Origin of the sequence: Glaciihabitans sp. UYNi722 (assembly GCF_040549465.1) — a bacterium.
Taxonomy (GTDB): domain Bacteria; phylum Actinomycetota; class Actinomycetes; order Actinomycetales; family Microbacteriaceae; genus Lacisediminihabitans.
This window is the reverse complement of the sequence record NZ_JBEPTL010000002.1, coordinates 173,015-227,585: the sequence shown is the minus strand read 5'-3', so window position 1 is coordinate 227,585 and position 54,571 is coordinate 173,015. Positions and strand designations below refer to the sequence as shown.

General features: G+C 62.7%; 67 protein-coding genes and 1 pseudogene (2 of these 68 cut by a window edge). 6 read left to right on the top strand and 62 right to left on the bottom strand.

Annotated features, from left to right (window positions below):
• From ABIB56_RS02500 to glmS, 9 genes are all read right to left on the bottom strand, one after another.
• Positions 1 to 135, bottom strand: partial view of a DUF4190 domain-containing protein gene (locus ABIB56_RS02500; protein WP_354567273.1) — the beginning only. 222 nt of this gene lie to the left of the window's left edge; the window shows 135 of its 357 coding nt (coding positions 1–135); it begins with the start codon at positions 133 to 135; its stop codon lies off the left edge, out of view.
• A gap of 136 nt (positions 136 to 271) precedes the next feature.
• Positions 272 to 658 carry a hypothetical protein gene (locus ABIB56_RS02495; protein WP_354567272.1) on the bottom strand — a complete coding sequence of 129 codons (387 nt, stop codon included), beginning with the start codon at positions 656 to 658 and terminating at the stop codon, positions 272 to 274.
• A 40-nt stretch (positions 659 to 698) separates the two neighbouring features.
• Entirely contained in the window at positions 699 to 1,775 is a 1,077-nt protein-coding gene (gene tsaD, locus ABIB56_RS02490) for a tRNA (adenosine(37)-N6)-threonylcarbamoyltransferase complex transferase subunit TsaD (RefSeq protein WP_354567270.1), read from the bottom strand.
• Positions 1,772 to 2,263: a ribosomal protein S18-alanine N-acetyltransferase gene (gene rimI, locus ABIB56_RS02485; protein WP_354567269.1), complete on the bottom strand. Its 492-nt coding sequence runs from the start codon at positions 2,261 to 2,263 to the stop codon at positions 1,772 to 1,774. Before rimI ends, tsaD begins: the two co-directional genes overlap by 4 nt.
• Positions 2,263 to 2,898 (bottom strand): tRNA (adenosine(37)-N6)-threonylcarbamoyltransferase complex dimerization subunit type 1 TsaB, encoded by a 636-nt coding sequence (gene tsaB / locus ABIB56_RS02480; protein ID WP_354567268.1) that lies wholly within the window; start codon positions 2,896 to 2,898, stop codon positions 2,263 to 2,265. Before tsaB ends, rimI begins: the two co-directional genes overlap by 1 nt.
• Positions 2,899 to 2,914: 16 nt before the next feature.
• Complete coding sequence (gene tsaE, locus ABIB56_RS02475) at positions 2,915 to 3,382, bottom strand: tRNA (adenosine(37)-N6)-threonylcarbamoyltransferase complex ATPase subunit type 1 TsaE (protein WP_354567267.1); 468 nt, start codon at positions 3,380 to 3,382, stop codon at positions 2,915 to 2,917.
• Positions 3,379 to 4,485, bottom strand: coding sequence for an alanine racemase (gene alr / locus ABIB56_RS02470; protein ID WP_354567266.1), 1,107 nt, complete (start codon positions 4,483 to 4,485; stop codon positions 3,379 to 3,381). Before alr ends, tsaE begins: the two co-directional genes overlap by 4 nt.
• On the bottom strand, positions 4,482 to 4,853 hold the full coding sequence (locus ABIB56_RS02465; protein ID WP_354567265.1) for a holo-ACP synthase: 372 nt from the start codon (positions 4,851 to 4,853) through the stop codon (positions 4,482 to 4,484). Before ABIB56_RS02465 ends, alr begins: the two co-directional genes overlap by 4 nt.
• Before the next feature lie 4 nt (positions 4,854 to 4,857).
• Positions 4,858 to 6,714 carry a glutamine--fructose-6-phosphate transaminase (isomerizing) gene (glmS, locus tag ABIB56_RS02460; protein WP_354567264.1) on the bottom strand — a complete coding sequence of 619 codons (1,857 nt, stop codon included), beginning with the start codon at positions 6,712 to 6,714 and terminating at the stop codon, positions 4,858 to 4,860.
• Between the two features lie 77 nt (positions 6,715 to 6,791).
• On the opposite strand from glmS, the gene coaA reads away from it, so the two are divergent.
• The gene (coaA, locus tag ABIB56_RS02455) at positions 6,792 to 7,727 is read left to right on the top strand and encodes a type I pantothenate kinase (protein ID WP_354567263.1); all 936 of its coding nucleotides are present in this window, start codon (positions 6,792 to 6,794) and stop codon (positions 7,725 to 7,727) included.
• Here coaA and glmM read toward each other — a convergent pair.
• From glmM to ABIB56_RS02430, 5 genes are all read right to left on the bottom strand, one after another.
• Entirely contained in the window at positions 7,724 to 9,085 is a 1,362-nt protein-coding gene (gene glmM / locus ABIB56_RS02450) for a phosphoglucosamine mutase (RefSeq protein ID WP_354567262.1), read from the bottom strand. The two genes, coaA and glmM, sit on opposite strands and share 4 nt — an antisense overlap.
• 27 nt (positions 9,086 to 9,112) lie before the next feature.
• Positions 9,113 to 9,613, bottom strand: coding sequence for a 30S ribosomal protein S9 (gene rpsI, locus ABIB56_RS02445; RefSeq protein ID WP_354567260.1), 501 nt, complete (start codon positions 9,611 to 9,613; stop codon positions 9,113 to 9,115).
• A gap of 44 nt (positions 9,614 to 9,657) precedes the next feature.
• Positions 9,658 to 10,104 carry a 50S ribosomal protein L13 gene (gene rplM, locus ABIB56_RS02440; protein ID WP_354567259.1) on the bottom strand — a complete coding sequence of 149 codons (447 nt, stop codon included), beginning with the start codon at positions 10,102 to 10,104 and terminating at the stop codon, positions 9,658 to 9,660.
• A gap of 389 nt (positions 10,105 to 10,493) precedes the next feature.
• Positions 10,494 to 11,444 (bottom strand): tRNA pseudouridine(38-40) synthase TruA, encoded by a 951-nt coding sequence (truA, locus tag ABIB56_RS02435; RefSeq protein WP_354567258.1) that lies wholly within the window; start codon positions 11,442 to 11,444, stop codon positions 10,494 to 10,496.
• Positions 11,445 to 11,685: 241 nt separating this feature from the next.
• On the bottom strand, positions 11,686 to 12,201 hold the full coding sequence (locus ABIB56_RS02430) for a hypothetical protein (RefSeq protein WP_354567257.1): 516 nt from the start codon (positions 12,199 to 12,201) through the stop codon (positions 11,686 to 11,688).
• On the opposite strand from ABIB56_RS02430, the gene ABIB56_RS02425 reads away from it, so the two are divergent.
• Both ABIB56_RS02425 and ABIB56_RS02420 read left to right on the top strand, forming a co-directional pair.
• On the top strand, positions 12,188 to 14,092 hold the full coding sequence (locus tag ABIB56_RS02425) for an acyltransferase family protein (RefSeq protein WP_354567256.1): 1,905 nt from the start codon (positions 12,188 to 12,190) through the stop codon (positions 14,090 to 14,092). The two genes, ABIB56_RS02430 and ABIB56_RS02425, sit on opposite strands and share 14 nt — an antisense overlap.
• Positions 14,093 to 14,107: 15 nt before the next feature.
• Complete coding sequence (locus ABIB56_RS02420) at positions 14,108 to 15,160, top strand: ATP-dependent DNA ligase (RefSeq protein ID WP_354567255.1); 1,053 nt, start codon at positions 14,108 to 14,110, stop codon at positions 15,158 to 15,160.
• Between the two features lie 17 nt (positions 15,161 to 15,177).
• On the opposite strand, the gene ABIB56_RS02415 is transcribed toward ABIB56_RS02420, so the two are convergent.
• Together ABIB56_RS02415 and ABIB56_RS02410 are read right to left on the bottom strand one after the other, a co-directional pair.
• Positions 15,178 to 15,570, bottom strand: a complete 393-nt coding sequence (locus tag ABIB56_RS02415; protein WP_354567254.1) for a type II toxin-antitoxin system VapC family toxin — start codon at positions 15,568 to 15,570, stop codon at positions 15,178 to 15,180.
• The gene (locus tag ABIB56_RS02410; RefSeq protein ID WP_354567253.1) at positions 15,567 to 15,821 is read right to left on the bottom strand and encodes a type II toxin-antitoxin system Phd/YefM family antitoxin; all 255 of its coding nucleotides are present in this window, start codon (positions 15,819 to 15,821) and stop codon (positions 15,567 to 15,569) included. Before ABIB56_RS02410 ends, ABIB56_RS02415 begins: the two co-directional genes overlap by 4 nt.
• A 116-nt stretch (positions 15,822 to 15,937) precedes the next feature.
• Between ABIB56_RS02410 and ABIB56_RS02405 the strand changes: the two genes are divergently transcribed.
• The gene (locus ABIB56_RS02405; RefSeq protein WP_354567251.1) at positions 15,938 to 16,183 is read left to right on the top strand and encodes a helix-turn-helix domain-containing protein; all 246 of its coding nucleotides are present in this window, start codon (positions 15,938 to 15,940) and stop codon (positions 16,181 to 16,183) included.
• Positions 16,184 to 16,228: 45 nt separating this feature from the next.
• Here ABIB56_RS02405 and ABIB56_RS02400 read toward each other — a convergent pair whose 3' ends face one another.
• Positions 16,229 to 16,816 (bottom strand): TetR family transcriptional regulator, encoded by a 588-nt coding sequence (locus ABIB56_RS02400; protein ID WP_354567250.1) that lies wholly within the window; start codon positions 16,814 to 16,816, stop codon positions 16,229 to 16,231.
• A 99-nt stretch (positions 16,817 to 16,915) separates the two neighbouring features.
• Here ABIB56_RS02400 and ABIB56_RS02395 point away from each other — a divergent pair, with 99 nt between their 5' ends.
• The gene (locus tag ABIB56_RS02395; protein WP_354567249.1) at positions 16,916 to 17,995 is read left to right on the top strand and encodes a saccharopine dehydrogenase family protein; all 1,080 of its coding nucleotides are present in this window, start codon (positions 16,916 to 16,918) and stop codon (positions 17,993 to 17,995) included.
• Between the two features lie 159 nt (positions 17,996 to 18,154).
• Positions 18,155 to 19,153 carry a zinc-binding alcohol dehydrogenase family protein gene (locus ABIB56_RS02390; protein WP_354567248.1) on the top strand — a complete coding sequence of 333 codons (999 nt, stop codon included), beginning with the start codon at positions 18,155 to 18,157 and terminating at the stop codon, positions 19,151 to 19,153.
• A 788-nt stretch (positions 19,154 to 19,941) separates the two neighbouring features.
• Here ABIB56_RS02390 and ligD read toward each other — a convergent pair.
• The 45 genes and pseudogenes from ligD to ABIB56_RS02165 form a co-directional block, all read right to left on the bottom strand.
• Entirely contained in the window at positions 19,942 to 20,970 is a 1,029-nt protein-coding gene (gene ligD, locus ABIB56_RS02385; protein WP_354567247.1) for a non-homologous end-joining DNA ligase, read from the bottom strand.
• Positions 20,971 to 21,044: 74 nt separating this feature from the next.
• Complete coding sequence (rplQ, locus tag ABIB56_RS02380) at positions 21,045 to 21,632, bottom strand: 50S ribosomal protein L17 (protein WP_354567246.1); 588 nt, start codon at positions 21,630 to 21,632, stop codon at positions 21,045 to 21,047.
• A 49-nt stretch (positions 21,633 to 21,681) separates the two neighbouring features.
• Entirely contained in the window at positions 21,682 to 22,677 is a 996-nt protein-coding gene (locus tag ABIB56_RS02375) for a DNA-directed RNA polymerase subunit alpha (RefSeq protein ID WP_354567245.1), read from the bottom strand.
• A 176-nt stretch (positions 22,678 to 22,853) separates the two neighbouring features.
• A complete protein-coding gene (gene rpsK, locus ABIB56_RS02370) occupies positions 22,854 to 23,252 on the bottom strand; it encodes a 30S ribosomal protein S11 (RefSeq protein WP_354567244.1) in 399 nt (132 codons plus the stop codon).
• A gap of 40 nt (positions 23,253 to 23,292) precedes the next feature.
• Positions 23,293 to 23,667 (bottom strand): 30S ribosomal protein S13, encoded by a 375-nt coding sequence (rpsM, locus tag ABIB56_RS02365; protein WP_354567243.1) that lies wholly within the window; start codon positions 23,665 to 23,667, stop codon positions 23,293 to 23,295.
• Positions 23,668 to 23,886: 219 nt separating this feature from the next.
• Positions 23,887 to 24,003, bottom strand: coding sequence for a 50S ribosomal protein L36 (rpmJ, locus tag ABIB56_RS02360; RefSeq protein WP_185201699.1), 117 nt, complete (start codon positions 24,001 to 24,003; stop codon positions 23,887 to 23,889).
• A 96-nt stretch (positions 24,004 to 24,099) separates the two neighbouring features.
• Positions 24,100 to 24,321, bottom strand: a complete 222-nt coding sequence (gene infA / locus ABIB56_RS02355) for a translation initiation factor IF-1 (RefSeq protein WP_055811571.1) — start codon at positions 24,319 to 24,321, stop codon at positions 24,100 to 24,102.
• Positions 24,322 to 24,522: 201 nt separating this feature from the next.
• Positions 24,523 to 25,353, bottom strand: coding sequence for a type I methionyl aminopeptidase (gene map / locus ABIB56_RS02350; RefSeq protein ID WP_354567242.1), 831 nt, complete (start codon positions 25,351 to 25,353; stop codon positions 24,523 to 24,525).
• On the bottom strand, positions 25,354 to 25,941 hold the full coding sequence (locus ABIB56_RS02345) for an adenylate kinase (RefSeq protein ID WP_354567241.1): 588 nt from the start codon (positions 25,939 to 25,941) through the stop codon (positions 25,354 to 25,356).
• Complete coding sequence (gene secY, locus ABIB56_RS02340) at positions 25,938 to 27,263, bottom strand: preprotein translocase subunit SecY (RefSeq protein ID WP_354567239.1); 1,326 nt, start codon at positions 27,261 to 27,263, stop codon at positions 25,938 to 25,940. The genes ABIB56_RS02345 and secY overlap by 4 nt, the downstream gene beginning before the upstream one ends.
• Positions 27,264 to 27,369: 106 nt before the next feature.
• The gene (gene rplO, locus ABIB56_RS02335) at positions 27,370 to 28,149 is read right to left on the bottom strand and encodes a 50S ribosomal protein L15 (protein WP_354567238.1); all 780 of its coding nucleotides are present in this window, start codon (positions 28,147 to 28,149) and stop codon (positions 27,370 to 27,372) included.
• Complete coding sequence (rpmD, locus tag ABIB56_RS02330) at positions 28,149 to 28,334, bottom strand: 50S ribosomal protein L30 (protein ID WP_354567237.1); 186 nt, start codon at positions 28,332 to 28,334, stop codon at positions 28,149 to 28,151. The genes rplO and rpmD overlap by 1 nt, the downstream gene beginning before the upstream one ends.
• Positions 28,334 to 29,011, bottom strand: coding sequence for a 30S ribosomal protein S5 (rpsE, locus tag ABIB56_RS02325; RefSeq protein WP_354567236.1), 678 nt, complete (start codon positions 29,009 to 29,011; stop codon positions 28,334 to 28,336). The genes rpmD and rpsE overlap by 1 nt, the downstream gene beginning before the upstream one ends.
• Positions 29,012 to 29,052: 41 nt before the next feature.
• Positions 29,053 to 29,424, bottom strand: coding sequence for a 50S ribosomal protein L18 (gene rplR, locus ABIB56_RS02320; RefSeq protein ID WP_354567235.1), 372 nt, complete (start codon positions 29,422 to 29,424; stop codon positions 29,053 to 29,055).
• Positions 29,425 to 29,426: 2 nt separating this feature from the next.
• Positions 29,427 to 29,963: a 50S ribosomal protein L6 gene (rplF, locus tag ABIB56_RS02315; RefSeq protein ID WP_354567234.1), complete on the bottom strand. Its 537-nt coding sequence runs from the start codon at positions 29,961 to 29,963 to the stop codon at positions 29,427 to 29,429.
• Positions 29,964 to 29,969: 6 nt separating this feature from the next.
• The gene (rpsH, locus tag ABIB56_RS02310; RefSeq protein ID WP_354567233.1) at positions 29,970 to 30,368 is read right to left on the bottom strand and encodes a 30S ribosomal protein S8; all 399 of its coding nucleotides are present in this window, start codon (positions 30,366 to 30,368) and stop codon (positions 29,970 to 29,972) included.
• A gap of 78 nt (positions 30,369 to 30,446) precedes the next feature.
• On the bottom strand, positions 30,447 to 31,058 hold the full coding sequence (gene rplE, locus ABIB56_RS02305; protein ID WP_354567232.1) for a 50S ribosomal protein L5: 612 nt from the start codon (positions 31,056 to 31,058) through the stop codon (positions 30,447 to 30,449).
• A gap of 137 nt (positions 31,059 to 31,195) precedes the next feature.
• Positions 31,196 to 31,531: pseudogene (rplX, locus tag ABIB56_RS02300) on the bottom strand (50S ribosomal protein L24); the annotation flags it as partial.
• A 2-nt stretch (positions 31,532 to 31,533) separates the two neighbouring features.
• The gene (gene rplN, locus ABIB56_RS02295) at positions 31,534 to 31,902 is read right to left on the bottom strand and encodes a 50S ribosomal protein L14 (protein ID WP_354567231.1); all 369 of its coding nucleotides are present in this window, start codon (positions 31,900 to 31,902) and stop codon (positions 31,534 to 31,536) included.
• Between the two features lie 33 nt (positions 31,903 to 31,935).
• The gene (rpsQ, locus tag ABIB56_RS02290; protein ID WP_354567229.1) at positions 31,936 to 32,229 is read right to left on the bottom strand and encodes a 30S ribosomal protein S17; all 294 of its coding nucleotides are present in this window, start codon (positions 32,227 to 32,229) and stop codon (positions 31,936 to 31,938) included.
• A 2-nt stretch (positions 32,230 to 32,231) separates the two neighbouring features.
• Positions 32,232 to 32,576, bottom strand: a complete 345-nt coding sequence (gene rpmC / locus ABIB56_RS02285; RefSeq protein ID WP_354567228.1) for a 50S ribosomal protein L29 — start codon at positions 32,574 to 32,576, stop codon at positions 32,232 to 32,234.
• A complete protein-coding gene (gene rplP, locus ABIB56_RS02280; protein ID WP_354567227.1) occupies positions 32,576 to 32,995 on the bottom strand; it encodes a 50S ribosomal protein L16 in 420 nt (139 codons plus the stop codon). The genes rpmC and rplP overlap by 1 nt, the downstream gene beginning before the upstream one ends.
• Before the next feature lie 2 nt (positions 32,996 to 32,997).
• Positions 32,998 to 33,804 carry a 30S ribosomal protein S3 gene (gene rpsC / locus ABIB56_RS02275; protein ID WP_354567225.1) on the bottom strand — a complete coding sequence of 269 codons (807 nt, stop codon included), beginning with the start codon at positions 33,802 to 33,804 and terminating at the stop codon, positions 32,998 to 33,000.
• Complete coding sequence (gene rplV / locus ABIB56_RS02270) at positions 33,804 to 34,214, bottom strand: 50S ribosomal protein L22 (protein ID WP_354567224.1); 411 nt, start codon at positions 34,212 to 34,214, stop codon at positions 33,804 to 33,806. The genes rpsC and rplV overlap by 1 nt, the downstream gene beginning before the upstream one ends.
• A gap of 25 nt (positions 34,215 to 34,239) precedes the next feature.
• On the bottom strand, positions 34,240 to 34,521 hold the full coding sequence (gene rpsS, locus ABIB56_RS02265) for a 30S ribosomal protein S19 (RefSeq protein WP_147783473.1): 282 nt from the start codon (positions 34,519 to 34,521) through the stop codon (positions 34,240 to 34,242).
• A 12-nt stretch (positions 34,522 to 34,533) separates the two neighbouring features.
• Entirely contained in the window at positions 34,534 to 35,373 is an 840-nt protein-coding gene (gene rplB, locus ABIB56_RS02260; protein WP_354567223.1) for a 50S ribosomal protein L2, read from the bottom strand.
• Between the two features lie 19 nt (positions 35,374 to 35,392).
• A complete protein-coding gene (rplW, locus tag ABIB56_RS02255; protein ID WP_354567221.1) occupies positions 35,393 to 35,692 on the bottom strand; it encodes a 50S ribosomal protein L23 in 300 nt (99 codons plus the stop codon).
• Positions 35,689 to 36,459, bottom strand: coding sequence for a 50S ribosomal protein L4 (gene rplD / locus ABIB56_RS02250; protein ID WP_354567220.1), 771 nt, complete (start codon positions 36,457 to 36,459; stop codon positions 35,689 to 35,691). Before rplD ends, rplW begins: the two co-directional genes overlap by 4 nt.
• Positions 36,460 to 36,465: 6 nt before the next feature.
• A complete protein-coding gene (gene rplC / locus ABIB56_RS02245; RefSeq protein WP_354567219.1) occupies positions 36,466 to 37,116 on the bottom strand; it encodes a 50S ribosomal protein L3 in 651 nt (216 codons plus the stop codon).
• A gap of 10 nt (positions 37,117 to 37,126) precedes the next feature.
• On the bottom strand, positions 37,127 to 37,435 hold the full coding sequence (gene rpsJ, locus ABIB56_RS02240) for a 30S ribosomal protein S10 (RefSeq protein WP_147783478.1): 309 nt from the start codon (positions 37,433 to 37,435) through the stop codon (positions 37,127 to 37,129).
• A 547-nt stretch (positions 37,436 to 37,982) separates the two neighbouring features.
• Positions 37,983 to 38,192, bottom strand: coding sequence for an antitoxin (locus tag ABIB56_RS02235; protein ID WP_354567218.1), 210 nt, complete (start codon positions 38,190 to 38,192; stop codon positions 37,983 to 37,985).
• Positions 38,193 to 38,271: 79 nt separating this feature from the next.
• Entirely contained in the window at positions 38,272 to 39,240 is a 969-nt protein-coding gene (locus ABIB56_RS02230; protein WP_354567217.1) for a DNA topoisomerase IB, read from the bottom strand.
• 159 nt (positions 39,241 to 39,399) lie between these two features.
• Entirely contained in the window at positions 39,400 to 40,347 is a 948-nt protein-coding gene (locus tag ABIB56_RS02225; protein WP_354567216.1) for a hypothetical protein, read from the bottom strand.
• A gap of 285 nt (positions 40,348 to 40,632) precedes the next feature.
• Positions 40,633 to 41,826 carry an elongation factor Tu gene (gene tuf / locus ABIB56_RS02220; protein ID WP_354567215.1) on the bottom strand — a complete coding sequence of 398 codons (1,194 nt, stop codon included), beginning with the start codon at positions 41,824 to 41,826 and terminating at the stop codon, positions 40,633 to 40,635.
• Between the two features lie 117 nt (positions 41,827 to 41,943).
• Positions 41,944 to 44,061, bottom strand: a complete 2,118-nt coding sequence (gene fusA / locus ABIB56_RS02215; RefSeq protein WP_354567213.1) for an elongation factor G — start codon at positions 44,059 to 44,061, stop codon at positions 41,944 to 41,946.
• A gap of 99 nt (positions 44,062 to 44,160) precedes the next feature.
• Positions 44,161 to 44,631 carry a 30S ribosomal protein S7 gene (gene rpsG / locus ABIB56_RS02210; RefSeq protein WP_354567212.1) on the bottom strand — a complete coding sequence of 157 codons (471 nt, stop codon included), beginning with the start codon at positions 44,629 to 44,631 and terminating at the stop codon, positions 44,161 to 44,163.
• On the bottom strand, positions 44,631 to 45,005 hold the full coding sequence (gene rpsL, locus ABIB56_RS02205; RefSeq protein WP_354567211.1) for a 30S ribosomal protein S12: 375 nt from the start codon (positions 45,003 to 45,005) through the stop codon (positions 44,631 to 44,633). The genes rpsG and rpsL overlap by 1 nt, the downstream gene beginning before the upstream one ends.
• Positions 45,006 to 45,379: 374 nt before the next feature.
• A complete protein-coding gene (locus tag ABIB56_RS02200) occupies positions 45,380 to 46,291 on the bottom strand; it encodes a hypothetical protein (protein ID WP_354567210.1) in 912 nt (303 codons plus the stop codon).
• Positions 46,288 to 46,854, bottom strand: a complete 567-nt coding sequence (locus ABIB56_RS02195) for a hypothetical protein (RefSeq protein ID WP_354567209.1) — start codon at positions 46,852 to 46,854, stop codon at positions 46,288 to 46,290. Before ABIB56_RS02195 ends, ABIB56_RS02200 begins: the two co-directional genes overlap by 4 nt.
• On the bottom strand, positions 46,851 to 47,468 hold the full coding sequence (locus tag ABIB56_RS02190) for a hypothetical protein (protein ID WP_354567207.1): 618 nt from the start codon (positions 47,466 to 47,468) through the stop codon (positions 46,851 to 46,853). Before ABIB56_RS02190 ends, ABIB56_RS02195 begins: the two co-directional genes overlap by 4 nt.
• Complete coding sequence (locus ABIB56_RS02185) at positions 47,450 to 48,787, bottom strand: hypothetical protein (RefSeq protein WP_354567206.1); 1,338 nt, start codon at positions 48,785 to 48,787, stop codon at positions 47,450 to 47,452. The genes ABIB56_RS02190 and ABIB56_RS02185 overlap by 19 nt, the downstream gene beginning before the upstream one ends.
• A 20-nt stretch (positions 48,788 to 48,807) precedes the next feature.
• Positions 48,808 to 49,134: a hypothetical protein gene (locus ABIB56_RS02180; RefSeq protein ID WP_354567204.1), complete on the bottom strand. Its 327-nt coding sequence runs from the start codon at positions 49,132 to 49,134 to the stop codon at positions 48,808 to 48,810.
• A gap of 100 nt (positions 49,135 to 49,234) precedes the next feature.
• Complete coding sequence (locus ABIB56_RS02175; RefSeq protein ID WP_354567203.1) at positions 49,235 to 49,522, bottom strand: WXG100 family type VII secretion target; 288 nt, start codon at positions 49,520 to 49,522, stop codon at positions 49,235 to 49,237.
• A 112-nt stretch (positions 49,523 to 49,634) separates the two neighbouring features.
• The gene (locus ABIB56_RS02170; protein ID WP_354567202.1) at positions 49,635 to 54,155 is read right to left on the bottom strand and encodes a type VII secretion EssC family protein; all 4,521 of its coding nucleotides are present in this window, start codon (positions 54,153 to 54,155) and stop codon (positions 49,635 to 49,637) included.
• A protein-coding gene (locus ABIB56_RS02165) for an RDD family protein (protein ID WP_354567200.1) crosses the window boundary here: on the bottom strand, positions 54,152 to 54,571 show its 3' portion. The gene runs 753 nt beyond the window's last position; only the last 420 of its 1,173 coding nucleotides appear in the window; the start codon falls outside the window, past its right edge; it ends in the stop codon at positions 54,152 to 54,154. Before ABIB56_RS02165 ends, ABIB56_RS02170 begins: the two co-directional genes overlap by 4 nt.

Sequence of the window (54,571 nt, the reverse complement as noted above, 5' to 3'; positions counted from 1 at the left end):
GACGCCGACGATTCCGGCGATCATTCCGATCAGGCTGAGAACCTTGCTCGGTCCGGCCGGCGGCGCCACGTAGGGCGAAGCTGCCGGGGCTGCGGGAGGAGGCGGGGGCGGCGGGGTGAGATTGTCGTCAGACATTGCGAAACTCCAAAGTTGGTGAGGGAACATTCTTCCGGCGGTGCCCATAGTGGCAGGGAGTGCGCGGGCTGTCAATCCGGGCCGCGGCCCCGAAAAGGGCCCGCGCTGATCAGCGCGGGCCCATGAGTAGTAAACGCTACGGAGTCACAGTCCCGAGGTTGCCGTTCCGGTAGGCGGCCAGGAGAGCGATGCTCGCGATGAGCACAATGGCTCCGATGACGATGGCGGCGAACCCGAAGATGATTCCGAGCAGCCACATCCAGCGGGGTGCGCCAGGCTCACGCGACTTGCCGATGAAGCCGAGAATGACAGCGACGACTCCGATGACGATGGCGACCCAGTTGAGCAGGAACAGCACGACGCCAACGATGCCGAGAATGAACGATGTCAGGCTCAGTGCCTTCTTCCCTCCGGCGGCACCGGCAACGGCTGGTGCGCTGTATGCCGGAGGGGCGCTGGGGGCCGACGGGGGCGTCGGGGCAGAGGGAGGAGTGGTCGGTTCTTCGGGTGGTGTTGTAGACATCGTTGCTCCTAATAATCGTCGGTGAGCGAATGACGCTCGCTCAGTAATGTACTCCTGCCTGCACTTCCGTGACGGGAAGCGTCGAGTCCGCGCCGAAAGACAGATCAGATGGACCGTGGCCCGCCCGGATCAGTTGCGCCCCGATGGCCGCGATCATGGCGCCATTGTCGGTGCAGAGCGAGAGCGGAGGAATCCGCAGCTCGATGTCCGCTGCCGCACAGCGTTCGACGGCCACCTCGCGGAGGCGCGCGTTCGCGACCACTCCCCCGCCGAGCAACAGGCGGGGCACGCCGAGATCCCGGCAGGCGGCGGCAGCCTTGGTGAGCAGCACGTCGGTGACGGCCTCGCGGAAACTGGCCGCGACATCCGCCATGGGCACCTCCTCGCCGGAATCACGCCGCTGCTCCACCCAGCGGGCGACAGCGGTTTTGAGCCCGGAGAAGGAGAAGTCGTAGCGATGCTTCTCCCTGTCTTTGGGGAGACTGAGTCCACGGGGAAAGCGGATCGCCTTCGGGTCGCCGCCGACAGCGGCCCGGTCGATTTCCGGACCGCCGGGATAGCGGAGGCCGAGCAGGCGGGCCACCTTGTCGAAGGCCTCACCCGCAGCGTCATCGATGGTCTCGCCGAGCAGTTCGACATCCGAGACGAGGTCGCGCACCAGCAGCAGCGACGTGTGTCCGCCTGAGACGAGCAGGGCGATGGTGGGCAACTCGATCGCCGAACCGTCTTCACGCAGCACATCGGCGCCGACGTGCCCGACCAGGTGATTGACGGCATAGAGCGGCTTGTCGAGGGCCACAGCGAGCGCCTTGGCCGCACCAACGCCGACCATCAGCGCTCCGGAAAGTCCAGGACCGCTGGTCACCGCGATCGCATCGAGCTCCTGCAGGGTGACGCCTGCCTCGGCGAGCGCCGCTTTCAGGGTCGGAGTGAGTGCCTCGAGGTGCGCGCGCGCCGCGATCTCCGGTACGACACCGCCGTAGCGGGCATGCTCGTCCATGGATGAGGCGATCACGTTGGCGAGCAGCGTGGTACCGCGCACGACGCCGATACCCGTTTCGTCGCAGCTGGTCTCGATGCCGAGCACAAGCGGCTCGGGGGGTGCCGAATCGGTCATGGGATCATCGCCGGCCTCAGCTGGGGTTCCGGAATCCTCAGGCGCATCACTATCGCGTCGACCCCGTCTGGCTGGTAGTAGGCGACCCGCACGGCGATCTCCTCGAAACCGAGGGTGTCGTAGAGATTCTTCGCTCCAGGGTTGTCTGCGCGCACCTCGAGGAAGACCTCGATGGCCCCACGCTTGCGGGCCTCGCCGATGAGCGCCTGCATGAGGGTGCGTCCGAGTCCCCCTCGGCGAGCGTCCTCCGCGACGGCGATGGTCTGGATGTCGCCCTCGTGCGCTCCCTGCGGCGCGAACAGCCCGGCATAGCCGTCGATGATGCCAGGAAATCCGACCCGCTCCGCCACCAGGTAGTAACACTGGGCGTTCACGAGATCGCCCAGCATGGCGTCGCTCGACCAGGCGTCGGTGCCGAAAGTGCCCGTCTCCAGCTCCATGATCGGGCCGAGATCGGCCGCTGACGCGCGGCGCAACTGCCAGGTCATCAACTCACCCGTTTCGGGCCGGCTGAGAGCGTGACATCCGGAGACCGCAGGTAGAGCGGCTCCGGGCCTGCGAACTCGCGTCCGTGCAGGTAGAGGCCCTCGGCGAGCAGACCGATGGATGCCGCAGACACCTCGCTCGCGTCCAACCGCGAGTATCCCGCATATCCGTCGACCGCCGCCGACGCCACGTCTTCGGGCTTCGACAATCCCGGCCCCTGCACGCGCACTGGTAAGCCTTCCGCGTCCGCGCCGGAGTATGCGGTCCAATAGACCTCGCGGCGACGCGCGTCAGTCACCACGAGGAGCGGTCCACTGTTGCCTGCGGCATAGTGACCCCAGGCGATGCCGTCGTGGCTCACCACCCGAACCAGCGGTATGGCGGCTCCGAAAGCGAAGGTCTGCGCGGCGGCGATACCGACGCGAAGACCGGTGAAGGGTCCCGGGCCCATTCCGACTGCCACGCCGGAGAGATCGGCGACGGCCACCCCGGAGCGCTCGAGAGCCAGCTGGATCATCTCGCCGATGACCTCCGCATGCCGACGGGTGTCCGCTTCACTGAGTTCGACGATCGACCCCCGATCCCTGTCGACGACGGCCGCCGAGGTGCCGGCCGAGGTGTCGATCGCGAGGAGCATCAGACCAGCCTATTCACTACAACTGCTCGAGGTCATTCCACCGATGGCCGTGCCCGATGATCGTCACCTCGCGTGCCTCGACGCCGTCCTCGGTCGCCACCCCGCCGATCGGGCGCTCGATACCGATCTCCAGCCAGTCCTCGGTAACGCCGTCGAGCATGCCAGCCGCCCATTCGACGACGACGATGGAGGCCGGGTAGTCGATGTCGAGGTCATCGAGTTCCGCGGAACTGGACAGCCGGTAGGCATCAACGTGAACGAGCGGAGCTCCGCCGTCGAGGCGCTGGTGGGTACGCGCGAGTACGAAGGTCGGGCTCGTGACGGCCCCACGCACTCCGAGTTCTTCGCCGAGGCCACGAGTGAGCGTGGTCTTGCCCGCTCCGAGCTCGCCGTTCAATGCCACGAGGTCACCGGCGCGCAAACGACGGGCGAGCCGCTCCCCGAGCTCAGCCATGTCTTCCGGCGTTTCGATCACGAGCTTCATGGCAGGTAGGTCCGCTCGATCCTGCCGCCGAGGCGCGTCACGATCTCGTAGTTGATGGTGTCGGATGCCCGAGCCCAGTCCTCCGCGGACGGCACGCCCGTCGCGGGGTCGCCGATGAGTATTGCGCGGTCGCCGACCTTCACATCGTCATCGCCGACATCGACCACGAACTGGTCCATCGCGACCCTGCCTGCGACGCGGTAGGTGCGGCCGTTGATCGAGACCGGCCCGCGATTGGTCGCGTGGCGCGGCACCCCGTCGGCATAGCCGAGTGGCACCAGGGCGAGGCTGGTATCGGCGGCGGTGCGGTAGTCGTATCCATAGGAGACTCCACTGTTCGCCGGCATCCCCTTGACCGAGGCGACCGCCGCACTCAACTCGAGCGCGGGACGCAGACCGAGTTCCGCGGAGGTGGCATCGTCGAAGGGCGAGAGTCCGTAGGTGCCGAGTCCGATTCGCACGAGATCGAAGCGCGATCGCGGCACACGGAGCGCGCCGGCCGTGGCTGCAATGTGCAGGATCTCCGGGTGCAGCCCGGCCGATTTCGCGAGCCCGATGGCACGCTCGAAAGCCGCGATCTGCTCGAGATCCTCCGCCTCGCCGGAGTTGGCCAGGTGGCTCCACAGGCCGCGCACCCTGATGAGCCCTGCACGCTCGTGCTCGACGGCCCTGGCGAAGAACTCCGGCCATTCGGAGTCGGCGGCACCGTTGCGGCCGAGACCCGTGTCGACCTTGAGCTGCACAGACGCGGTGCCGGATGCCGCAGCCACCCGCTCGAGCTGCTCGACGTAGCTCACCCCGATGTCGATGTCGCCCGCAATGGCCGCGTCGAAACTCGCCTCCGGATCGTGCAGCCAGGCCAGCACGGGAGCGGTGACCCCAGCCGATCGAAGCTCCAGGGCCTCGGAGATCGCTACCACGCCCAGCCAGTCCGCACCGTTCTCGACCGCGGTGCGTGCGACCGGCACGGCTCCGTGACCGTACCCGCTGGACTTCACCACCACCATCACGAGGGTGTCGCCCAGCTGCCGTTTGAGCTCTCGCACGTTGTGGGCGATCGCGCCGAGGTCGATACGGGCCTCGCGAAACGGGCGGGGCGTCATCCGTCCCCCTCGGCGACGACGTAGGCAATGGCGACACCGGCGTCGTGGCTCATCGACAGGTGAATCGAGCTGATGCCGCGGTCCGCGACGATGCCGGCGAGCGAGTTGTAGACCTCGAAGGACGGGTTGCGCAGTCCGTCGGAAACGATGGCCATGTCATGCCAGCGCACTCCTGTCGAATCGCCGATCGCCTTGATGAGGGCCTCTTTTGCCGCAAACCGGGCTGCCATCGAGGGCAGCGGGCGTTTCACATCGCCGTCCAATTGTTCGCTCTCAGCGAACAGTCGCGTCAGCAGGCCCGGCGTTCGTTCGGCCGCACGTGTGAAGCGAGCAAGGTCGACGACATCGACGCCGATACCGATGATCATGGAGTCATTCCACGGTGACGGACTTGGCGAGGTTGCGCGGCTGGTCGACGTCGAGCCCCTTGGCCGCAGCCAGTTCCATCGCGAAGATCTGCAGCGGCGCAACAGCGAGCAGCGGCTCGAACAGGGTTGAGGCAAGCGGGATCGGGATCACGACATCCGCGTAGGGCAGCACCGCGGCATCCCCCTGCTCGGCGATCGCCAGGATGCGAGCGCCACGAGCACGGATCTCCTGGATGTTCGAGACCACCTTCTTGTGCAGCGAGTCCTTGGCGCGCGGACTCGGCACGATCACGAAGACCGGCTGGCCGGGCTCGATCAGCGCGATCGGCCCGTGCTTGAGCTCCCCCGCGGCGAAACCTTCCGCATGGATGTAGGCGAGCTCCTTGAGTTTGAGGGCACCCTCGAGCGCGACCGGATAGCCAGCGTGGCGACCGAGGAACAGTACGGAGCGCGTGTCGGTCATCCATCCGGCCAACTGTTTGATGGCGTCCTGCTGTTCGAGCACGGTGACCAGCTGGTCGGGCAAGGCGACGAGCTCGTCGAGCAGCCCTGCGATCTCGGATGCCGGCAGCGTCTCACGCACCCGTGCGAGGTGCAGCCCGAAGAGGTAGAGGGCGGCGACCTGGGCGACGAAAGCCTTCGTGGATGCGACGGCAACCTCCGGACCGGCGTGCGTGTAGATCGCGGCGTCAGACTCCCTGGCGATGGTCGCCCCCTGCGTGTTGCAGATCGAGAGGGTCTTCGCGCCGGCAGCAACGGCGTACTTCACCGCCATGAGCGTGTCCATGGTCTCGCCGGACTGGCTGATCGAGACGACGAGGGTTCGATCGCTGATCACCGGGTCGCGGTAGCGGAACTCGTGCGAGAGCTCAACTTCCACGGGCAGCTTCGCCCACTTCTCGATGGCGTACTTGCCGAGCATTCCAGAGTATGCGGCGGTACCACAGCCGAGGATCACAATACGGTCGACGTCCTTGAGCACCTCATCGCCCAACTCGTCGAGTTCGGTCAGCCGCACAGCGCCGTCGGCGATACGGCCGAGGAGTGTCTTCGAGATGGCTTCAGGCTCCTCGCTGATCTCCTTGGCCATGAAACTCGACCAACCGCCCTTCTCGGCGGCGGAAGCGTCCCAGGTGATCTCGAACTCCTCGGAGTCGACGGGGTTGCCGTCGAAATCGGTGACGGTCACGGCATCCGCAGTAATGGTCACGATCTGGTCCTGCCCGATGGCGACGGCGCGACGGGTGTGCTCGACGAATGCGGCGACATCCGATCCGAGGAAGTTCTCGCCGTCGCCGAGGCCGATCACGAGAGGCGAATTGCGGCGAGCGCCGACGACGACGCCCGGCTGGTCCTTGTGCAGCACCAGGAGTGTGAACGCTCCATGCAGGCGGGCGACGACGGTACGCAGCGCCTGCGAGAGGTCGCCGGTCTTCTGGTATTCGAAGCCGACCAGCAGTGCCGCGACCTCGGTGTCGGTCTCGCTCGTGAAGACGGCGTCAGGGTGATCGAGCAGCAGCTCGGCCTTGAGCTCCGCGAAGTTCTCGATGATGCCGTTGTGGATGAGTGCGAGCCTGCCCTCGTCACCGAGGTGCGGATGCGCGTTCTCATCGTTCGGTCCGCCGTGGGTGGCCCAGCGTGTGTGACCGATACCGGTCGAGCCGTTGGCGAGCGCGACGGTGTCGAGGTCGTCGATCAACACCTGCAGTTTGCCTGCGCGCTTGCGGGTGTGCAGTTCGCCATCCGCGTCGATGACGGCGATGCCGGCGGAATCATAGCCGCGATACTCGAGTCGACGCAGACCTCCCAGTAGCACTTCGATGCTCTGGTCACTGCCGACGTAGCCCACGATTCCACACATGCGCCTGATTTTACGGTACGGCCGGTCGACATCCGTGCGGCCGCGCACCCCCATCGTCTCCGGTAACCTGTTGGCCTATGCCTGACCACGCGCACTCGACGCCGTTCGTAGAAATCGACCGTGCAGATTGGGCGGAACTCGCCCCGACCACGGAGTTGCCTCTCACCCCGACAGAGATCGTCGAGATGCGGGGAATCGGTGACCGACTCGACCTGCGCGAGGTGACCGAGGTCTACCTGCCGCTCAGCAAACTGATCAGCCTCTATGCCGTCGGCGCCAAGCAGCTGCACAATGACACCTCCCGGTTCTTGCACCGGGACTCGGAGAGCACCCCCTTTGTCATCGGTGTCGCCGGCTCGGTCGCTGTCGGCAAGTCGACCAGCGCGCGCCTCCTTCGCGAGCTGCTCTCCCGCTGGGAGGACACGCCACGGGTCGAACTCATCACGACCGACGGATTCCTCCTGCCGAACGCCGAGCTGGAGCGCCGAGGGCTGATGCAGCGTAAGGGATTCCCCGAGTCCTACGACCGCCGGGCTCTGTTGCGCTTCGTCACCAAGGTGAAAAGCGGCGCGGAGGAGGTGCGCGCACCCTTCTATTCACATCTCAGCTACGACATCGTCACCGACGCCGAAGTGGTGGTGCGTCGCCCTGACATCCTCATCGTCGAAGGCCTCAACGTGCTCCAGCCGCCGAGCAACGGGCACGGCCTCGCGGTCAGCGATCTCTTCGACTTCACCGTTTATGTCGACGCCCGCACGACCGATATCGCCACCTGGTATGTGGACCGCTTCCTCACGCTGCAGGAGGGTGCCTTCGCTAATCCACAGTCGTACTTCCACCGGTTCGCCAGCCTCACCCGTGAGGAGGCGATCTCCACGGCGACGGGCATCTGGAAGAGCATCAATGAGCCGAACTTGCGAGAAAACGTGCTGCCCACGCGATCGCGGGCCGACCTGGTTCTGCGCAAGAGTGCCGACCACACAGTCAGCAGCGTGCTGCTGCGCAAGCTCTAAAGCGCGAGCCGCTCGAGTACGACGGCCGCCAGCGAGTTGGCGATCTCCTCGGCCACAGACTGTTCCTCGGCCTCGACCATCACCCGCACCAGCGGCTCGGTTCCGGATGGACGCAGCAGTACGCGACCTCCGCCGCCCAGCCGGGCCTCCACAGCCTTCACAGCCGCGGCGATGACCTCGTCAGAGGCGAATCCGTGATGGTCGACTCCCCGCACGTTGACCATGATCTGCGGATACACCGTCATGACGGAGGCGAGCTCCGCAAGCGACCGCCCGGTACGTGCCATCTCAGAGAGCAGCTGCAGTCCGGTGAGGATGCCGTCGCCGGTCGTCGCGAAATCACTCATGATTACGTGGCCAGACTGCTCACCGCCCAGGCTGAGTTTCTTCTCGTTGAGCGCCTCCAGCACGTAGCGATCGCCGACAGCGGTCTGCAGCAGGGTGATGCCGTGCTCCGCCATCGCGACGCGAAGGCCGAGGTTGCTCATCACCGTCGCGACCAGCGTGTTCTCCCTGAGGAGTCCGCGTTCCTTCATCGACAGCGCGAGGATAGCCATGATCTGGTCGCCGTCGACGATCCGTCCGAGGTGATCGACAGCGAGGCAGCGATCGGCGTCGCCGTCGTGAGCGATGCCGACATCCGCGCCGTGTTCGAGCACCGCGGCGGCGAGCACGTCGAGATGGGTCGAGCCGACTCCGTCATTGATGTTGTAGCCGTCGGGATCGGTGCCGATCACCGTGACGCGAGCGCCAGCGAGTGTAAAGACCTCAGGGGAGATGCCGGATGCCGCGCCGTTCGCGCAGTCCAGCACAACATGCAGGCCGTCCAGACGGTGGGGCAGCGTGGACATCAGGTGCACGATGTAGCGGTCTTCCGCATCGGCGAAGCGACGGATGCGGCCGACCTCGACTCCGGTCGGCGAGAGCTTCTGCTCCCCGAGTGCGGCCTCGATACGATCTTCGACCTCGTCGGGGAGCTTGGTCCCGCCGACCGCGAAGAACTTGATGCCGTTGTCGGGAGCCGGGTTGTGGGACGCGGAGATGACAACGCCGAAGTCGGCTTTGATATCCGCGATCAAGAAGGCGGCGGCAGGCGTGGGGATGATGCCCGCGTCGAGAACATCGACCCCGGAGCTGGCGAAGCCGGCGGCGACAGCGGCGGCGAGGAACTCACCGGAGACCCTGGGGTCCCTGGCGATGACACCGACCGGGCGGCGACCTGAGGCGCGACGACCATCCGCAAAACGCCCCTTGCCCAGTACGACTGATGCCGCTTGGGCAAGGCTCACAGCCAGTTCGACTGTGATTTTCTCGTTTGCGAGGCCTCTAACGCCGTCGGTGCCGAAAAGACGCGGCATGACAGCTCTAGTCCGTGGAAGTGCTGGTTAGCGCTTCGAGAACTGCGGAGCCTTACGTGCCTTCTTGAGTCCAGCCTTCTTGCGCTCCTTGACGCGAGCGTCGCGGCTCAGGAAGCCAGCCTTTTTGAGGGAGGCACGGTTGTTCTCTTCGTCGATCTGGTTCAGCGAGCGAGCGATGCCGAGACGCAACGCGCCGGCCTGGCCGGAGGGGCCACCACCGGTGATGCGGGCGATCACGTCGTAGCTGCCGAGCAGGTCGAGCACCTTGAACGGGTCGTTGATCAGCTGCTGGTGCAGCTTGTTGGGGAAGTAGTCCGCGAGTTCGCGGCCGTTGACCACGAAGTTGCCGGAGCCGGGAACGATGCGCACGCGGGCGATGGCCTGCTTGCGGCGACCGACGGCCGCGCCGGGAACGTTGAGTACAGCGCGGGGCGTCTTGACGGCCGCCTCGGGGGCACTCTCAGTGGAGTACGACTCGACTACGGCTTCGCCGGCCGTGTCGGAAATGGAATCTTCGATCTTCGCCATTGTGGGAATCCTTATGTCTTAAGTCTGCAGAGTCTAGGTGCGCGCTACTGCGCGACCTGGCCGAAAGTGTAGGTCTTGGGCTGCTGGGCAGCGTGGGGGTGCTCGGCGCCGGCGTAGACCTTGAGCTTCGTGAGCTGTGCACGACCGATGGAGTTCTTGGGGAGCATGCCGCGAACAGCCTTCTCGACGGCGCGAGTTGGGTGCTTGTCGAGCAGTTCGACGTAGGTCATCGAACTCAGGCCTCCCGGATAACCGGAGTGGCTGTACGCCTTCTTCTGCGCGAGCTTCGCACCGGTGAGGGCGACCTTCTCTGCGTTGATGATGATGACGAAGTCGCCCATGTCCATGTGGGGGGCGAAGGTGGCCTTGTGCTTGCCGCGCAGCAGAACGGCTGCGTGGCTGGCGAGGCGACCGAGAACGATGTCGGTTGCGTCGATGATGACCCAGTCACGCTGGACATCGTCGGGCTTGGGAGAAAAGGTGCGCGTCACAGTGGTACTGCTTTCTTGTCGAAATGAGGCGTTCGTGAATCCCACTCCGATGGGTGTTCCGCGAGGAAATACTCGAGGGAACGCTGCCGGTGGAGGGCTCAAGTTCGGATGCCGCACAACGTCAGCGCAGGCACCAAGGGTCAAGGCTAGTCCACCGAGACCGACTCGGTCAAACGTCGTCGTCGGTGAATGCAGGTTCTAGGACTCGCAGCCTAAGTTTTCGGGTCAGACTGCGAGCCTGCCTAGTGGCCAAGGGTAGATTCGGGTTACCCAGGGGTCAGCGACTGGCCAGGTATCCACGCCGACAGAAGTACCTCTGTTTACTTGCCGACGGAGGTCCTGAACCGAGTTGTCGCCTCCCATGGAGAAGACATACCTAAATGGCAGAACTATGACGCGGATTCTGGAACGTTTTCGCGCGTCGAGGCGGCGGCATCCGCGAAGGCACGCCGTGCGCGTGTCTGGATGGCGCGAGGTCCGAGTTCCGAATCCTCCGGATACCCCACCTCGACGAGCACGAGGCCCTTGGCCGGCATGACCTTGAACTCGCTGGTGCGCTCGAGTTCGTCACGCACGATCACCAGCCTGTCGACCTCGAGCTTGTGCTGCCCGGCGGCGATGCTGGCGCCAACCAGAGATCGCACCATGCTGTGGCAGAAAGCGTCGGCTTTGACATGGGCGACGAGCACGCCATCGGGCTCCCTCGTCCAAAAGAACTCCTCCAGGGTGCGGATTGTGGTGGCGCCGATGCGCGGTTTGCAGTAAGCCGCCCAGTCGTGCAGGCCGAGAAGCGATTCGGCGGCCTGGTTCATGAGGTCCAGGTCGAGCCGTGCCGGATACCAGAGCGTGCGGTTGCGCTCTAGCGGATTCCGCGGACCGGCGTTGTCGGCGACCCGGTATTGGTAACGACGCCAGATGGCGGAGAAGCGCGCGTCGAATCCCTCGGGGGCGAGGGATGCGCGAGTGACGTAGATGTCGGACTCGAGACTGAGGATGCCGTTGATCCGTCGTGCGAGAGTGGCGGCGGTGTCGAAGATGGCCTTGGGCGCGGATGATTTGCCTCGCGGCCGCGCGAGACTCCTGATCTCTTTCTCGCTGAGGTCGAGATGCGCCACCTGGCCGACAGCGTGAACGCCGGCGTCGGTGCGTCCGGCGACGGTCAAGGTCGGCGGTTCTGAGGATCGGCTGAAGATCGTTTCTAGGGCTGCTTCGAGATCGCCCTGCACCGTGCGGAGTTCCGGCTGCCGCATCCAGCCGTTGAAGTCGCCACCGTCGTAGGCGATGTCGAGACGGATGCGGGTCGCCGCCCGTTCGTCCGTCACCAGGTCATCCGCCGCCACGCACCGAGTCTATTGGCGCCGATTCTCAATTCGCGCTGCATCGAGGCTCGTGACACAACTCGAGAGACGCAGGAGGTCGAGGTCCATCTCGAGCCCAAGGAAGTGCCCGCGACCGACGGACATCGTGGGCGATATCGATGCAGATCTCGACATCATCAGGATGCTCATCGGGGTGGAATGTGGCAACCCAGTGACACAATCAGCAGGGCCGGACGACCTATTCCACCAAGTAGTGACTAATTCACCTTCCTCCAACTCGGTCATTGGTCCGGCTTCGAATCACTGTGATGCACCACGGCGACAACTCGATGTAACTCGCCAAATCCCGATCGCACTCACATCCCGGTGACATGCCACGCGCGGACCGGGTTCTTGCGATATTGGCGCCGATCCGATGAACCGCCGCCGTCAAGTTGACCTCAGCCGCGGACCCCACGAAACTCAGATGGCCGACAATGAATTCTTCCTCTCCCCAACGCCCGAAAAAGACGACCGCAGCTGCGCGGAAGTCAGCGGAAGCGACTCCGGTTGGGAGCGGGCCTGCGACAGGGGCGAAAAAGAAGCCGACATCCGCGCCCCAGAAAGCCCCGGCATCCGCACCCTCGAAGAAACCGACGGCACCGACGAAACGACCGACGGCGACTCCGAAGAAAGCTCCCTCGCCCGCATCGGTATCGAGGTCGGCGCCGGTGAAGAAAAGTGCTGCTGCACCACAGTCGGTCGCGGCAGCCAAGCCCGCAGCCGTGGCGATTCGCACTCCCCCGACGCTGCCTCCCACCCAACCGGCGGCAACATCCTCTCCGTCCAGGGTTCCCGGGCTCGACGGTCTGCGCGCGATCGCGGTGAGTGCCGTGATCCTGTTCCACCTGACTCCCGGATTCCTGCCCGGCGGCTACATCGGCGTCGATATCTTTTTCGTGATCAGCGGATTCCTCATCACAGGGCTCCTCGTGCGCGAGCGAGCGACTACCGGAGGCATTCGACTCGGCCATTTCTGGCGACGCCGCGCCAGGCGGCTGCTGCCGGCACTCGGCATCCTGCTGCTGGCCTGCTGTACTGCGGCGTGGCTTATCGGCGGTGACGTGCTGGTGCACCTCGGCCGGCAGGTGCTCGGCGCAGTGACCTTCAGCAGCAACTGGCTCTCGATAGCCGTCGGTCAGAGCTACTTCGACGAGGCATCCCCCGAGCTGTTCCGCAATCTATGGTCGCTCGCCGTCGAAGAGCAGTTCTACTTGGTCTGGCCGCTGCTGGTCCTCGTGCTGGTGGTCATCCGCCTGCGCTGGCTGCGACTGGCGATCGTCAGCCTCATCGCCGTCGCCTCTGCGGTGTCGATGGCCGTGATCCAGGCTCCGGGCGGGGATGCGACCCGTGTGTACTACGGCACTGACACCCACAGCTTCGGGCTGGCCATCGGCGCGGTGCTGGCTCTGGCGATTCATCCGTGGTCGACCTCCGCCATTGCGAAAGCGGTGCGCGTGCGCTGGTTGTGGCCGCTGCTGGGGGGCCTCTCGGTGCTCGGCCTGGCTACCATCGCCGCGCTGCTGCCGGCCGATGACGCGCTCGTCTACGAGGGCGGCCTCGTGCTGGTCGCGATCCTGACCGCGATCGCGATCCTCGGTTCGATCGGGCCCCGGTCCTGGCTCGGCCGGGTTCTCGATCTGGCACCGCTGCGCTGGATCGGCGAGCGCTCGTACGGCCTCTACCTCTGGCATTGGCCAGTGTTCATCCTGATACTCGCTGCCCTGCCAGGGTGGCAGCGCACAAGCCTCTCGGGTTGGGCTCTCGGCGGTGCCGCGCTCGTGATCACGGTGCTGGCGGCGGCGCTCTCCTACCGTTTCGTCGAACAACCGATCCGCCATGCAGGGGTCCGTGCAACTCTCCGCTCCTGGTTCGGCTCGGGAGTCAGGATCGCCGTATCGACAGTCGCAGTGCTCCTGGTGTTCACATCGGGAACCGCCACCTGGGCTGCTATCTCCGACGATCCTGGCGAGACCGCGGCGCAACTCTCCATCGAGCAGGGGCAACACGTGATCTCGTCGCCAGCTCCGACTCTCACGCCCAGCCCGGATGCCGATGGCGGGCCGTTGACACCTGGTGCGCGCCCACAGTCTGCTCTGCCCGGAGGGGACCAGATCACCGCGATCGGCGACTCGGTCATGCTCGCCTCCGCACCAGGGTTGCAGGCAGGCTTCCCCGGCATCCAGATCGATGCCGTGGTTTCGCGACAGCTCTCCTCTGCGCCGGAGCTTCTGCAGCAGCTCGATGATGCGGGAACGCTCAGATCGACGCTGATCATCGGTCTGGGGACGAACGGACCCATCCAACGAGCCGCACTCGACCACATCCGCAGCATCATCGGCTCGCAACACCAGATTGTCGTCGTCAACGTACAGGCCCCTCGCGGCTGGACCGACGGGGTCAACGTCACCCTCGCCCAGTTCGCCCAGCGCTACCGCAATGTGGAGCTCGCCAACTGGAAAGACGCAATTGCTGGCCATCTCAACCTGCTTTCCCGCGACCAGATCCATCCCGGCACACCGGGCGGCTTGATCTATGTGGGGGCTGTGAGGGATGCCCTGCAGCGCCTCGCGGAACTTCCCCCGGTTCTCGGCCCCAACGACTACGGGCTCGCGCCGACGCCGCTCTAGGAGCAGTATCGAGGCATGGACCTCGGCCCCGACACCCCCATCAGCCCCATGCTCGCGAAGGTGATGCCGACCGTCCCGGAGCCCGACAGCATCGCCGGAGGCCTCAGCTACGAGCCCAAGTGGGACGGATTCCGGGCGATCGTCTACTTCGACGGCCACGACATCCAGATCGGTAGTCGCGGTTCGAAGCCGCTGACGCGCTACTTTCCCGAACTGGTGGCGACGCTCACCGACCAGCTGCCGCACGCTTGCGTGTTGGACGGCGAGATCGTGGTGCGGGTCGGGAACCCGGGTCACGAGCACCTCGATTGGGAGGCGCTGTCGCAGCGCATTCACCCCGCCGAGGGCCGCATCGCGAAGCTCTCCGTCGACGCCCCCGCCGCCTTCGTCGCCTTCGACCTCCTGGCCGAGAAGGATCGATCGCTGCTGGATGACTCGTTCGAATCGCGTCGATCGGCACTGGAGACGTTGCTCGCCGACGCCGCGGCTCCCCTACATATGACCCAGGTGACCCGTGACGTCGAACTCGCCAGGCGCTGGCTGGTCGAGTTCGAGGGAGCGGGTCTGGATGGCGTGGTCTCGAAACCTCTGGCCGCCGCCTACTCCCCCGGCAAACGGATCATGTTCAAGACGAAGCACGCCAGAACAGCGGATGTCGTGCTGCTCGGCTATCGCGTGCACAAGAGCGGCATCGGCGTCGGCTCGCTGCTGCTCGGCCTCTACGACGCGAACGGAGAACTGCAGAATGTGGGCGGGGCATCCGCCTTCACGGATGCCAGGCGGCTCGAGCTCGTCGATGAACTCGCTCCACTGGTCGTCACCGACGAGTCGGGAAGGGCCGTCACGGGGGAACGGGAACGCACCCGGTTCTCGGCGGGAAAGGACATGAGCTTCGTGCAGCTGGAGCCCTCACGCGTCATCGAAGTGCGCTACGACCAGATGGAGGGTATGCGCTTCCGGCATTCGGCGCAGTTCTTCCGATGGCGGCCGGATCGTGATGCGCGCTCCTGCACCTTCGAGCAGCTCGACCGTCCCATCGCCTACGATCTCGGGGACGTGCTGGCTTAGGTGAAGGGCTCGCGCGTTCAGCTGTGGAGAACATCCACAGCGATGCCGCCCGATACTGCAGCGAGTCGGTTGTCGTTCGTCCATAGCTCGTCGCACAGCGTGAGCTGCGTGGTGGCGAGGTGAAGCGCGTCAGGGGTTCGGAGGCCGTGACGTGCACGAAGCTCCGCAGCACGGAGAAAGACTTCGACATCCTGTTCGAGGGTCTGAAATTGTTCGAATGCTCTCGTATAGTGATCGCGCAGGTTCAGATTGTCGGATTTGAGCGCACCTACAAGGCATTCCAACATCACCAGTGGACTGATCGCGACAACAGATGAGCCTGCCTGAACAAGCCGCTGGCGAACTCGGTCGCCGCGCTCGTCGTTGCCCTCCACTGCGTAGATCACAATGCATGAATCAAGGTAGATCATTGCCATCCATCGCGTTCGTCAGCGATCTGTTGGTCCAGTTCGGCTGGCGTTCTCGTGGCCGATGCTGAAATTCGATGCCCATCCAGCCAGCGCGCCACAGTTTCGCCGGTGTTCCTGGCCGAATCCGCAATCGGCACAAGACGAACAATCGGCTTGCCCCGCTTGGCAATGACCACGTCGACCCCTGCTTGCGCCTGGGACACGAGTTTGGAGAGGGTATTGCGGGCGTCGAGTATGTTGATCGGTTCCATCGAAATCTTTCTGGCTAGATTATCTAGCCAGAATACGCTCATCGTGATCGTTCGCCACGATCACCGCTGTCAGCTCTCCATACGATTCTTCACACTCGTGTCTCCTAAGGGGGCGTTTGAGAAAACGGACCTTGGCCTACGCTAAGCGATTTTCGGGGGTCACCATCGAACGCACCCGAGCCGGACTCGAAGCCGCCCGCAAAATCGGACGCCCACCCGGCCGGAAACGCCTCATGACCGATCGCAAAATCGCTGCAGCGAAGCAGCTCCTCGCCCAGGGCGCCTCCGCCACCGATGTCGCCCATAACCTTGGCGTCTCGATCCCGACGCTCTACCGGTGGATCCCCGCCACCGACCGTTAACAGAAAACGGAGCCTCAGTACGCTACCCACGTCCACAATATTGGCTCAGCGTAGTTCAATCTCCGTTTTTTCAAACGACCCAAACAGCGCCAGTGGTGCGAGTGAGGCGTCAAGTTGTCGTTCGAACGGAATTACGTCGGCCTCCCGTAGCGCGCGAACATATGCGTTCCGGAAGATCTCTGCAGCCACGACCCCAAGAATCTGTGCTTCCTCGCTTGAGTTCCCACGTCGGAAGAGGCCGTTGGTGATGGATGTTGCAAAGGCAGCCATCTTGGTGCGCTCGCGCTCACGGAGCTCGGAGCTGCTGTCGATGAGTTGCTGCCGAAAAGCCTGAGCGTTCCGATCTTGTAGAAGGAAATTCCCAATCTCTGACAGGGTGCGAAAAATCGCATCCCGAGCAGCGATTTCGGCAGGAAAATTGGCAAGCATTTCCTCGACGATCGCCGGCAGCTTCTCCGATCCGCTGAAGAGTACTTCGCGTTTGTCTGGAAAGTAGCGAAAAAAAGACCGGCGGGTGAGACCGGCACGATCCGTGATTTCTGCGATCGTAACCGAGTCGAAGCCGCGCTCCTCGAAGAGCTCGAAGGCTGCCGCCCTCAGGCGTAGTTCGGCATCGGGACTCCATCGCGGCATAGATCCCAACCTACCTTGATGGCATTGTGTGTCGTAAGATTACTAATGACAACACATGGTGTCATCAGGGTTGGCCGTGAACGTGCAAAGGAACGACAGATGAGTGATGTGAGAAGCCAAGAAATCTGGATTCTGGGTGCCACTGGCCGGGTGGGGAGGAGTCTGGCTAATGGACTCACCTCTGCCGGTGTGCAGAATATCGTGCTGGTTGGCAGGTCGGCGGAGCGTCTCGAATCGGTTATCCCGAAAGTGACCGGAGCGGCGACGGTGAAGGTGCTGGCAGGATTCGATGAGATTCTCACCGCTGTGCGGGAGGAGAATCCACTGGTGGTGGTGAATCTGCTTGGTTCCTACGGTGAAACGGCCATCCCGCTTGCCGAGGCGTGTATGCCGAACGGTTCTTACGTCGATCTCGCTGTTGACATCGAAACGGTTTCAGCGATTCTCGCGCTCCACAGCGTAGCCGTCGCCTCGGGGAGCAGCGTGATCACGGGGGCGGGATTCGGTGTCCTTGCTACAGAAGCGTTGGTCGTCCGGATGTGCGCGAATAGGCCGACCCCTGAAAGAGTGCAGATCGATGCCCTCGCCTCTTACGCTTCGGAGGAGGGCGTCATGGGTGAGGCCTTCGCGGTAACGTCCGTCGATGTGATCACCACCGGAGGGCGGGTCTATCGTGACGGTCGCCTCGTCGCCATTCCGCTCGGCTCAAATCTTCGGAAGCACGAGCTCCCTGATGGCACCGCGATCACATCAGCGGCGGTCCCCTCTGCCGAGCTGGTTGCCGCTCACAATGCAAGTGGAGCGCCCAACGTGGAGTTCACGTCCGGGCTTGCTCCGACGGCGCCGCTTCTGCGGGCGATGCTTCCTCTGATGTCCCGGCTTCTCACCCTCCCCGCGATGCGCCGAATGATGATCCGACAGATGGCTGCCAGTAAAACGAAAGCGGCACCTGCTGCCCGCCCTCACTCCTGGGGTCACGCGGTCATCGAGTGGGCGGGCGGCAGCAGGCACGAGGGCTGGCTCCGCGCGGACGATGCAATGGAGTACACCTCCCAGGTTCTGTCGGTCGTCATTGATGAGTTCACCCACGGAACAGCTCCTCGGGGGGCCTTTACGCCCGCTGCCGCGTTTGGGGCCAACATCGCCGTCGACGCTGGCGCAACGTTTATAGACGCATAAACGAAGAGTCCAAACACAGTCGGCCTCGATTCCGATTGTCGGAGTCGTCACCGAAAATAAGATTTGAAAGGGACGCAAATGCCAATATCAGAGAAAGATCCCGAGCGCGGAGATGAACACTCTGCCCTGTGGCTGAGGTCCAGAACAGGATCATTTCGGGTGGGCGACGCACCGGTCTGGGTCCCGTCCGAGGGTGAAGTTATCGTTCGCGCTCGAGCGGTAGCAGTCAACGAGATCGATGCCATCGCTGGCGTGGTTCGCCAGTTCGTACTTCCGTGGCTGCACTATCCAACGGTCCTAGGTTCTGATGTTGCGGGAGAGGTAGTCGCTATTGGTCCATCGGTCAGTTCTCTCGCCATCGGTGATCGGGTAGTCGGATATGCCGTCGGGGTCGAGCAAAACCGTAACGATCCCGCCGAGGGAGCCTTTCAAACTCACGTGAAACTCCCCTCCCACATGTGCGCGCGGATCCCCAAGTCGATGTCTTTCCAGGAGGCATGCGTTCTTCCGCTAGCCCTCACAACTGCCGCTGCCGGACTGTTCGAGAAAGAACATCTCTCCCTCGAACTTCCCACGGCCGAAATCCGACCGCGTAATGAGACGGTACTCATTTTCGGAGGCGCTACGAGCGTCGGGATGAATGCCATTCAGCTGGCCCGCAACGCGGGGTACTCCGTCCTAGCCACAGCATCCGCCACGAACTTTTCCCTGTTGGAAGGTCTCGGCGCCGGCGTGCTGGTTGATTACCACGAACCGGATTTTGTTGAACAGATCATTGGCCATCTTTCCGGAGGCCAGCTCGCCGGAACTTTGGCGGTCGCGAATGGCTCGTTGCGCGACGCGATCACGGTGAACGCATCAGATGGGGTTTCGGGAACACGGCGGATTGCGTCGGCGCACCCCACACCCGCGACCCGGATCCGCGGCGCACTCGCTCGCCGACGACAGATTCAGGTGTCCGCTATTTGGGGTGGCAGCCCCAAAGACACCTTCGTCGGCCCGGCAATGTGGAACGCATTCCTTCCCGACGCACTCGCAAATGGACGCTACACTCCCGCACCCCCATTCGAGATCGCCGGACATGGACTCCAAGCAATCCCTCCAGCGCTCGCCCGCGTACGGAAAGGGGTCCGCGCAAAAAAGATCATCATCATGTAACTCCCAGCACCATGTTCGGGATCATGATCCACACGCTGAACAGCAATGTCCTTCCGGCAATTCTTCCTTAATCGGGCCCTCCAACACCGATACTTGCCCTCTCAGCCATCTGCTTGGTGCACCCGGGCCAGTCGGCATCGCCTGCACTTCGTCAATTCTGCCTGTTGGCGTCGGCGCAGTTCCAAGCCGCCAGCATCCGACGCTCCCAAACAGCAGACGGCACGCCTGGATTCCAACTAAAGGCGCTGTTTCCCGTTGCATTAACGAGGGACAACCGGGCGACCCGCCACGATCGATCCCTGCCAGGACGCGACACATTGTTTCCTCGGTATTTGCTTCGCCAGCATTCGAACTCGCTGTCGCTCGTGTAGCGAAGATCGCTGGAATCTAAGCAGTTTGATATGGCTCCCCCCTGAGCCTGGTTTCCATCATTTTTTCTTCCAATGGGAGGCCGGGATGGGGTCCAGAGTAGAGGTGTTCGCGAGTATCCACCCTCACGCACGGATCGAAGGGATATCCGTTCGGAGATTGCCCGGCGTTTAGCAACTAGTCAATATTGCCCAGATAGAACGAGAAATCACCCAGGGCTCGAGACCGCTAGACGGTGCTCATCGAGAGACACCCGACTCGAACGTCGCCCACCATATGGATGTCTCGATCGCCGCCCTCTACCAGTGGATCCTTGCCTCGCCACCGATCGGTGAAAGGAAAACGGAGCCCAAACCACGCTAATCAGGTCCCAGAAATTCGCCTAACTTAGGTCAAGCTCCGTTTTCTCAAACGTCCCCCTAAGCCTCCGGCACCTTGCGTGCGCGGCTCGGCTGCACGCGAGGCGGCTCACCGGGCATCTTCGGAAAGTCCGGAGGGAAGGGAAGCTCGCCGAGGCCGGCCGCGACATCTCTCTCCCACCAGCCGAGCAGTTCGTCGATACGGCCAGGCTTCGCCTGCATCCCAGCCCACGGATCCCCGACCGTGTGCAGGCGGTCGGGAACCGTCAGCACCGTGAAATCCTGCGGAGTGATCTTCTCCAGTTCGTCCCACTCGATCGGACAGGAGACGGGAGCTCCGGCAATCGCTCGGGGACTGTAGGCGCCAGCCATTGTCCTGTCTCGGTTCGCCTGGTTGAAGTCGACGAAGATCCGCTCACCACGTTCCTCCTTCCACCAGGCCGTCGTGACCTTCTGCGGCATCCGCCGTTCCAGTTCACGAGCTGCGGCGATCACCGCATGCCGCACGTCCAGGAACTCTCGGACGGGTTCGATGGGCGCGAAGACATGCAGACCACGGTTTCCCGAGGTCTTGATGAACGCGCTGAGGCCGACCTCATCGAGCAGCGACCTCAGCTCGATCGCCGCCGGAATGGCGTCGTCGAAGGATGTTCCCGGCTGCGGGTCGAGGTCGATGCGCAACTGGTCCGGGTTGTCAGGGTCGGATGCCAGCGACGGCCACGGATGGAAGACCACCGTGTTCATCTGCGCCGCCCACACCGCTGCGGCCGGCTCATCGATGACGAGCTGCGGATGCGACCGCCCGCTCGGATAGGTCACCGCCACCGCGCGCACGTACTCCGGCGTTCCCTTCGGCGGGTTCTTCGAAAAGAACTGCTCCCCGTTGATGCCGTCGGAGAAACGCTGCAGTGACACCGGACGGTTCCCGTTCGCCGCGACGAAAGCATCGCCGACCTCGACGAGGTAGCGTGCGAGATCGAGCTTGGTGATGCCGTCCTCCGGCCACAGCACGCGGCTCGGGCTCGAAATCCGCACCTCACGATCGCCGTGCGGACCACCGACTGTCAGGACTGTCGCTTCGCTTGCCATGGCCTCAACCTACCGGCGCGCGCTTAAATGCGTAATGGCCCCGTCGAAACGGGGCCATTACGAACGATCAGAGACTACTTGTCGTCTGCCTTCTCGGCATCTGCGGCGGCATCCTCTTGAGGAGCCTCTTCTGCGGGTGCGTCGCCCGCTGGGGTTTCCTCGGCCGCGACCTCTGCGGTCTCAGCGTCGATAGCCTCAGCCTGCTCGGCGGACTCGACGGGGGCAGCCGCTTCCTCGGCGGGCTCTTCCTTGGCAACCGGAGTGGATGCGGCCGAAGCCTTGGCATTCTTCGGCTTCGGTTTCACGGGCTCGAGAACGAGTTCGATCTGCACCATCGAGGCGTTGTCGCCCTTGCGGAAGCCGAGCTTCGTGATGCGGGTGTAACCGCCGTCACGGTTCTCGACCAGCGGCGCGATCTCGGTGAAGAGTTCGTGCACGATGTTCTTGTCGCCGATCACGGCCAGCACACGACGACGCGCGTGCAGGTCACCGCGCTTGGCGAACGTGATGAGCCGCTCGGCGACCGGACGCAGGCGCTTGGCCTTGGTCTCGGTCGTCTTGATGCTCTTGTGGGTAAACAGGGCAGCCGCGAGGTTCGCAAGCATGAGGCGCTCGTGCGCCGGTCCACCGCCGAGGCGTGGTCCCTTAGTTGGTGCAGCCATTAGTTAATCTCCAGATGTGGATGGAAGTCGAGGTGTCGCGAACGACGCTCTAGTTGGTCTCTTCGGCGTCGTCGTACCCGCTGTAGAAGTGAGCGCCATCGAATCCAGGAACGGTGTCCTTGAGCGACAGGCCGAGCTCCACGAGCTTGTCCTTGACCTCGTCCACAGACTTCTGTCCGAAGTTGCGGATGTTCATGAGCTGGGTCTCCGACAGGGCGACCAGTTCGCTCACGGTGTTGATGCCCTCGCGCTTGAGGCAGTTGTAGCTGCGCACAGACAGGTCGAGGTCCTCGATCGGCATGCTCAGCTCGGAGGAGAGAACGGCGTCGACAGGAGCCGGACCGATCTCGATGCCCTCGGCGGCGGAGTTGAGCTCGCGCGCCAGACCAAACAGTTCGGTCAGGGTGCGACCGGCTGAGGCGATGGCGTCGCGGGGCGTGATCGCATTCTTGGTCTCGACATCGACCACGAGGCGGTCGAAGTCGGTACGCTCACCGGCACGAGTTGCCTCGACGCGGTAAGTGACCTTGAGCACTGGCGAGTAGATCGAGTCGATCGGAATCTGGCCGGCTTCGCTGAACTCGCTGCGGTTCTGCGTTGCCGAGACATAGCCGCGGCCACGCTCGATGGTCAGCTCTAGTTCGAACTTCGCCTTGTCGTTGAGCGTCGCGATGACCAGCTCAGGGTTGTGGATCTCCACACCGGCGGGTGCCGAGATGTCGGCCGCGGTGACCTGGCCTGAGCCCTGCTTGCGCAGGTAGGCGGTGATCGGCTCGTCGTGCTCGCTGGAGACGACGAGGCCCTTGATGTTCAGGATGATCTCGGTGACATCTTCCTTCACACCCGCGACGGTGCTGAACTCGTGCAGCACGCCGTCGATGCGGATGCTGGTGACAGCAGCGCCGGGAATGGAGGAGAGCAGGGTACGACGGAGAGAGTTTCCGAGGGTGTAGCCGAAGCCAGGTTCGAGCGGCTCGATGATGAACCGCGAACGGAACTCGGAGATGTTCTCTTCGTTAAGAGTTGGACGCTGTGCAATAAGCACTGTTGATTCCTTTCGGCGAAGTGTCCGCTATTTGACACTTGTGCGTTCGACAGGTGGCTGGCCCGCCGGTCTATTGAATTGTGTTCGTGGTGAAGATTCAAACCGCGGATCGAATCTGCCGAAATTCACTCCGATATGGTCGGAGCGATTTCGACAGGCTCAATCCATGAAAAGTGTTATACGCGGCGGCGCTTGGGCTGGCGTACCCCGTTGTGCGCCTGAGGGGTGACGTCGTTGATCGAGCCGACCTCGAGGCCGGCGGCCTGCAGGGAGCGGATCGCGGTCTCGCGACCTGAACCCGGTCCCTTGACGAAGACGTCGACCTTCTTGACGCCGTGCTCCTGCGCCTGGCGCGCAGCGGACTCGGCGGAAAGCTGCGCCGCGAATGGCGTGGACTTACGCGAGCCCTTGAAGCCGACGGTGCCGGACGACGCCCAGCTCAGCACGGCACCGGTGGGATCGGTGATCGTCACGATGGTGTTGTTGAACGTCGACTTGATATGGGCCTGGCCCACGGCGACGTTCTTCTTCTCTTTACGACGCGGCTTACGAGCGGCCGATTTTGGTGCTGCCATTGTTTTCTCCTAAAACGTGTGGCGATACGAGCAGTGCTCGCTATCGGGCCTTCTTCTTGCCTGCGACGGTGCGCTTCGGTCCCTTGCGGGTACGAGCGTTGGTTTTGGTGCGCTGTCCGTGAACCGGAAGTCCACGACGGTGACGGATGCCCTGGTAGCTGCCGATCTCGACCTTGCGGCGGATGTCGGCGGCGACCTCGCGACGGAGGTCACCCTCTACCTTGAAGTTTCCTTCGACGTAGTCGCGGAGCGCGATGAGCTGGTCATCGGTCAGATCCTTGACGCGGATCTCGCCGCTGATGTCGGTGTCGGCGAGGGCTTTGAGCGCCCTCGTACGGCCAACACCGTAGATGTAGGTCAATGCGACCTCGACGCGCTTATCGCGCGGGATGTCGACTCCTGCTAGACGAGCCATTGTGGCTTCTCCTGTTGATGAGTGGAGGTCTGTAGCAGATCCTGTGCAGTGGCCTCCAACCACTGGTGTCCCCCTGGGCGACTAATCGCCGCGGGTTCTGGAACTGCTATCGAGCTTCTGTATTCAGTTGTTTCGTTCCCCGAGCCTGTCGCGCTCCTGAGTCTGTCGAAGGGATACTTCGACGAACTCAGCGCTTCGACAGGCTCAGCGACCGAAGTCCTAGCCCTGGCGCTGCTTGTGGCGCGGGTTGTTCTTGCAGATCACCATCACGTTGCCGTTACGACGGATAACGCGGCAGTGCTCACACATCGGCTTGACGCTGGGTGCAACCTTCATTGTTTTCTTCTTTCGCTGTCTTCGTACCGTTTCGACCCGGAGTTACCCCGTCGAAATCGGCCGTTACTTTCCAGCAGCTCGTGTTCCTGAGTGGAACTACTTGTAGCGGTAGACGATCCGACCGCGGGTCAGGTCGTAAGGACTCAGCTCTACGATCACGCGGTCCTCAGGAAGGATGCGGATGTAGTGCTGGCGCATCTTGCCCGAAATGTGGGCAAGAACACGGTGGCCGTTAGTCAACTCAACGCGAAACATTGCGTTGGGCAGAGCTTCGACTACTGCGCCTTCGATCTCGATGACACCGTCTTTTTTGGCCATAGCCTCTTCGTCGCTAAAAGTATTGATTGCTGGTCGTGCGGTTGGATTGTGGTGAACTGCGACTACTCGGCGAAGTAAATCGCGTTCGGCACGCTGAAAAGCACGCCAAAACAGGCAGCAGACACCAAAGATCAATCTTATGGGATATCCGGGCGTTTCGCCAACTCGCGTCTATACTGCTGCTCTGCTGCGAGCGAACCGTTAAGGAATCGGAACGGGCACGACGCCGAGCGACGCCAGGCCGGCTGCGCCACCGTCTTCGGCGGTGAGCACCCAGATGCCGCCGGGATGCACGGCCACCGAGTGCTCCCAGTGCGCAGCTGCTGTGCCGTCGACCGTTGCGACGGTCCACTCGTCCTCGCGCGTGAAGGTCTCGATGCCCCCGATGGTCACCATCGGCTCGATCGCCACGACCAGGCCGGGCTTCACCTGCGGACCTCGATCGCGGACGCGGTAGTTGAAGACCGGCGGCTCCTCGTGCATCGAGCGACCGATGCCGTGGCCGACATAGTCTTCGAGGATTCCGTAGCTCCCCTGCGATTCGATGTAGCCCTCGATGGCGTCACCGATGTGGTTGAGGTGGGTCACGCTGGCCAGTGCGGCGATGCCGCGCCAGAGCGATTGCTCAGCGACATCCGCAAGCTTCTGGCGTTCGGCCACCAGCTCAGGTCGCGATGCATCGGGGACGACGACACTGATGGCGGCGTCCCCGTTCCAGCCGCCGATCTCGGCGCCGCTGTCGATCGAAACGATGTCGCCTGGCTCGAGGACGCGCGCCCCGGGGATACCGTGCACCACATCGTCGTTCACTGAGGTGCAAATCGTGTGCCGATAGCCCGGTTCCTTCATAAAGTTGGGCACGCCGCCAAGATCACGGATGGTCTTCTCGGCGATCGCATCGAGCTCGAGAGTCGTCACCCCAGGCCGAATCGCCGCGCGCACAGCTGCGAGCGAGGCGGCCGTTGCACGACCGGGCGCGAGCATCGACCGGAGTTCGGCCGGCGACTTGTAGATGTTCCTGCGAAAAGCCACTCAGGCCGCTGGCGCGATTCCGCGATCGTCGAGAGCATCCGAGATGCGAGAGCTGACCTCGTCGATGTCGCCGAGACCGTCGACCTCAATGAGGAGATCCCAGTCGCGATAGACGGCGATGAGCGGCGTGGTCTCGCGAGCGTAGACCTGCTGGCGGTGACGGATGGCCTCCTCCGAGTCATCCACGCGACCCTGCTCGATCGCACGCTTGCGGAGCCTCGCGACAACCTCCTCCTGGTCTGCGGCCAACTGGATGACAGCATCAAGGTGCTGGCCCTTTGACTTGAGGAGACGGTCGAGATAGTCGACCTGCTCGAGCGTGCGGGGATAGCCGTCGAGCAGAAAACCTGCGAGGGCGTCCTCCTCTTCGAGACGGCTCTTCACGAGCTCGTTGGTCAGCGAGTCGGGAACGTAGTCGCCCGCGTCAACGATGGCCTTGACCTTCATACCGAGCGGCGTCTCATCCGCGATGTTCTTGCGAAAGATGTCGCCCGTCGCGATCGCGGGAATCGAGTAGCTGGAGGAGAGCCGAGCCGACTGCGTACCCTTACCAGCGCCCGGAGGACCGACGATAAGGAGGCGGGTCACCGGAGGAGGCCCTCGTAGTGACGCTGTTGCAGCTGTGAGTCGATCTGCTTCACGGTTTCGAGACCGACACCGACGATGATCAGGATGCTGGCGCCACCGAACGGGAAGTTCTGGTTGGCACCGAACAGGCCAAGGGCGATCAGCGGCACGAGGGCGATGATTCCGAGGTAGAGCGAGCCGGGGAGGGTCACTCGCGTGAGCACATAGTCCAGGTACTCGGCGGTCGGACGACCGGCACGGATGCCCGGGATGAACCCTCCGTACTTCTTCATGTTGTCGGCCACTTCCTCCGGATTGAAGGTGATGGCGACGTAGAAGTAGGTGAATCCGACGATGAGCAGGAAGTACAACAGCATGTACAGCGGGTTGTCGCCGGTACGCAGGTTGTCAGAGATCCAGGTGACCCATGGAGCGGGAGATTTGCCCGCGGCGGGCTGGTTGAACTGCGCGATGAGAGCGGGCAGATAGAGAAGCGACGAGGCGAAGATCACCGGCACGACACCGGCCATATTGACCTTGATCGGGATGTAGGTGTTGTTGCCGCCGTAGGTTCGACGGCCCACCATTCGCTTGGCATACTGTACGGGTATTCGTCGCTGCGATTGCTCCACGAATACGACGAGTGCCATGATCACGATTCCCATCGCGATGACGAAGAGGAAGGTCTCGAAGTTCTTCGACTCCTTGATCGCCCAGAGCGAGCCGGGGAAGCGGGCTGCGATGGAGGTGAAGATGAGGATCGACATTCCGTTACCGATGCCGCGCTCGGTGATGAGTTCACCCATCCACATGATGAGGCCGGTGCCGGCCGTCATCGTGATGACCATGAGCAGGATGGCGTACCAGGAGGAGTTGGTGATGAGCGCCGAGCAGGCGGGCGTTCCGGATGAGGTGGGGAACAGCGCGCCGCTTCGTGCGACGGTGATCAGGGTGGTCGACTGCAGCACACCGAGCGCGATGGTGAGGTAGCGGGTGTACTGCGTCAGGCGGGCCTGACCGGACTGGCCCTCTTTGTAGAGGGTGTCGAAGTGCGGGATGACCACGCGCAGCAGTTGCACGATGATCGAGGCCGTGATGTACGGCATGATCCCGAGGGCGAATACCGAGAGCTGCAGGAGTGCGCCACCGCTGAAGAGGTTGACAAGCTCGTAGAGACCCGAGGTACCTGAGTTGGCCGCGAGGCACTGTTGCACGTTAGCGAAGTCGACGAACGGAGCCGGGATGAATGACCCTAGCCTGAACAGGGCGATCAGCGCGAGCGTAAAGCCGATCTTCTTTCGAAGGTCGGGGGTGCGGAAAATCCGCGCTACGGCTCTGAACACGAGGCCTCCTGGTTGAACTCTGTCGGGCAAAGCAGGTGGCCCTTTCGGGCCACCACGGTGACTACGCGACGAAGTCGACCGGGCGCCGAAAGGCGCCCGGAAGACTTCAGTTTACGGAGCCGCCCGCTGCAACGATCTTTTGCTCAGCCGAGCCAGAGACCTTGTCAACGGCAACGTTCAGCTTAACCGCAATGTCACCCTGCCCGAGAACCTTGACCTTCTCGTTCTTGCGTACTGCTCCCTTGGCGACGAGATCACTGATCGTGACATCCCCACCCCTGGGATAGAGCTCGACGAGCTTCTCCAGGTTGACCACCTGGTACTCGACGCGGAACGGGTTCGTGAAGCCGCGAAGCTTCGGGGTGCGCATGATGCTGTTCAGGTTTCCACCCTCAAGCCCTACGCGAACCTGGTAACGAGCCTTCGTACCCTTGGTACCACGACCCGCGGTCTTGCCCTTGGATCCTTCACCACGACCGACACGGGTGCGGTCTTTCTTCGCACCGGCAGCCGGACGGAGGTGATGCATCTTGAGCACCTGGGGACGCGCCCCGGCGACAGGCTTTGCAGCCTTCTTCGCAGGAGCGGCCTTGGTGGTGCTGGTGGGCGTCGACGCGGCAGCGGAGTCGTCTGACTTCGCCGCAGCAGCCTTCGGAGCGGCAGCCTTCGGAGCGGCAGCCTTCGCCGGTGCCTTGGCGGCAGGAGCCTTCGCGGTGGCCGGCTTGGCAGCGGCCTTGGCCGGAGCCTTGGCGGTCGCTGCAGCCTTGGTAGTCGCAGCAGCCTTCGCGGGCGCCTTGGCGGCAGCAGACTTCGGAGCGGCGGCCTTGGCGGCCGGCGCCTTCTTCTCTGCTGGCTTCGCATCTTTGTTTGGCACTGTGTCAGCCATTAGTCAATCTCCTCGACCTTCACCAGGTGAGCGACGGTGCGAACGTAGCCGCGGTTCTGCGAGGTATCCTCGCGAACAACGACGTCGCCGATGCGCTTGAGGCCGAGGCTCCGAAGCGTGTCGCGCTGGTTCTGCTTCTCACTAATTTTGGACTTGATCTGGGTTACCTTCAGGCGACCGGCCATCAGACACCTGCCTTCGCTGTAGCTGCGCTGGACGCGTCAGCCTGGGCGCGTAGGAGGCGCGCGGGCGCGACATCCTCGAGCGAGAGGCCACGACGTGCGGCGACCGCGCTCGGCTCCTCCAACTGCTTGAGGGCAGCGACGGTTGCGTGCACGATGTTGATCGTGTTCGACGAGCCGAGCGACTTGCTCAGGACGTCGTGGATGCCTGCGCACTCGAGTACGGCACGCACCGGGCCGCCGGCGATAACACCGGTACCAGCGGATGCCGGACGCAGCAGCACGACACCGGCCGCGGCCTCGCCCTGGACGGGGTGCGGAATCGTGACTCCGACGCGGGGAACGCGGAAGAAGTTCTTCTTCGCTTCCTCGACGCCCTTGGAGATCGCGGTCGGCACCTCGCGGGCCTTGCCGTAACCAACGCCGACCAGTCCGTTACCGTCTCCGACGACGACGAGCGCGGTGAAGCTGAAGCGACGACCACCCTTGACGACCTTGGAAACGCGGTTGATGGTGACAACGCGCTCAAGGAACTGGCTCTTCTCAGAGTCACGGCTCCCACGCTGCTGGTTGGGGTTGCGCTCACGACCACCGCGGCGGGCCTCACGAGGCTCGTTGGCTGCGGGCTCGGTTGCGGCTGCAGTCTCGACGACCTCGACGGTCGGCTCTGCTTCGGCCACGTTCGGCTCCTTGCTTGCGTTGCTTGTGTTAGTTGTGTCGCTCACAGGTCCAGTCCACCCTCTCGAGCTCCCTCGGCGATGGCAGCGACGCGTCCCGCGTACTTGCTACCACCACGATCGAATACGACGGCCTCGATACCGGCCTTCTTTGCACGCTCCGCGACGAGTTCGCCGACCTTGCGGGCCTTGGCGGTCTTGTCACCATCGAAGGTGCGCAGGTCGGCCTCGAGGGTCGACGCCGACGCCAGGGTGAAACCCTTGCTGTCGTCGACGACCTGCACGAAGACGTGACGGGCCGAACGGGTGACCACCAGGCGCGGACGCACCTCGGTGCCCACGATCTTCTTGCGAAGACGTGCGTGCCGACGGCCTTTGGCGGCCGACTTGCTTGTGCCTCTAGTTCCGAGAGCCATGATTACTTACCACTCTTTCCGGCCTTGCGGCGGACTACTTCGCCTGCGTAGCGAACGCCCTTGCCCTTATAAGGCTCAGGCTTACGCAGCTTCCGAATGTTGGCGGCGACCTCACCGACGGCCTGCTTGTCGATGCCGTGCACCGTCAGCTTGTTGTTGCCTTCGACGGCAAAGCTGATGCCTGCGGGGGGATCGACCGTGATCGAGTGCGAGAAACCAAGGGCGAACTCGAGCGAGCTGCCTTTCGCCTGCACACGATAACCGGTTCCGACGATCTCGAGGCCTTTGGAGTAGCCGTCGGTGACGCCGATGATCTGGTTGGCGATCAGCGTGCGGGTGAGGCCGTGGAGCGAACGCGACTCGCGCTCGTCATCCGGGCGGCTCACGAGCAGCTGGCCATCCTCGAGCTTGACCTGGATCGGGCTCGGAACGGTGAGCGCGAGCTCGCCCTTCGGACCCTTGACGGCGATAGCGGAACCATCGACCGTGACGGTGACCCCCGAAGGGACCTCAATGGGAAGACGTCCAATACGTGACATGACTGGCTACCACACGTAGGCGAGGACTTCCCCACCCACGCCCTTCTTCGAAGCCTGGCGATCCGTGAGGAGCCCAGAAGAGGTCGACAGGATGGCGACGCCGAGACCGCCGAGAACGCGAGGGATCTCGGTCGACTTTGCGTACACGCGGAGGCCGGGCTTCGAGACGCGCTTGATTCCAGCGATGGAGCGCTCGCGATTGGGGCCGTATTTGAGGTCGAGGACCAGGGTCTTGCCGACGCGGGCATCCTCAACCTTCCAACCGCCGATGTAACCCTCGGTCTTGAGGATCTCGGCGATGTGGGATTTGAGCTTGCTGCTCGGCATGGACACGGTGTCGTGGTAGGCCGAGTTCGCGTTGCGCAGTCTGGTCAGCAGGTCCGCGACCGGATCTGTCATTGTCATGATGGTGGTGCCTTCCTCACCCGGTTTCGACATCCTGTACAAGAATGCCGACCTGTGTGATCGGTGATGCGTTGGTTGTTAGGCGGGGGTGTTCTCTGCGTTGCGGAACGGGAAGCCGAGCGCCTTGAGCAGCGCGCGACCCTCGTCGTCGTTCTTCGCAGTGGTGACGACAGTGATGTCGAAACCACGAACACGATCGATGCGGTCCTGGTCGATCTCATGGAACATCGACTGCTCCGTGAGACCGAAGGTGTAGTTGCCGTGGCCGTCGAACTGCTTGTCACTCAGGCCGCGGAAGTCGCGGATGCGGGGAAGCGCGAGCGAGAGCAGACGGTCGAGGAACTCCCATGCGCGGTCACCGCGGAGGGTGACGTGGGCGCCGATCGGCTGGCCTTCACGCAGCTTGAACTGCGCGATCGACTTGCGAGCCGCAGTGACCTGCGGCTTCTGTCCGGTGATCGCGGTGAGGTCTTTGACGGCGCCATCGATGATCTTGCCATCGCGGGCAGCCTCGCCGACACCGGTGTTCACGACAATCTTCACGAGTCCGGGCACCTGATGCACGTTCGTGAAGCCAAAGTCTTTGGTCAGCTGCGCTGAGATCTCGGTCTTGTACTTCTGCTTGAGGCGCGGCTGGCCTGCTTTGATTGGAGCAGTGCCAGCCGACGCTGCGGTTGCAGTGTCAGTCATAGTTACTCGGCGTCCTTCTCAGTTGCCTTGGATGCGGTCTTGGCCTTCGGCGCGGCTTTCGCCTTCGGTGCGGCGTCTTTCGCGTCGCTGGCCTTGCTGTCGGTCTTGCTGTCGGTCTTCTTCACCGGGATGCGGCGCGAGGTCTTGAAGTAGCGCTCACGCACCGCCTTGCCGCGGTCATCCGTCGTCACGGTGAAACCGACGCGAGCCGGCTGCTTGGTGTCGGGGTCGACGACCTGCACGTTGGAAACGTGGATGGGAGCCTCGTGAGTCTCGATGCCACCGGTCTTCGTGCCGCGCTGGGTCTGTCCAACGCGGACGTGCTTGGTGACGAAGTTGAGGCCCTCGACGACAACGCGGTTCTTCTCCACGATGACCTCGAGAACGCGCCCCTGCTTGCCACGGTCGCCGCCGCGTGCCTGACTGCGGCCGCTAATCAGCTGGACGAGATCGCCCTTTTTGATGTTCGCCATGACTAAATGACCTCCGGTGCCAGCGAGATGATCTTCATGAACTTCTTGTCGCGGAGTTCGCGACCGACCGGTCCGAAGATACGGGTACCACGAGGGTCGCCGTCAGCCTTGAGGATGACAGCGGCGTTCTCGTCGAACTTGATGTATGAGCCGTCCGTGCGACGGGTCTCCTTCTTGGTGCGAACGATGACCGCCTTGACGACATCACCTTTCTTGACGTTACCGCCAGGGATCGCATCCTTGACCGTGGCGACGATGACGTCGCCAAGGCCGGCGTAGCGACGGCCGGAGCCACCGAGTACGCGAATCGTGAGCAGCTCTTTGGCGCCGGTGTTGTCGGCGACCTTGAGCCTGGATTCCTGCTGAAGCATTTGGTTTGTCCTTTATCGAAGCAAGCGCGCGGCTTACTTAGCCTTCTCGAGGATCTCGACCAGACGCCAGCGCTTGGTGGCGCTGAGGGGGCGGGTCTCACTGATGATGACGAGGTCGCCGACACCGGCCGTGTTGGCCTCGTCGTGCGCCTTCACCTTGGAGGTGCGGCGGATGACCTTGCCGTACAGCGGGTGCTTTACGCGGTCCTCGACCTCGACGACGATGGTCTTCTCCATCTTGTCGCTGGTGACATAGCCACGGCGGGTCTTGCGGTAGCCGCGGTCAAGTTCGACCTTCTCAGCCACTTTCTCTTCGGCTTTAGCCATGACTAGGCCTCCTTCGTCTCTGCAGTGCTAGCTTGACCCGCGGACTCGGGAGTCGCGTCAGCAGCATCCGTCGTCTTCTTGGTCTTCTTGGCGGCAGCCTTCGGAGCTACCTCGACCGGAGCGGGAGTCGCACGGATGCCCAGCTCGCGCTCACGGATAACCGTGTAGATGCGAGCGATGTCACGCTTCACAGCGCGCAGGCGACCGTGGCTTTCCAGCTGGCCGGTGGCCGACTGGAAGCGCAGGTTGAACAGCTCTTCCTTGGCCTTTTTGAGTTCGTCGACGAGTCTCTCGTCTTCAAAAGTGTCGAGCTCGACGGGGGCGAGCTCCTTGGAACCGATCGCCATTATGCGTCACCCTCCTCGCGCTTGATGATGCGTGCCTTGAGAGGCAGTTTGTGAATGGCGCGAGTCAGTGCCTCGCGCGCTACGGTTTCGTCTACGCCGGCGAGCTCGAAGAGCACGCGACCCGGCTTGACGTTGGCAATCCACCACTCCGGCGAACCCTTACCGGAACCCATGCGGGTTTCAGCAGGCTTCTTAGTGAGCGGGCGGTCGGGGTAGATGTTGATCCACACCTTTCCACCACGTTTGATGTGACGTGTCATCGCGATACGAGCAGCCTCGATCTGGCGGTTGGTGACGTATGCGGGCGTGATGGCCTGAATGCCGTACTCGCCGAACGTGACCGTGGTACCGCCGGTCGCCTGGCCGGTGCGGCCAGGGTGGTGCTGCTTGCGGTGCTTAACTCTGCGGGGAATCAACATGATTAGCCTTCAGCTCCTACTGCTGCCGGGGCAGCCTCCGCCTTGGGAGCAGCCGCGGCTGCCGGGGCAGCTCCACGACGGGGTCCGCTGTCACGGCTGTCGCGACGGTCGTCACGACGCTCCGGACGGCTGGACTTGGCATTGGCCTGCTCGCGGGCAAGTTCCTTGTTGGTGATGTCGCCCTTGTAGATCCAGACCTTCACACCGATGCGGCCGAAGGTGGTCTTGGCCTCGTAGAAGCCGTAGTCGATGTTCGCGCGGAGGGTATGCAGTGGAACGCGGCCTTCACGGTAGAACTCGGAACGGCTCATCTCCGCACCACCGAGGCGGCCGGAAACCTGGATACGAACACCCTTGACGGTGGAGGTGCGCTGGGCACCCTGCAGGCCCTTGCGCATCGCACGACGGAAGGCGACGCGAGCGCTGAGCTGCTCGGCGATTCCCTGTGCCACGAGCTGAGCCTCAGCCTCAGGGTTCTTTACCTCGAGGATGTTGAGCTGGATCTGCTTGCCCGAGAGCTTCTCGAGGTCGGTGCGAATACGCTCCGCCTCGGCGCCACGACGACCGATCACAATGCCCGGGCGGGCGGTGTGGATGTCGACGCGAACGCGGTCGCGGGTGCGCTCGATCTCGATACGGGCAACGCCGGCACGGTCAAGTGACGTCTTGAGCAGGTTGCGGATCTTGACATCCTCAGCCACGTAGTCGCTGTAACGCTGTCCGACCTTGGTGCTGTCGGAGAACCAGCGCGACACGTGGTCGGTGGTGATGCCCAGACGGAACCCGTAGGGGTTTACTTTCTGTCCCATTACTTCTTCCCTGCCTTCTTCGCGCTGGTCGAGCCTGTCGAGACCACCGCATCGTTCTCGTCCGGCGTCGCCAGGACGATCGTGATGTGGCTGGTGCGCTTCAGGATCTGAAAAGCGCGTCCCTGTGCACGAGGCTGGAAGCGCTTGAGGGTCGTTCCCTCGTCGACGTAGGCCGACGAGACGAACAGGTCCTCGACATCCAGGTAGCTATTACTTGCGTCTGCCTTGACCCGAGCGTTCGCAATTGCGGACGCGACGAGTTTGTAGACGGGCTCGCTCGCGCCCTGCGGCGCGAACTTCAGGATGGCCAGGGCCTCCTGGGCCTGCTTGCCGCGGATCATGTTGACGACGCGACGAGCTTTCGTGGGGGTCACGCGGATGTGACGCACGCGTGCGATCGACTCCACCATTTCTTGTCCTCCTACCGTCACCGCGTTAGCGGCGACGACCCTTCTTGTCGTCCTTCTCGTGTCCACGGAAGGTGCGGGTGGGGGCAAACTCTCCGAGCTTGTGCCCAACCATGGTCTCGGTGATGAACACCGGGATGTGCTTGCGGCCGTCGTGCACTGCGATGGTGTGTCCCAGGAACGACGGGATGATCATCGAGCGGCGCGACCAGGTCTTGATAACGCTCTTGCTGTTGGCTTCGTTCGCCTTGGCCACCTTGCGGAACAGGTGGTCGTCGACGAAGGGGCCTTTTTTGAGACTGCGTGGCATCCTCTACAACTCCTACTTGCGCTTCTTGCCGGCATTGCGGCGGCGAACGATGAGCTGGTCGCTCTCTTTGTTGATGTGGCGGGTGCGGCCTTCCTTCTGGCCCCACGGGCTGACCGGGTGGCGTCCACCAGAGGTCTTGCCCTCTCCACCACCGTGAGGGTGGTCGACCGGGTTCATGGCGACACCACGCACGGTCGGGCGTACGCCCTTCCAGCGCATACGGCCGGCCTTTCCCCAGTTGATGTTCGACTGCTCGGCATTGCCGACCTCGCCGATGGTTGCGCGGCAGCGGGCGTCAACGTTGCGGATCTCGCCCGACGGCAGGCGGAGCTGCGCGTACGGACCGTCCTTGGCGACGAGACGAACGGATGCTCCGGCCGAACGAGCCATCTTGGCTCCCCCGCCCGGCTTGAGCTCGATCGCGTGGATGACAGTACCCACGGGGATGTTGCGCAACGGCAGGTTGTTGCCCGGCTTGATGTCCGCGCCGGCACCCGACTCGACAATGTCGCCCTGGTTCAGCTTGTTCGGCGCGATGATGTAACGCTTCGTGCCGTCGATGAAGTGCAGCAGCGCGATGCGAGCCGTACGGTTGGGGTCGTACTCGATCTCGGCAACGCGGGCATTGACGCCGTCTTTGTCGTTGCGCTTGAAGTCGATCACACGGTACTGGCGCTTGTGTCCACCACCGATGTGACGGGTTGTGATACGACCCGCGTTGTTACGACCACCGGTCTTGGGCAGCGGGCGGAGCAGCGACTTCTCCGGGGTCGAGCGGGTGATCTCGGCAAAGTCTGCAACCGAGGAACCGCGACGACCTGGGGTCGTGGGCTTGTACTTACGAATAGCCATGGTTTATCTCCCTGATCCCTTAGCCGACAGCTGTGAAGATGTCGATGGAACCGGACTTGAGCGTCACGATCGCACGCTTGGTGTCTTTGCGATGACCGATACCGAACTTGGTGCGCTGCGTCTTGCCCTTTTTGTTCAGGGTGTTGATCGAGGCGACCTGAACGCCGAAGATCTTTTCGATCGCCAGCTTGATCTCGGTCTTGTTCGAACGGGGGTCGACGAGGAAGGTGTACTTGCCCTGGTCGATCAGGCTGTAGCTCTTCTCGGAGACGACGGGCGACAGAATCACGTCACGCGGGTCTTTGTTGGTCGCGGTCATGCGCTGACCTCCTCTTTCTGAGAAGCGGCCTTCTCCTTCTTGGCGGCAGCACGCTCAGGACTCACGCGCTTCTTGCTCGCGGGCTCTGCGGCATCCTCAGTCTCGACGACCGTGACGGCCTTCGGGCCGGCGACGAAGCCGTCGAAAGCACCCTTGGTGAAGACGATGTCGTCACTCACGAGTACGTCGTAGGCGTTGAGCTGGTCGTAGGGCAGAACGTGAACGGACGGGATGTTGCGAACGCTCTTGTGGCTGACCACGTCGTCACGCTCGAGCACGATCAGAACGTGCTTGCTGGTGGCGATGCTGTCGAGCAGCTCGACGATCGTCTTGGTCGACGGCACGTCTCCAACGGAGAGCGAGTCGATGACATGGATGCGTCCACCGCGTGCCCTGTCGGAGAGCGCTCCGCGGAGGGCTGCGGCGATCATCTTCTTGGGGGTGCGCTGTGCATAGTCGCGAGGGTGGGGTCCGTGGACGATTCCACCGCCGGTCATCTGGGGAGCACGGATCGAGCCCTGACGAGCACGACCGGTTCCCTTCTGCTTGAACGGCTTGCGGCCGGCACCGGACACCTCACCACGACGCAGGGTGTTGTGCGTACCCTGGCGAGCCGCGGCGCGCTGGGCGACGACGACCTGGTGGATGAGGGGGATGTTGGTCTGAACGTCGAAGGTCTCGGCGGGAAGATCGACCGAGCCGACCTTCTTGCCCTTCGAGTCGATGACGTCGAGCGTGCCAGTTTGAGTGTTAACTGCGTCAGCCATGAGTGACTACACTCCCTTCACTGCGTTGCGGACGAAGACGATGCGGCCCTTGGCACCGGGAACGGCGCCCTTGACGAGAATGATGTTCTTCTCGAGGTCGACCGAGTGGACGGTGAGGTTCATCGCGGTGACGCGGTCGCCACCCATACGGCCGGCCATGCGCATTCCCTTGAAGACCCGGCTGGGGGTCGAGGAGGCGCCGATCGAGCCTGGTTTGCGGTGGTTACGGTGCGAACCATGCGAGGACGAGACACCCTTGAAGTTGTGACGCTTCATGACCCCGGCGAAGCCCTTGCCCTTTGACGTGCCAACCACGTCGACCTTCTGGCCCGCTTCGAAGATGTCGACGGCGATCTCCTGGCCGAGTGCGTATTCCGCGGCATCCGCGGTGCGCACCTCGGTGAGGTGACGGCGAGGCGTGACGCCCGCCTTGTCGAAGTGACCGGTGGCCGGCTTGTTAACCTTGCGCGGGTCGATCGCACCGAACGCGATCTGCACGGCGCTGTAGCCGTCGACCTCTGGGGTGCGCAATTGTGTGACGACGTTGGGGGTGATCTCAACGACGGTCACCGGGATGAGCTTGTTGTTCGCATCCCAAACCTGGGTCATACCGAGCTTCTTACCCAGCAGTCCCTTGCTTGTTTTAGTGGTAGCCATCTCAGATCCCCTACAGCTTGATCTCGATGTTGACGTCGGCCGGCAGGTCAAGACGCATAAGCGAGTCGACGGCCTTCGGCGTCGGGTCAATGATGTCGATCAGGCGCTTGTGGGTGCGCTTTTCGAAGTGCTCGCGGCTGTCCTTGTACTTGTGAGGAGAGCGGATCACGACGATCACGTTCTTCTCGGTAGGAAGGGGCACCGGGCCGACGACAGTCGCGCCTGCACGGGTAACCGTGTCGACGATCTTGCGCGCCGAGCTGTCGATGACCTCGTGGTCATACGACTTAAGTCGGATGCGGATCTTTTGTCCCGCCATGTGTGACTCACTCTCTTTAGAACATCGTGGCTGCCTGAGCGACTATTGGATGTTTGGTTAGCTCAGCTGCGCGCCATGAGGAGCACTGCGCTTCGCACCACTGTTTTTGTGTCAATTACTGTGCCGTGACCGACCCCCGCGCTCGGGCGTGTCGCCCTGCACGGGCACAAACCTCGCACTGGCACAAACCTGTAGACGTTGCTTTCTACAGGCACGAACCGTGGGTTTCGATTAAGTCGTGTTCTGCTACCCGCGGCCTAGATGGTGGCTGCCTCTTTCGAGTCGAAACCTCACACCTATGCACTGCCTGGCAGTGAACCCATCACGAAGGACAGGTTTGTTGAACTAGAAGAGTCTGCCACAGGTTATGAGTTGCTGCAACCCGGGCGTGTCACACTTCGGCGTGTCGTCATCGCTCGCGATGGCCCCAGCTCGCCCAGAGGTGATGACCAAGGGCGAGGCGGCGCGCTGGCAGGTGAACGACGCGTGCGGATCGCGTGCCGCCTCACTCTCGGTTGCGTCGGCAAGCCGGCGCCATGCGGGAGAACTACTCGTTGCCGACCTGCTTGTCCGCAGCGTCGCGGGCTCCATCGATCTGCCCTTCGAACTTGCCGCCGGTCACCTTGTTGGCGACATCGGCCACACCATCGAGAAGCTTGTCGCTGATTCCCTCTGCCTGTTCGCTCTTCAGCGCGTCCTTGACCTTGTCGTCGTTCAGGAACGCCTGCGCCTTCTTGGTGATATCTTCCAGCCCCATAACATCTCCCTGTGATCAACCCGTGCCGAAAAGGCTCCGAGGCCTTCATTGTCGTCCGGTTGCTGCGATATGGCTAGCACTAGTCGAAGAGAAGCGTTCTCAGCTCACTTTCGGCAGATTTGGTCCGAGCCGGATCGATCGTGACGCCGCCGACGTAGTGGTCGACGATCCGCGGATCGACATAGCTCGACCTGGCGATGGTCGGGGTGTTGCCGAGCACCTCCGCGGCATCCCGCATCGCCTGCGCCAGCGCACGATCCCTGGCGGACCTGGTCTTCTCCGGGCCGTGCTTCGCCAGGCTGATCGCGGCCGCCGCGCTGCCGTGCAGGGTGCGGAAGTCCTTGGCGGTGAATTCTCCGCCGGTACGCTCGCGCACGTAGTCATTGATCTCCTGAGCGGTGAGCGGATGCCACGACGACTCGTCGCGCCAGGCCAGCAGCCGCGCCCTCCCGCCGCGACGTTTCAGTGAGCGCAGCACGGCGGCGAGGTCGGCATCGGTGATCTCGGACTGCCACTCCTGCCCGCTCTTCGCGGGGAAGTCGAGCGCCACCGTGTCACCGCTCACCGTCGCGTGGGAGCAGAGGAGGGTGGAGAGACCGTGACTGCCGTGGGCTTCGGCGTACTGTTCCGATCCGACCCGCAGGGAGCCTGTGTCGAGCATCCGGAATGCGGCGGCCAGCGCACGCTCCTTCGACGGCCTGTCGTCGCGCAGGTCGATCGTCACCGCTCTGCGAGCCGATGGCAGCAACTCGGCAAGGCTCAAGGCACGATCGTATTTGATGCGGTCCTTCTGTTCGCGCCAGGTGGGATGGTAGATGTATTGGCGGCGACCGGCGGCATCGAGTCCCGTGGCCTGGATGTGGCCATTCGCGTACGGAGCGATCCAGACGTCGGTCCAGGCCGGCGGTATCGCCAGCGCCTCGATGCGGGTGCGCAATTCCGCGTCGGTGATCGGATGCCCCGCGACATCCTTGTAGGAGAATCCGCGACCAGCCCGTACCCTCCGCAGCCCCGTCGAGGACGAGTCACTGTGACGGAGTCGAGTCATGACTTCATCGTAGGCAGCCACCCTCCGCGTGCAACGGGGTTGCGCAGAGCAAAGGATCGTGTGTCGCGCGCCGGCTTGCCCAGCGCGATTGTTCCCTTTTGCGACGTTTGTTCCGCGTCGAAGGGGAACAGACATCGCAAAAGGGAACAATGACGCCGATCAAGGCTTCATCGGCAGGCCAAGAGGAACGAGGCGACTGCGCAGGGCCCGGGGATTGATAGCAACGTTCCAACGCCATCGCGCGACCGCACGCGGCAGTGCGCGAAGGCGGTCTTCGCGAGTTTTCTCATCGAGCACTACGCGTTCGGCACTCCGGCCCCCTCGATACGCCTCATCCAGATACTTAAGATCGCCGTCTGCCTCCCCGATTGCGCCGTACTCCTGCCAAGAGAAATCCGTCTCGCCGATGAAACCTTCGCCATCGAAATAGGGCGTCTGTAGTTGCGGAGGTGGGCATCCGATCACACGCATGTTCACACGACTGACTGACTCTATGGGCGTGTCCGCGGCCGTTGTGGCGAACTCCACGATGTCGAGCGCCCGAGCATGGCCACGGAACGGCAGCCGTTGCTCCCATGCTCGATGCAGGTCATCTTGTGTTGCAAGCGGAGGATGCCGATCGAAACGATCACTATGCAGCGCAGCGTCGGCTGCGGCTACAGCGGATATCGTGCTCGCGATGGCCGCTAGATCGAGCACCGTGCGAACCACAGAAGTTACCAGCATCCCGTGAATCTCGACTAACTCGGAGTCGTCTATGGCGAGGGAATGCCGAATGACGCCGTTGCGGCTTCGGCTTCCGATCCACTTGGGCTGCGTGATGTGCACGTACGACGGCCAGTCACCGATCATCGGCAGCCCATGGATCGCCGCGGCTGACCAGTGTGAAAGGACGGGACGATTTCGACGCGTCTCGGCGATCGCTCGGACTCTGGCGAGATACTTCCTTCGAGAATCCATCGCCCGCAGAGATTCTCGATCGATGTACACGCCCCTGGCGACACGCACCTCCCGTCCAACGGCGGCGGACCGCGCGTGCTGGTGTCTCGTGTCGTCAGGCAGCCTGAGATCGCGGACGAACACGAGTGATTGCTGAGCTTCGTTCATTGCAGAATGATGCCGCGGTGAGCGTTCCAACCTGAACCAAGAGCATGGGCACGGGGAAAACATCCGCACACGGGGCCTGTGGAGGACCGGAGTCGTCAACTTACGGGTATGAATGTTCCCTCCCGGCGCAAGCGGTCCTGCGCGACACGAAACACTTGCACCAAAAGGGAACGATCGCCACGGGGCGGGGCGGACCGGGGCGGACCGAACGACCGAAGACACCATGGTCGTTAACGACGAAGGGCCGAGCCTTTCGGCTCGACCCTTCGTACTACGAAGCAGGTGCTACTTGAGGATCTTCACGACCGTGCCGGCGCCGACGGTGCGGCCACCCTCGCGAATAGCGAAGCGGAGGCCCTCCTCCATGGCAATCGGCTGGATCAGGTTGACCGTCATCTCGGTGGTGTCACCAGGCATGACCATCTCGGTGCCCTCTGGCAGCGAGATGACGCCGGTGACGTCCGTGGTGCGGAAGTAGAACTGCGGGCGGTAGTTCGCGTAGAACGGGTTGTGACGGCCACCCTCATCCTTGGACAGGATGTAGGCGTTCGCCTCGAACTCGGTGTGCGGCGTGACCGAACCGGGCTTGACGACAACCTGGCCGCGCTCGACCTCTTCACGCTTCGTTCCACGGAGCAGGAGTCCGACGTTCTCACCGGCGCGCGCGTCGTCGAGGGTCTTGCGGAACATCTCGATGGCGGTGACGATGGTCTTGGAGGACTTCTCCTTAATGCCGACGATTTCAACCTCGTCGTTCGGCTTCAGGATGCCACGCTCGACACGACCGGTGATGACTGTTCCACGGCCGGTGATCGTGAAGACGTCCTCGACGGGCATGAGGAAGGGCTTCTCGGTCTCGCGAACGGGCTCCGGCACGAACTCGTCGACCTTGTCCATGAGGTCGGCAACGGTCGCTGCCCACTTCTCGTCGCCCTCGAGCGCCTTGAGTGCCGAAACGCGAACAACGGGAGCGTTGTCGCCATCGAACTCCTGGCTGGAGAGCAGCTCGCGAACCTCGATCTCGACGAGCTCGAGGATCTCCTCGTCGTCGACGACGTCGGACTTGTTCAGCGCGACGACGATGTATGGCACGCCAACCTGGCGGGCGAGCAGAACGTGCTCACGAGTCTGGGGCATCGGGCCGTCGGTTGCCGCAACAACAAGGATCGCGCCGTCCATCTGCGCGGCACCCGTGATCATGTTCTTGATGTAGTCAGCGTGACCGGGAGCGTCTACGTGTGCGTAGTGGCGCTTCTCGGTCTGGTACTCCACGTGGGAGATGTTGATCGTGATACCGCGCTGCTTCTCCTCAGGGGAGTTGTCGATCTGATCGAACGCCGAAGCAGTGTTCAGGGTGGGGTACTTGTCGTGCAGCACCTTGGTAATTGCAGCCGTCAACGTGGTCTTACCGTGGTCGACGTGACCAATGGTACCGATGTTGACGTGCGGCTTAGTCCGCTCGAACTTTGCCTTCGCCAATGGGTCCTCCTCAGGACTTAGGTGTAGACGCTCACGATCGACGGATTTCGATCGCTCGCGCTACGGGGTTGGGATTTAGCTATGTTACTCGGACGAACAGGCCCTCCGCAGAGAGTCTTACTCGCCCTTGTTCTTCTGGATGATCTCCTCGGCGACCGCGCGCGGCACCTCGGAGTAGCTGTCGAAACTCATCGAATACACCGCACGACCAGAGGTCTTCGACCTCAGGTCGCCGACGTAACCGAACATCTCCGACAGCGGGACTTTGGCCGTGACTACCTTCACACCGGTCGCATCTTCCATCGACTGGATCTGGCCACGACGGGAGTTCAGGTCACCGATCACGTCACCCATATATTCCTCTGGGGTACGCACCTCGACGGCCATCAACGGCTCAAGCAACACGGGATCGGCCTTGCGGGCCGCTTCCTTGAAGGCCATGGAACCGGCGATCTTGAAGGCCATCTCCGACGAGTCGACATCGTGAGATGCGCCATCGAGGAGGATCGCCTTCACACCGACCATCGGGTAACCCGCGAGCACGCCAACCTGCAGCGCGTCCTGGATTCCGTGATCGACAGACGGGATGTACTCGCGCGGAATGCGCCCACCGGTGACCTTGTTTTCGAACTCGTAGATCTTGTCAGCGGTCACCTCCATCGGCTCAAGCGAGATCTGGATCTTGGCGAACTGGCCAGAACCACCGGTCTGCTTCTTGTGAGTGAAGTCGTGCTTCTCGACGATGCGACGAATCGTCTCGCGGTAAGCAACCTGCGGCTTACCGACGTTCGCCTCGACGCCGAACTCGCGCTTCATCCGGTCCACCAGAATGTCGAGGTGAAGCTCGCCCATTCCTTTGATGACCGTCTGGCCGGTGTCCTGGTTCTGCTCGGTGCGGAAGGTCGGGTCCTCTTCAGCGAGCTTCTGGATAGCGATACCCAGCTTCTCCTGGTCGGCCTTGGTCTTCGGCTCGATCGCGACCTCGATCACGGGCTCGGGGAACGTCATCGACTCGAGAACGATCTGGTCGCTCGGGTCGGACAGCGTGTCACCCGTGGTCGTGTCTTTGAGGCCGATGACCGCGTAGATGTGGCCGGCGGTCACCGAGTCGACAGGATTCTCCTTGTTGGAGTGCATCTGGAAGATCTTGCCGATGCGCTCCTTCTTGCCCTTGGTCGAGTTCATAACCTGCCCACCGGAGGCAAGGTGGCCGGAGTAGACGCGGATGTAGGTGAGACGACCGAAGAAGGGGTGAACAGCGACCTTGAACGCGAGGGCCGCAAAGGGATCCTTCGGGTCAGGGTGACGCTCGACGATCTTCTCCTCGTCGCGGATGTCGCGGCCTTCAGTCGCCGGCACGTCGAGCGGACTCGGCAGGTAGTCGACAACGGCGTCCAGCATCGGCTGCACACCACGGTTCTTGAACGCGGAACCACAGAGCACGGGGTAGATCTGGCTGGCGACGGTGAGCTTGCGGATCGCGGCCTTGATCTCGGCAACCGAAAAGTTGGTGTCGCCGTTCAGGAAGCGTTCGAGCAGCACGTCGTCGGTCTCGGCGACAACTTCGAGAAGCGTCGCACGGTACTCGTTTGCCTTCTCGACGAGGTCTGCGGGGATCTCCTCGATGTCGTACTTGGCACCGAGCTCGACGTCACCCTTCGAGTCACCGCGCCAGGTCAGCGCGCGCATCTCGACCAGGTCGACAACACCCTCGAAGGTGCTCTCGAAACCGATCGGAAGCTGGATGACCAGCGGCTTCGCGCCGAGGCGCTTGATGATGGTCTCGACGGTGAAGTAGAAGTCCGCGCCGAGCTTGTCCATCTTGTTGACGAAGCAGATGCGGGGCACGTCGTACTTGTCGGCCTGGCGCCACACGGTCTCGGACTGGGGCTCGACGCCCTCCTTGCCGTCGAAGACGGCAACGGCGCCGTCGAGAACGCGGAGCGAACGCTCCACCTCGACGGTGAAGTCCACGTGGCCGGGGGTGTCGATGATGTTGATCTGGTTCTTGTTCCAGAAACAGGTAGTCGCCGCCGACGTGATGGTGATGCCGCGTTCCTGCTCCTGCGCCATCCAGTCCATCGTGGCTGCACCATCGTGCACCTCACCGATCTTGTGGGTGATACCGGTGTAGTACAGGATGCGCTCGGTGGTAGTGGTCTTGCCAGCATCGATGTGAGCCATGATGCCGATATTGCGGACCTTGTTCAGGTCGGTGAGCACGTCTTGTGCCACGGATGTCCTCCGAAATTATGTGATGATCGCGGTCGAGCCTGTCAGGCCCTCACTGTCGAGACAGGAGGTCTCGACAAGCTCGACCAGCGGAAGAGAGTATTACCAGCGGTAGTGCGCGAAAGCCTTGTTGGCGTCAGCCATCTTGTGAGTGTCCTCGCGACGCTTCACCGCAGCACCGAGGCCGTTGGAGGCGTCGAGGATCTCGTTGGTGAGACGCTCGGTCATGGTCTTCTCACGACGGCCCTTGGCGTAGGTGGTGAGCCAGCGCAGTGCGAGAGTGTTGGCGCGGTGAGGCTTGACCTCAACCGGCACCTGGTAGGTCGAACCACCGACGCGACGGCTCTTGACCTCAATGGTGGGGCGCACGTTGTCGAGCGCCTTTTTCAGCGTCACGACCGCATCCGCACCGTTCTTGGTCGCGACACCGGAGAGAGCGTCATAAACGATCTTCTCGGCGAGGCCCTTCTTGCCATCAAGAAGAATCTTGTTGACGAGCTGACTGACGATGGGGGCGCCGTAAACCGGGTCGGCGACGACGGGGCGCTTGGGTGCTGGTCCTTTACGAGGCATTACTTCTTGTCCATTTTCGCTCCGTAGCGGCTGCGAGCCTGCTTGCGATTCTTTACGGCCTGGGTGTCGAGCGCGCCGCGTACGATCTTGTAGCGCACACCGGGGAGGTCTTTCACACGACCGCCGCGCACGAGCACCATCGAGTGCTCCTGCAGGTTGTGGCCTTCGCCGGGGATGTAAGCGGTGATCTCGGTGCCGTTGCTGAGCTTGACACGAGCAACCTTGCGCAGAGCCGAGTTCGGCTTCTTCGGGGTGGTCGTGTAGACGCGGGTGCACACACCGCGCTGCTGAGGATTGGCCTTGAGCGCAGGCGCCTTGGTCTTGACGACCTTGGGGCTGCGTCCCTTACGGACCAGCTGCTGAATGGTGGGCACTACGTACTCCTTGTATTTACTGCACGGTGACAGTTGGTTCATTAGCATCCGGCCCGATCCACTGGAGTGTTTCGAACCGTTTTGCACCACGCGCGAACCCCGTGTTTGAGATTCTGAGTGGTATGCCGTGGGGGCTGCTTGCGCCAATGAAGAACTTGAACGAAAACAAACCCAGCTGTGTATGTCAGATGCCCGAGCCTGTCATGGTTCCAACTGCCGATAAGACAGTGGGCATGATTCAAGCGCACGACAAAGCACACACCTGATTAATACTAGCCGGGGTGGAGGCTTCGGTCAAATGATCGGCGGTCTCATCGAAACGAGCGTCGAGGCGCCGAACACGAGGGAATAGCCCGCGATATCCGCATCCCGCGCTAGAGCTTTTCGGTGTATCGCAGTTCGAATCGAGGAGATTCGCGGAGAGGTCGCACGAACTCGAGCCCGTACTCTTCTTTCTTGAGCATTTCGCGCACCCCGGCAAGAATGGCCTCGTCGAGTTCGCGCCGACGCTCCCCCGGCATCCGTTCGAGAAAGCTTCGCGCCTCCGACTGGCTCCTGGTGCGCGCGATCTCCAAGGCTGATTCGAGATCAGCCGTCTCATCAATTCTGCGTAGTGCTCCCGCACGAAGAGCGTGCGCGCGACGGGCGGCATTCCTGCCCGCCCCGACCGCCACCAAGAGACAGATGAGTCCGCCGACCACAATGACCGCGGCGAGAACGAGAATGTAGGCAAATTCTTGATCAGACTGGCGCTGCCACCGCACGACGAGCCACGCCGCGGTGATTAATGCCGCCGCGGCAGTCACCACAATCATCGACCAGGCGTGTGACGCACCCCGGCCTGAGCGACTCCTGCCCAGAGCCACGGCCGCATGAAGACAGGCGGCCACGACAATCAGCACCGTTGCCGTGACGGCCGCGGGGGCGAGTGGCACAGCCGAGCCGAATTTGTCTCCCGCGAGCACCAACGCGACAGCAATCACGGCCAACAGCATGCCGAACACGTCTGCCGCTCCCGAAACCGGACGGCCAGCCGGATCGGGTTCCATGGCGTCGAAGCGTCTCTCGTATTCCCCGCTCAGTTCGGCGTGCTCACGATCAAAACGACGATCCACATCCGTGACGGCTCGCAAAACCTGCGGGTCGAGCCTTTCGAGGGCGGCATCTTCGAGCGAACGGATGATTCGTACTCGGGAAATGGAACTGATCTCCTTCGCCCGGGCTACCGTGACGTCTGTGGCACTGAGTACCTGCTGCGGATTTCGATCACGATTGCGCTGCGTCACAATGCCTCTACGCTGATGCCTCGTACGAGGTCGTCGACGAAGGTCAGCATAAGCGTGGCTTCAGTGACCCGGTCGGCCGTAGCCGCCACGTAGACCACTTGATCGTGGCGCTGAAACGCGTAGGTGAACGCACCGGCCGCGCTGAGGTCGTCAGCCGAGTCGATCACCACCGCACCGCGAGCGCCGACCCCGAGGTCGGTGGTTTCGAATGGTTCGACAGTGGGCTCCAACTGGGCTCGGGGGTCGCTGGCGGCGAGTGCGGTCAGATCGACTTCGTCATCCTGGGCCGCCTGGAGGAACATCACGTTGACAATTCCCAACACGGGAAGAACCCGGGGGCAGAAGACGAGTGACTCCGCGACATCCGGTTGACGATCGGCTATCGCCGAGAAAGCGAACTCGCGGAGCGCGGCCTTGCCGTCTGACGCGAGAGGCCCGAGGTCGACCTCGAACAGTGCGACGAACCCATCGGCCCATGCCTCGGCTGACGCCCATTCGTCGGTGGGAAAATCCCGGGGTATCGGATGCCAGATGGAGCTGTCATAGAGCATGGTATAGCTCATGCCGGGGCCCCTTCCCAGCTAAAAGTACTCACGATGACGTCGCTGAGCTGCGCCATCTGGTCGACGAGTTCGCTGGCCTCGTCGTCCCCGGTTGGATGTACGAGTGTGGTGGTGAATTGGAGGGCAGTGCGTCGCCCTGCCCCAGGAACCGGGATCAGATAGTCGATGACGCGCGATGACGTTCCCGTGAATTCTCCGTCGTGCACTGTGTCGGCTGTCCAGCGAACGATCTGGTGATTGTCGGAGAGGAAGGCGGCGCCTCTGTCGCGGAACAGCGAGCTGACTTCGCGGTCGAGGGTTCCTCCCAAACGCCCGCGGACGATCGAGGCGCTCATGGAGAGCGGCAGCACATCGTCTTCAGGAACAGTGGTCTGAAGGTAGATAGCGAAGACGCCGGCCTGTTTCATCCGTCGCGTCGCCAGTTCCATCATGCGCGTGAATTCGCTATCGAGGTCTGGGCGGTGCTGCGATTTGAACACCGCACTGGATAGCGCCGTGAGCTGCGCAATCGACTCCCTGGTTGCGGGAAGCTCCTCCCAACCTTGAGGCAGAAGCAGTCGGAACGATGGAACCCCCGAAGGGGTCTCCACCCGGGTCACAGCTGAGAGCGCCACGCGTCTACGGAACTCGAACCGGCGAATGACTCGACCTTGGTCTCCACCGTGTGCCCCTTCTTGACAGCGTATTCACCCACGTTGAATATCTGATCGATGCGGGTGAGCGCCTGACCACCGTCTGACACCACCTTAGCCAGCGGGGTTCCAGCAAGCTGTCCATCGAGGATGGCGCGCCGTGCCGCCGGAAAATCGTCGACGGCCTTCGAGAAGGCGACCATATAGGCCCGACTTGAACCTCCCGCGATGCGAGTCCAGACGTTAGCGAATCCCGCGCCGCCGAAGTTCGAGAATCGGGTGAAAACGCTTCCCATGTGACCGAGAGAGCTCAGCCGACCGAGGCCGCCGGCTCGCCCGGCTTTGTAGGAACCGAGGACCAGACCGTTGAGCGATTTGATGCGGCTGAGAGGGGTCGTGATCTCCTTCAGCGGCCCCTTAAGGAAACCGGTCAGCCCCTCCATGCGCTTGCCCGACTGAAACAGCTTGCCAAGCTTCCCGAAGGGCAGAACACCGACGACGGCCCAAGCTACGTCTCCCAGACCCTTGCGTCCCTTGAAGTAGAGGAACAGTGTGCCGATCAGGGCTACGACTGCCACGATCGCCGCAATGGCCGCAATGATCGGACCACCGACGATGAGAGCGAGCACCGCAAGCGCGATCCCGACCCAGCTGAGAACTTTCAGCACGATGTCGACGAAACCAGCAAGGTTGTCGGTCCAGTCATCGCTAACGTTCCCCTCCGTCGCGTCGTTGATTCCCTTCAGGGCCTCCTCGTACGCACGATCCCACACGTCCCATTGCGCGTCGAAGAGCGTGAACTGATCATGAAGGGCGGTTTCGGCGGTTGACGCGTCGGTGTGGGCCGTCGAGGCTGTCTCAGTGAGAGTCTTATCTTTGGCAACGGCGGTTGCGTCGGCGGGATTGGGAGCGGTCGAACCGTCAACGGTCGACTGCGCGTCTGCTGCGGCCTGTTTTTTGCTGTTGTAGTTGCGCTCGGCATCCTCGGCGTCCGCGACGATCTTGCGCATCGCCGTCTGAACTGCGTCGAGCTTGGTACCGTAAGTTTTCATAACCGTACCGGTCGGCTTGTAGCGCTCACCGGCGAGTTTGAGGTCCTTATAGGCGTCGCCGACCTCGTCGCGAATCTTCTCAATCGACCTACCCTTTTCCTCGGTAGCTCCATCCCCGATCTTCTGAAGCAGTCCCGCCGCGCCGATCATCTGCTCGCCGAGATCCTCGATGTCTGTGCCGCGTTGGACTATCCCCGACGCATTGCCCTCGAGGACCGCGACCGTGTGGCCACCCTTATTCGTCTTCATTGTTCGTCACCCCAGGGTCGTCAACGCTTGGGCAGTGTGCTGCCGGCGTCTTCTGTTACTTTCAAGCTCTTGGCCGCGTTAAGATCGAAGTCCTGCCAGCCCTTGCACGTGCCCTCGACCCGCGACTGGATTTTCGTTAGCTTCTCAACCAGCGCGTTGCGACGGTCGTCCCATCCGCCCTCGAAGTCATGGGTTTTGTCGCGCAGACTCGATTCGCCGTCCGGCCTGCCGATCATGTCCTGCAGCGCACTGGTGCGCTTTCCGGCATCGGTGAATTCCACGAGAATCTGCTTAAGCGATCCGTTCAACTCGTTCAAATGCTCGACCTTGACGTAGACGTCAGGCATGACTGGTTCCTCCGCTCGGCAACGAAATTCGCGCAACTGTGATGGTTGAGGCAGTGCCGGGGGAGAACACGCTCGTGTTCTCCCCCGTCGTGGCGTGTGACTAGCTACCGGCCATCGATGCGTCGGTGTCCTTGATCGCCTGCATCATCTTGCGGAGCGAATCGCCCATCTCTTTGATGCCGTCGATCGCGCTCTCGAGGCCCGTGGTGAGTTCCGTGTAGCCCTCGCCGAACCTGCCCGAAGCGTGCTCGGTCTTGAAGTCGTCTCCGAGCAGAGTGTCGACATCCTGCTTGAGTCGCTTCAGCGTGTCGCTGATCTCTTCGCGACCCGCTCCCAGCTTGTTCGCCATGCTGTCCATCTCGCCATATGTCGCCTTGAAATCTGCCATGATCAGACCTTCCCTCGTTGCTGACAGGTCCTCGCTTCGGACCTCGTTCAATAAACACTATTGCAGTCGGTGCAGCCCACCAATGGGCAGCGGTACCCATTCGAACACCCGATCAGGCACCTGGTTCGGCATCGACGAGCGGTAGCTGCACAGTGACGAACTGGCCGTTCTCGACAAAGATCCCACGACCCTCGGGGAACTCGTGTCTCTGAACCCGCGGAAACGGAACTTTGAAGAGCGAATCGCCATCGTAGGTTTCCGGCTTGAGTGCAATCCCTCGTCGACCGGCCTTGAAGTCGCCGATGAAACCGTAGCCGGATCCGAGGGCGGCAATGTCGCCGTCACCGATGAGGAAATGTTCACTGCGGTTGATTGCCTGGAACAGCTCCTTGAGCGGGCGTTCGGCATCGGAATCAGCAAAATCAGTGACGCCCTCGACAACGATGAGAATCTTGCCCGGTATGGATTCATCTGGCACAAGTTCCACAAGCCCTTTGGCCAGTGCGCGGGCATCATCGACTGTGGTTGCGCTGGCGGTCCACTTCACGTAATTGCGAAGCTGCGCACGCCTTCCCCCGAAGTGGAACATTTTCACCTCGGGATCGAACCGCTGCATCGAACTGACCACAGCGCGCAGCGCATTTGTCTTACCGCTGCGCGGGGGTCCCGTCACCACGAAGGTACCCAGGGGCTCGAATCCACGTGGGCCAAGAACGTCGTCGCTCATGCCAATGACCGGCATTCCATTGATCGAATCGGGCAGTTCCTGCGGCGTCAGTTCGGTGGGCAACGAACCGACGGCTGCGACATCGCGTGCACCGGCGGCGCGCAGACGTTCGGCGAGCGCATCCACATCCCTGGACTGCTGGGCCACGTTCGATGTGCCGCCGAGCACGGCGATCTGGGTTTCGAATCCGTCGACGATTCCACGTCCCGGCGCCGAGAGGTCGCCCAGGATGTCTTTCGGTACCCCGAGTATGCCGTATGAGCCCTCGTCCGACATTCGTAGCACAATCCGCTTGGTCACGTTCGCGCTCACCGACGTCGGAACGGCGCCATACCGATCCGCGGTGGCGATCGCGTGCACACCGAGCGGTCGGCCCTCGCCGAGGATTCGCATGAAGATGTTGAAGTACGGAGACCGTGCCGAGGATGCGTCCCACTCCTGTTTGAAGTTGCCGAACCCATCGATGAGCAACAGAATGCGCGGCTCGTCTGGCCGGCCACTGATTTCGCGATATTCGTTGAGGTTGGCGGCGTTTGCTTCGCTGAACCTTTTGGCTCGGTCGTCGAGCATGCCCCGAAGGTCTCGCAACAGTCGCTGCAACCTCTCCGCATCGTCGCCGGCGACGATCGATCCGACGTGAGGGAGTGATTCGATGGAGCGAAGGCCTCCCGAACCGAAATCGAGGCCGTAAACCTCGACCCCACCTCGATCCGGTCGCAGTCCCGCAGAAATGGCGATCGAGCGCAGCGCGGTGGATTTGCCCGACCCACTGGTGCCATAGATGAGCATCGCCCCGTCGCGGTCTGGTTCGTAAAAGAGCGGCGCCTGCAATTGTCTCTCGGGAATGTCCGCGATTCCTATCGCGATGCGCGACTCGCCATCGGCCTCGATATCGAGGATGTCGGCAGTCGTGGCAAGATCGTCAAGCCATGGTCGTCGCGGCGCCGGGATCTTGGCGATCGCGCCCGCATGGATGAGGGTCTGCACGATGCGCTTCTGATCGTTGGGACCGAGATCTTCATCCTGGCTGTCGGAGTCCAGCAGCGAGTCCGACTCCCAGAGAACCGTCGAACCGAAGCGCAGCTCGGCGACGCTGACCTGAGCCTCGCGCGGTTCGTCGCTCGACCAGCCGCCGGCATAACCGGATTGGAACGGCACGAGTCGGCCCGGACCCATCTTGGCGATTCCTCGACCGGGAATTCCTGGATCGAATGTGCCTGCGACGGGATCGCCCACAACATCCTTGGAATCGGATTCGTCGGCCATCCGTAGGGCGATGCGAAGATTGGTGTTCGCTCGAAGGTTGTCTTTGATCACACCAGCAGGCCTCTGAGTCGCCATGATGAGGTGGATTCCGAGGGAACGACCGCGCTGGGCGATATCGACGACTCCATCGACGAATTCCGGTACCTCACCGGCCAGCGCCGCAAACTCGTCGATGACCAGGATGAGAGCAGGAGGACATTCCGGGTCGCCGCGCTTCTCCAACTCCAGCAGGTCTTTGGCCTTCTTGCGGTTGAAGAGGTGCTCGCGATAGTGGAGTTCGGCACGAAGACTGGTCAGGGCGCGGCGCACCAGGTGTTGGCTCAGGTCGGTGACCAGCCCGACACAGTGCGGCAGATTCACACACTCGGCGAAAGCCGCGCCACCTTTGTAGTCGACAAAGAGGAACGTGACTCGATCGGGACTGTACTCCGCAGCCATTCCCAGCACCCACGCCTGGAGAAACTCCGACTTTCCTGAGCCCGTCGTGCCACCAACCAACGCGTGGGGACCCTGCGTTCGAAGATCGAGATGCATCGCATCCGGTGAGGATTGGCCGACAAGCGCGCGCAGGGTTCCTGCACGCTTGCGAGCGACCGGGGGACGGCCGCTCCTGTCGTGGATCGACTTGTTCTGCACCCAGCGATCAATCGCAGCCTGAGGTTCTGTGGACAGGTCGGACCCCAGAAGACTCAACAGCGGCACACTGCGGGGAAGGTCACTCGAGTCGGCGACCACCGCCCCCGCGTCGACTACCGGCGCAAGCCGGCGAGCAAGCATGAGTGCGTATTCCGCAGAGACGCCCTCCACACGTACGTCGGTTGCAATCGTGCCCTGGCGTACAAAGTGCACGTCGGCGGCCTCGAGTCCGCGAGCGACATCGACGAAGGTACGACAGGCCGCCGGGAGCGCCTCAGCGACCGGAGCCATCCAGATCGGAAAGACGAGCGCGTCGGCGGCATCCTCCACAATCTGCACGAGGCGTGGTCGATCGACCGGCGCATCGTTGGCGATCAGCAGCACAAGAGCAGCCCCGCCACCCGCGAAGAAGGAGGCGGTCTGTTGAGCGCCGACCTTGGCCCCGCGCGCGGAGGCCGCATCATCCTCGTCACCGGCGCCACGCTCGGTCTCCGTCCGTGAGAGCTGAGTGCGGCGCTGCTCGATGATTTCTTCGAGTGCATTCAGCAGCGCGGTACCGGTCGATGCGCTGTCTGCGAGTTGCACTCCCTGAATGGGGCTGTGAGGGGATGACGTGTGTGGCAGCCACTTGAGCCAGTCGAACTCATGAGCCACGGATGGCGACAACAGCGCTCCGAAGGCGACCTCCGCTGGCGAGTGCAGGCCGGCATACTGAACGACGATCGCTCGCGCGACGTCAGCGACGGCCGTCGGCTCGCCAGAAATACCCAGCGCACCGCAGAGGAAGGGATTCTCTACGACCGGAACGTCGTCGATGAAACCCACTCGATCGCGCAGCTCGTCAACGCGTTTGGCATACAGCGGAAGGCCACGCTTCGCGTCGCCGTCGGTCATCGTGTTGCGGCTCGGCATTCTGCCGAGCCCGAGTCGCAGATCGAGAAAGTTCCAGTGCTCAGGCCGTCGCGTCCACAACCGGGGTTCCAGCCGAAGGGCTTCGGAGTAGACCTCTGCGACGGAAGGGCTCTCCAGCAGGCGCACAGAACGCTCCAGCGGAATCTCCTTCTCGAGTTGCTCGCCGAGATCCTCAAGTTGAAGCTCGAACCTCTCGATCTCGATCTTCGCCTTCTTGCCGACCCGCGAACGCTGCGAGAACCAGTTGCCGAACGCCATCAGCGGCGACATGGCGATGAAACCGAGCGAGAGCGGGTTTCGCGAAATCGCGAACATCACACCGCCCATCAGAACAGGGGCAACCATAAGAATCCAGTTGAAAGGCTGCTGGTCTTTCTCCAGCGGAATCTCCGGAACCGGATACTCCCTGCCCGGATAACGCGATTCGACCCTCGGTGAACGATTGAAACGCAGAACACCGCCGCGCTCGATGATGCCGTCATCGCGGTCGCCTGCCGTGGCGAGAAGTGCGATCGACACCTCACTATCGCCAAGCACCACCGACTGGCCGCTCGGAAGCCGCAGCCGTGGCACGAGACCCCCGTCGACGAGAATGCCATTCGCCGAGTTCAGATCGACGACATCGATGCCGTCGGCAGAGATTTCAATCCGTGCGTGACTCTGGGAAACAAGCGGGTCGCTGAGCTTGACAGCGTTACCAGCCCCACGCCCGATCGTGCCGCTGCCGAGGGGTAAGCGAAACTCGCGACCGCTATCGGGGCCTGACAACACCCTGAGAACGGCAGCCGCTGTACCGGGAGTTGCGTCGCTGCCGGATGGATACCCCGGGGCTGGGGCGACAACGACGTCGAAGCCCGATCCGATTGCCGCATCTCCCAGCGGTGTATCCGGATCGAGATGGACAAGTTTGGCGCCGCCGGGTGGGGCGACATGCAATGTCAGAATCGTGGACGGATCCACCGCACGACCACCCGCGGGATCCGTCTCGAGGATGGAACGAGCCACGTTGCCGACCGTCGCCGTGGCATCAGTGGTGACAACCAGATCTACGCCCTCACCTGACTCGCGCCGCAGTGTGAGCTTGACCCTCATCGCTCGTTCTCCCGTTCTCTAACGTCGAACCTTCTGTGTCCGAGCATGATGCTGCTCCCCCATGGCGCGTGCGCGCGTGTACCCGGAAGCACCTCTGCCTCGACACCGTCGGCGCCGACGACGGACGTGCCGTTGCTCGAGTTCCGATCTTCGATCCACACACCGTTGTCGTCTACTCCGACCACCGCATGGGTCTTCGAAATCGAAAACGACGGATCGCCGATGCTGATGAGCGACAACGGAGGTTCTCCCTGCTTCGACTCGGGATTTCGACCGAGGAGGGCCTCGCCATCCACGTCGTACCGCCTGCCGTCATCACTCACCAGAACGGCAACTCTGGTGTGCGGGACCGTCGGCACAGGAGGCGACGAAACGAGGTGACGGCTTGCCTCTGCGGGCACAGGCGTGGGTGCGCG

Coding starts and splice junctions, on each gene's coding strand:
- ABIB56_RS02495 (WP_354567272.1), bottom strand. CDS start 658: ATGTCTACAACACCACCCGAAGAACCGACCACTCCTCCCTCTGCCCCG.
- tsaD (WP_354567270.1), bottom strand. CDS start 1,775: ATGACCGATTCGGCACCCCCCGAGCCGCTTGTGCTCGGCATCGAGACC.
- rimI (WP_354567269.1), bottom strand. CDS start 2,263: ATGACCTGGCAGTTGCGCCGCGCGTCAGCGGCCGATCTCGGCCCGATC.
- tsaB (WP_354567268.1), bottom strand. CDS start 2,898: ATGCTCCTCGCGATCGACACCTCGGCCGGCACCTCGGCGGCCGTCGTC.
- tsaE (WP_354567267.1), bottom strand. CDS start 3,382: ATGAAGCTCGTGATCGAAACGCCGGAAGACATGGCTGAGCTCGGGGAG.
- alr (WP_354567266.1), bottom strand. CDS start 4,485: ATGACGCCCCGCCCGTTTCGCGAGGCCCGTATCGACCTCGGCGCGATC.
- ABIB56_RS02465 (WP_354567265.1), bottom strand. CDS start 4,853: ATGATCATCGGTATCGGCGTCGATGTCGTCGACCTTGCTCGCTTCACA.
- glmS (WP_354567264.1), bottom strand. CDS start 6,714: ATGTGTGGAATCGTGGGCTACGTCGGCAGTGACCAGAGCATCGAAGTG.
- coaA (WP_354567263.1), top strand. CDS start 6,792: ATGCCTGACCACGCGCACTCGACGCCGTTCGTAGAAATCGACCGTGCA.
- glmM (WP_354567262.1), bottom strand. CDS start 9,085: ATGCCGCGTCTTTTCGGCACCGACGGCGTTAGAGGCCTCGCAAACGAG.
- rpsI (WP_354567260.1), bottom strand. CDS start 9,613: ATGGCGAAGATCGAAGATTCCATTTCCGACACGGCCGGCGAAGCCGTA.
- ABIB56_RS02420 (WP_354567255.1), top strand. CDS start 14,108: ATGGACCTCGGCCCCGACACCCCCATCAGCCCCATGCTCGCGAAGGTG.
- ABIB56_RS02415 (WP_354567254.1), bottom strand. CDS start 15,570: ATGATCTACCTTGATTCATGCATTGTGATCTACGCAGTGGAGGGCAAC.
- ABIB56_RS02410 (WP_354567253.1), bottom strand. CDS start 15,821: ATGGAACCGATCAACATACTCGACGCCCGCAATACCCTCTCCAAACTC.
- ABIB56_RS02400 (WP_354567250.1), bottom strand. CDS start 16,816: ATGCCGCGATGGAGTCCCGATGCCGAACTACGCCTGAGGGCGGCAGCC.
- ABIB56_RS02395 (WP_354567249.1), top strand. CDS start 16,916: ATGAGTGATGTGAGAAGCCAAGAAATCTGGATTCTGGGTGCCACTGGC.
- ligD (WP_354567247.1), bottom strand. CDS start 20,970: ATGGCAAGCGAAGCGACAGTCCTGACAGTCGGTGGTCCGCACGGCGAT.
- rplQ (WP_354567246.1), bottom strand. CDS start 21,632: ATGGCTGCACCAACTAAGGGACCACGCCTCGGCGGTGGACCGGCGCAC.
- rpsK (WP_354567244.1), bottom strand. CDS start 23,252: ATGGCAGCACCAAAATCGGCCGCTCGTAAGCCGCGTCGTAAAGAGAAG.
- rpsM (WP_354567243.1), bottom strand. CDS start 23,667: ATGGCTCGTCTAGCAGGAGTCGACATCCCGCGCGATAAGCGCGTCGAG.
- rpmJ (WP_185201699.1), bottom strand. CDS start 24,003: ATGAAGGTTGCACCCAGCGTCAAGCCGATGTGTGAGCACTGCCGCGTT.
- infA (WP_055811571.1), bottom strand. CDS start 24,321: ATGGCCAAAAAAGACGGTGTCATCGAGATCGAAGGCGCAGTAGTCGAA.
- rplO (WP_354567238.1), bottom strand. CDS start 28,149: ATGGCTGACACAGTGCCAAACAAAGATGCGAAGCCAGCAGAGAAGAAG.
- rpmD (WP_354567237.1), bottom strand. CDS start 28,334: ATGGCCGGTCGCCTGAAGGTAACCCAGATCAAGTCCAAAATTAGTGAG.
- rplR (WP_354567235.1), bottom strand. CDS start 29,424: ATGGCTCTCGGAACTAGAGGCACAAGCAAGTCGGCCGCCAAAGGCCGT.
- rplF (WP_354567234.1), bottom strand. CDS start 29,963: ATGTCACGTATTGGACGTCTTCCCATTGAGGTCCCTTCGGGGGTCACC.
- rpsH (WP_354567233.1), bottom strand. CDS start 30,368: ATGACAATGACAGATCCGGTCGCGGACCTGCTGACCAGACTGCGCAAC.
- rplE (WP_354567232.1), bottom strand. CDS start 31,058: ATGACTGACACTGCAACCGCAGCGTCGGCTGGCACTGCTCCAATCAAA.
- rplN (WP_354567231.1), bottom strand. CDS start 31,902: ATGCTTCAGCAGGAATCCAGGCTCAAGGTCGCCGACAACACCGGCGCC.
- rpsQ (WP_354567229.1), bottom strand. CDS start 32,229: ATGGCTAAAGCCGAAGAGAAAGTGGCTGAGAAGGTCGAACTTGACCGC.
- rpmC (WP_354567228.1), bottom strand. CDS start 32,576: ATGGCGATCGGTTCCAAGGAGCTCGCCCCCGTCGAGCTCGACACTTTT.
- rplP (WP_354567227.1), bottom strand. CDS start 32,995: ATGTTGATTCCCCGCAGAGTTAAGCACCGCAAGCAGCACCACCCTGGC.
- rpsC (WP_354567225.1), bottom strand. CDS start 33,804: ATGGGACAGAAAGTAAACCCCTACGGGTTCCGTCTGGGCATCACCACC.
- rplV (WP_354567224.1), bottom strand. CDS start 34,214: ATGGTGGAGTCGATCGCACGCGTGCGTCACATCCGCGTGACCCCCACG.
- rpsS (WP_147783473.1), bottom strand. CDS start 34,521: ATGCCACGCAGTCTCAAAAAAGGCCCCTTCGTCGACGACCACCTGTTC.
- rplB (WP_354567223.1), bottom strand. CDS start 35,373: ATGGCTATTCGTAAGTACAAGCCCACGACCCCAGGTCGTCGCGGTTCC.
- rplW (WP_354567221.1), bottom strand. CDS start 35,692: ATGACCGCGACCAACAAAGACCCGCGTGACGTGATTCTGTCGCCCGTC.
- rplD (WP_354567220.1), bottom strand. CDS start 36,459: ATGGCTGACGCAGTTAACACTCAAACTGGCACGCTCGACGTCATCGAC.
- rplC (WP_354567219.1), bottom strand. CDS start 37,116: ATGGCTACCACTAAAACAAGCAAGGGACTGCTGGGTAAGAAGCTCGGT.
- rpsJ (WP_147783478.1), bottom strand. CDS start 37,435: ATGGCGGGACAAAAGATCCGCATCCGACTTAAGTCGTATGACCACGAG.
- ABIB56_RS02235 (WP_354567218.1), bottom strand. CDS start 38,192: ATGGGGCTGGAAGATATCACCAAGAAGGCGCAGGCGTTCCTGAACGAC.
- ABIB56_RS02230 (WP_354567217.1), bottom strand. CDS start 39,240: ATGACTCGACTCCGTCACAGTGACTCGTCCTCGACGGGGCTGCGGAGG.
- ABIB56_RS02225 (WP_354567216.1), bottom strand. CDS start 40,347: ATGAACGAAGCTCAGCAATCACTCGTGTTCGTCCGCGATCTCAGGCTG.
- rpsG (WP_354567212.1), bottom strand. CDS start 44,631: ATGCCTCGTAAAGGACCAGCACCCAAGCGCCCCGTCGTCGCCGACCCG.
- ABIB56_RS02195 (WP_354567209.1), bottom strand. CDS start 46,854: ATGAGCTATACCATGCTCTATGACAGCTCCATCTGGCATCCGATACCC.
- ABIB56_RS02185 (WP_354567206.1), bottom strand. CDS start 48,787: ATGAAGACGAATAAGGGTGGCCACACGGTCGCGGTCCTCGAGGGCAAT.
- ABIB56_RS02180 (WP_354567204.1), bottom strand. CDS start 49,134: ATGCCTGACGTCTACGTCAAGGTCGAGCATTTGAACGAGTTGAACGGA.
- ABIB56_RS02175 (WP_354567203.1), bottom strand. CDS start 49,522: ATGGCAGATTTCAAGGCGACATATGGCGAGATGGACAGCATGGCGAAC.
- ABIB56_RS02170 (WP_354567202.1), bottom strand. CDS start 54,155: ATGAGGGTCAAGCTCACACTGCGGCGCGAGTCAGGTGAGGGCGTAGAT.